This is a genomic window from Labrys sedimenti, assembly GCF_034424805.1.
GTDB classification, from domain to species: domain Bacteria; phylum Pseudomonadota; class Alphaproteobacteria; order Rhizobiales; family Labraceae; genus Labrys; species Labrys sedimenti.
In genome coordinates this window covers 1-57,671 of the sequence record NZ_JAXOUF010000026.1, presented here as the reverse complement: position 1 = coordinate 57,671, position 57,671 = coordinate 1, and the positions used below count along the sequence as shown (strand labels likewise).

The following is a 57,671-nucleotide window of genomic DNA, read 5'->3' as shown; positions in this document are numbered from 1 at the left end:
CGTTGATCACCTCGATCTGGCTGGCCGGGTTTCCGTGCTGCCGGCGCCGGTGCCGCTACGCCTGGCGGTCGACAGCCTTGTCGCTCGCCAGGCGTCGATCCGCCAGGAAAGGCTGTCGGGGATCCACAATCCCTGGGGGCATGGCGCCGGACTGACCGACCCCTGGGCGTTTCTCGCTTTGTGCGAAAGCGATCTGGTGATCGACGCGGCGCGCGCGCTGCTCGGGCCCGACATCATCTTGTGGGACAGTGAGCTGTTTGGCGAAACCTCCGGCTATGCGGCATTCCTGCACGAGGGCAGGGAAGGGCGGTACTGGCCCGTCACGCCAATCGCCGGGGCGTTGGTGCTGGTCGCGGTCGGACGCGAAAGGCCGCACGCCAGGGCGCTGGGGTTGGAGGCGATCAGTGCCCAAGCCCTGGCGGATTTCGATCCGCGGGAGCCGCTCTATGTCATCCGGCTGATGCCGGCCACCAGCCGTTTCGAGCGTGATGCCGCGCATCCCGCCCACCGCGCCTGCATGGAAGAGCAGGTGCTGATCAACTACGCCAACCGCCCACTTTGGCTGGTATCGGGTGCAGACCGGGCCGGCAATGATCTGGTCACCGGCTTTTGCCTGCCTGTGCCCGCATGGGCATCGGCGGCCCAGCGTTCCGAATGAGAGGAGACTGACAATGCCATTCGTCATCGTGGAGATGTGGGAGGGGCGCAGCGTTGAGCAGAAGCGCAAGCTCGTCAAAGCCATCACCAAGGCGATGGTCGAGGAGGCCGCCTGCAAGCCCGATCATCTGCATGTCGTGATTCACGAAACGCCCAAGGACAGCTGGGGCCGCGCCGGCGTGCTCGGCATCGACATGGAGGAGCACAAGAAATGAGTCTGGAGGTCCTCGACTATCGCAAGTCGGCCCTGCTGGTGATCGACCTGCAGAACGCCTTCATCCACGAGAAGGGTACCCTCGGCATCTCGGGCGTCGACACCAAGCGCCTGTCGTCGATCGTGCCGCCACTGGCCACGCTGATCAAGCGCTGCCAGGAGGTCGGCATCCCCGTGATCTGGACGATGCAGGAGCATTTCGCCATCGATCGCAATCGCGCCAAGAAGAAGCTGCTCGGTCACACGGCACGGCGCAAGCAAGTTTCGGCGTTGGCCGGAAGCTGGGACGAGCAGATCATCGACGAGCTCAAGCCGCTTGCCGATTTCGATCCCGCCTTCGTCATTCGCAAGCATCGCTTCGGCGCCTTCTACGAGACGCGGCTGGAGATGATGCTGAAAATGCTCGGCACCCAGCATTTGTTCGTCACGGGAGCCACCACCAATGCCTGCGTCGAGACCTCCATCCGCGAGGCCTATCTGCGGGACCTCGACGTCGTTGCCGTCGAAGATTGTGTGTCCGGCGTCAACGCCGACTGGGAGGCGACGGCCAAGCAGGTCTGGAAGCAGTATTTTTGCGAAATTGCGCAGTCTTCGGACGTGCTCGGCTGGATAGGCGACCAGATAGAACCACGGGTGACCAATTATGGTCATCAACTGATCATGGTCGACGACATCGAAAAGTCAGTCGATTTCTATACCAGGCTGCTCGGCTTTACCATCCGCCCCGCCAAGCCGCTGGCCGACGGCCGGCCGTTCACCGCCTTCCACCAGGGCATAGCCCTGATCCATGGCAAGGCCTCCGGCCATCGCCAGCTCGACCATATCGCCTTCGAGGTCAACGACGTCAGGGCCATGGACACCAGGCTGAAACAGGCGGGCGTGCGCTATTTCAACGATTTGCACGACGGTCCCTATGGGTTGACGATCTATATCGCCGATCCCGATGGTACCAAGGTCGAGCTCTATCAGGTCGGCATGACGGCCTAAGAGCAAAAGATCTTCGAGATCGGACAGTCATCGAGGGAGAGATGCACAAGTGTTGATCACATTGTAGGATCGCAGGTGCGGGCGCTGTATTCCCCGTTGCGAACAGCGATCCGCCGCGACAGGTCTGAAACAGAGTGGCGAAGAGGCAGAATGCCGAACAAAAAGAACGACGACGCCAACCCGGACAACAACGACAAACCGGCGCGTGGGCATGTCTATGAGCATGTTCTGCGCTACATGCGGGGAGGCCTGATGGTGGGCGCATTCCTTCCCGGCCAGGTGTTGAGCCTGCGGAAGCTGGCCGTCGAACTCGGCACGAGTTCGATGCCGGTCCGCGAGGTGCTGAGCCGGCTGGTCGCCGCGAACGCCCTCGAGGAGACCAAGGGCGGTTCGGTGCGCGTGCCCCGGCTGAGCCCGCAAAAGCTAGGCGATCTCTTCGCCGTGCGCGAAGTCCTTGAGGGCATGGCCGCTGAACTGGCGGGCAAGAAGGCGACGCCGGCCTTGGTCGACAAGCTGACGGCGATCAACGGCCAACTTCTGACCGCTATCGAGAAGCGCAACATTCTCAATTGTCTGGCCGCCAACCAGAAGTTCCATTTTGCGCTATATGAGGCCGCCGACTCGGAGGTTCTGATGCCGCTGATCGAGTCGCTTTGGCTGCAATGCGGCCCGACCATGTACATGTCGCTGCTGATCCCTTCGATGCCGTGGAATGCCTCGGCGCATGAGGAGATTCTCAGCGCCTTGAAGAAAAACGATGCGACGGTCGCCAAGAAGGGTGTGGTCAGCGACGTCCGCGCGACACGCAAGGCGCTGCTCAGTGTTGCCGGACCGCAAGGCATTGAATTGCCCTTCGCTCAAGGCATCGAGCTGCAATTCGACTAACAGGATCCGGAAGGGGCTGTCATGGCCGGAATAATCGATAACAGATTGGCGGAACTCGGGATTGTCCTGCCTGCGGCTCCCGTTCCCGCCGCCAACTATGTGCCGGCCCGCCGGCTTGGCAGCCAGGTCTATGTTTCCGGCCAGGTGCCGAGCGTAGACGGCAAAGATCAATATACCGGCAAGCTGGGCTCCGATTTTTCGGTGGAGCAGGGCCAGGCCGCCGCGCGGCTCTGCGCGGTGAATATTCTAGCTCAGCTCAGACGGGCCTTGGACGGCGATCTCGACCGGGTCGTCGGCGTGATACGCCTCGGCGGCTTCGTCAATGCGGAGCCTGATTTCAAGGAGCATCCCAAGGTCATCAACGGTGCCTCCGATCTCATGGTCGAGGTCTTCGGCGAGGCCGGGCGGCATGCAAGGGCGGCGGTCGGCTGCTATTCGCTGCCGCGCAACGTGCCTGTCGAGGTCGACGCCATCTTCGAGGTCGCCTGAGCGTGCAGCCGACGAACCACAATGCCGACCCCAGGATCCCGGTCCACGTGCTGACCGGTTTTCTCGGCAGCGGCAAGACCAGCTTCCTCAGGCACTTGCTCGCCGAACCCGAGCTTGCCGACACCGCCGTGGTGATCAACGAGTTCGGTGAGGTCGGGCTCGATCATCTGCTGGTGCGTGAAGTGTCTGAAGATGCGGTGCTGTTGGCCTCCGGCTGCCTTTGCTGCTCGGTGCGCGACGATTTGATCTCCACCCTGGCCGATCTGTCTGAGCTGTCGGGACAAGACGGGGCGCCGACGTTCCGCCGTGTGGTCGTCGAAACCACCGGCCTGGCCGATCCCGCGCCGATCATGCAGGCGGTGATGGGCGATTTGCGCCTGCGGCGGCATTTTCGCGCCGGCAGCATCGTCGCCACCGTGGATGGCGTCAATGGCGCCACCACGATTGCGAGTTTCATCGAGGCACAGCAACAGGTTGCGTTGGCCGACCGCATCATCATCACCAAGTCGGATCTCGTCGAGCCCTGGCGGCTCGAGGGGCTCGAGCGCGAGATCCGCGCGGTCAATCCGGCGGCACGGAGGTTGGTATCTGCGCCCATGGAAATGCCGGCTGCCTCCATCGTTTTCGATGAGGCAGCGGATTGGCGGCATTACGAGGAGATCAATGGCCCGGCACGGACCGGCCTGCATGGCAAGGGCATAGCCACCTTCACCGTCGATATCGACCGGGAAGTCGACTGGGATGCCTTTGTCGATTGGCTGGGACTTCTTCTTGCCGGGCGCGGCCAGTCGATCCTGCGGGTCAAAGGCCTCATTCCCGTGGCCGGCGATCGTCGCCCCGTGGTCGTCCACGGTGTCCAGCACGTGGTCTATCCGCCCGAATATCTGCCGCAATGGCCAGACAGCCGGCGGCGTGGATGGCTCGTCTTCATCGCCCGCGATCTGACGCGCTCTGCCATCGAAACGTCGCTGCCGGGCATCTTCGCCACAAGCCGGTAGCCCCGGATCAAGACTCTAGGCTTGGGCGAATGTAGGGCTGATGAACCGCAGGTCGTCAGTGTCGCACCTGGACATTTGCTGCCGATTCACGGCTTGACAATCTCCAAGTGTGATCACACTATGAGATCAATAATGATAATCCGAGACTGATCTCGCCAGATCTCGATCCAGAGATGAACGCCCGCAGGCCGGCGCGGCCGCGGCACTTTTCGGGGAGGAGAGCGATGTTCCACACCAAGGGTCTCATTCGTCGTGCGATGCTGGCGGCCATGGCTGCCGTGGCCGTGCTATCGGGTGGCCGGCCGGCGCAGGCCGAGGATCTCAACGTCCGTTTCAGCTGGAAGCTGAAGGGCGAGTACGGCTTTTTCTACCTCGGCCAGGAAAAGGGTCTCTACCAGAACGCTGGCGTCACCTTAAAGCTCGGAGAGGGCGCCGGCTCCCAGGCTGCCCTGGGCTCCCTCATCCAGGGCCAGGAAGACGCCGTGGTCCTGCCCGGCATCTTTGCGATTTCGGCGATCCAGAAGGGCATGCCCGTCAAGATCATCGCACTCTACCAGCCGGAGACGCCGGTCGTGCTGATCTCGCATCCGAACAAGCCGGTCAACACGCCCAAGGAACTCGAAGGCAAGACGATAGCCAGTGCCGTCGGCGAGACCGGAACGGCCTATCTCGGGGTCTTCTGCAAGATCAATCAGGTCGACTGCAGCAAGCTCAGCAAGATCCAGATGGATGCGCAGGCGCGCATTCCTCAGTTTCTGCAGAACAGGGTCGATGTCGTGAGCGTCTACACCTCAAGCGACCTTCCGGTCATCGAGGAAAAAACCGGCACGCGCTATCCCGTCCTGAACATGGCTCAATATGGTCTGGCTATTCCCGGCTTGGCCGTCGTCGCCAGCAATGCAGGCATCGAAAAGAAGGCTGCTGCTCTGCGGGGCTTTCTCGCGGCCAACGCCAAGGCCATCGCCTTGACACGCTCGGACCCGGCAGCGGCAACCGCGGCCCTCAAGACTGTGTGGCAGGCCGGCCCATCGGATCAAGTCGTTCAAAAGCAGATCGAGGCGGCTTCCCTCTCGTTCCGTTCTCCGGACGACAAACCTGCAGGCTGGATCGATGAAAAGGCGATGGCGGATGCCCTAAAACTGCTTGGCGCGGTCGAAGATGTCGGGACCCCCAAGCCGATCGCCACTTTCTACACCAACCAGCTCCTGCAGTGAGGACAAACGATGGCAAACACGCATTCCATCGGCATCGGATCCACATCGGCAAGACAGGGCAAACGCATGGGCAGAAAAAAGTCGCGAGACTCCTGGCTCGCACGTTATTCGGCGCTTGTCTTGCCGGCGGCGCTCCTCGGAACCTGGCAGGTCCTGGTTCCCGTGGTCGGTTTGTCCGAGTTCGTCCTGCCAACTCCCGCGGCGATCGCCACGCGCATGTGGAGCGAGGCGCCGTTGCTGGCCTCGCATGCCTATGTGACCTTGCTCGAGGTCATCGCAGGGTTTGCCGTGAGCGTGCTTGTCGGCATTCCGCTCGCGCTGGCGATTTTCTACTCCCGTCCCTTCGAGCGTGCCATCTATCCGCTGCTGGTGGCGCTGCAGACGGTCCCGAAAGTGGCGCTCGCACCGCTTTTGGTGCTCTATCTGGGCTATGCCTGGGCACCCAAGATCGCGCTCGCCTTCATGATCTCCTTCTTCCCGATCGTGATCTCGACCGTGGTCGGGCTGCAGGCGCTCGACAAGAACCTGGTCAGTCTGGTGCGCTCGATGGGCGCGAATGAATGGCAGACCTTCTTCAAGATCCGGTTGCCGGCGGCCTTGCCCAATATTTTTGGCGGCTTCAAAGTGGCCATCTCCTTGGCGGTGATCGGTGCAGTCATCGGCGAATATGTCGCTGCCGAGCGCGGGCTCGGCTATCTGCAATTGCAGGCGAACTCCCTCTTCGACACCACCTTGAACTTCGCCACCGTGGTGACGATTTCGGGCCTCGGCGTCTTGCTCTATTTCGCCATCGACCTCATCGAAAGCCGCGTTGTCTATAAGCGTGACGCCGCCAAATAGGCGAGCGTCCGAGGGACTGTGGCCACCACCAATTCTTCCATCAGCGAGGCAACACGATGAACGCCATCCCCCAGATGGGAGCCGCAGTCGATATATCCCGGCTTTCGAAAGTCTACGAGACGCGCGAAGACGAAGAGGTGGTCGCGCTCGACAACATCGATCTCAGGATTGAGCCAGGCAGCTTCGTCGCGGTCGTCGGACCGAGCGGTTGCGGCAAGAGCACGCTTCTGTCGCTGCTTGCGGGCCTGACTGGCGCTTCGACCGGCGTGATTGCGATCGATGGCGAACAGGTGCGTAAGCCACATCCCAAGACTGGTGTCGTCTTCCAGTCGGATCTGCTGCTATACTGGCGCACCGTTCTCGACAACATTCTCCTGCCGATCGAGATCAAGAAGCTCGACGTTACGCAGTACCGGCGCCGGGCAGAGGAACTCCTGACACAGGTCGGGCTGAATGGCTTTGGCAAGAAATATCCGTCCGAACTTTCCGGCGGCATGCGTCAGCGCGTGGCTATCTGTCGGGCACTCATCCAGGAACCGGGGTTACTTTTGATGGATGAGCCATTTGGAGCCCTGGACGCTCTGACCCGCGAGCAGATGATCATGGATCTGCAATCCATGTGGCACAGAGTCGGCAACACAGTACTCTTCATCACGCATGGCATTGACGAGGCCGTTTTCCTGGCCGACCGCGTCCTGGTGATGTCGCCGCGACCTGGCCGCATCGATCTCGATCTGAAGATCGACCTGCCGCGGCCGAGGTCCTGGAACGCGATCCACGAGGATAAGGCCTATCATGGCTATGTTCGCCAGATCCGCGACATCTTTGAAGCCAAGGGAGTTTTGGTCGCGCATTAGCGGGTCGGACGCCTCTCGGAAGTAGTACTCAATGCCTCCACTTTGGCACGCCAAAACATGTCGGGGACCATCCGCAAGAACCGCCACCAAGTCCGATTACAATTGTTGGCGTACTAATCTCAGTTCACCAGCACTCACAAGAAAGAGCTTCGGGCAGTTTTTCACCAACCACTTGCATCGCAATCTCTCGTGGAAAATCGTAGTTTCGGACATTGTGGTGCGCCGCAGCGTAAGACTTGGTTGCGAGCCCCCGCAACCAAGTCTGTCATAAATCAATTACCGTCCAGGTCTGATTACCTGGGCGGTTTTTTGTGTCTAGATGACCGGATCGATCTAGAGCGGTGTGTGCAGGCTTTTCTTATTTGGTTCGATCGTATCAGACCTCGTACCGAAGAGCTTGCGGTCGCTCGCAAATTGCTTCTTCGGCGGATACTCAAGCTCGGACTTCTTGGCGATACGATCGTCAATGAGATGCGATCGAGGAACAGCCTGCAATGTGAGATCGGCATTCCCTCGCCCTCAGAGGCGGAGTGCTGACGCTAGTACGAGGCGAATCCGCTGAAATTCGAGAGCGAGAGACCCGGACCGTGTTCGGCACATCCTGTTCCCAACTGACGCAGTTGGTGTGCGTCCTTGATATCTGAGCGCGTGCCGAATTGCCCCAGCGTCCAGGCGGCTTTCACATCATAACCGTCGACCAGCGAACTGCGGGTCAGAAGACGCCCTTTCAGATTGTGCACAAGTCAATTGCGCGATAACTCTCCGCGACGGTCGCGGAGAAAGCCGTTAGTCAATATGTCAACGTTCTCGCTGGACAGGCCGGATTTCGCACGGCGGGTCTGGATGGGACAAAGTTGCCTCTCGCCGAGTAAGAATACTCCACCGTCGAGGCAACAACTCTGACGTCTATGTCGGACCGCTGATTTTCTACAATGCGCCAGCCAAGGTCGAAGAACATATCACCGATGCAAACCCTGGGCGCTAGTACAGCCTATGTCGTGTCGCCAATGGGCCGCAGGGCAAGTGCGCAGATCGCGGAAAATATGGCCATGAGAGCCATATAGGCGGCAATTGGAACTGTGGTGCCGGCATATTCCGCAAGCAACGTTGTTGCAAGGAGGGGTGAAAGGCCGCCACCGAGGATCGGACCGATCTGCTGCACAAGGGAGAGACCACTGTAGCGGATACGAGCAGGGAACAACTCGGAAAAGAATGCGCCTTGGGCCCCAAATACCGAGCCATGTCCGATGGCCAGTCCAAGAGCAATGGCCAGCCAGATCATGGCTGTGCTGCCGTTGTCGAGCATGGCGAGGAACACGAAGGCCAGGGCAGCCTGAAACAAGAGGCCGGCTATATAGACGGTGCGGCGGCCTACGCGATCGGAGAGCGCGCCGAACAGGGGTAGCGTCAGGCATTCGAGGGCACATCCAACGAGCACGCCATTGAGAATGGTTTGGCGAGGAAGGCCGAGCGTGTTGACGCAATAGGTGATGGCGAACACCGCATAGATATTGAACAGGCCGCTCTCAGCGATTTTGGCGCCAATGCCGAGGATCACATTGAAACGATGGTCTCGAACGGCTTCCACGACGGGAAGGGCAGCCGTCTCCCCTTGTTCCTGGATTCGCTTGAAAGCAGGCGTTTCGGAGATCTGAAAGCGGATAAAGAGGCCAAGGCCGACCAGGACGATGCTGAACAGGAACGGCAGGCGCCAGCCCCAGGAAAGGAAGCTTTCCTCGCTCATCTGCGTCGAGAGGACGCCGAGCAAGGCAATGGGAATCAGGAAGCCTGCGGGGACGCCGATATGGACCAGCGAACTGTAGAAACCGCGGTGCTTGGGCGGCGCATGTTCCACCGTCATGACCATGCCACCTCCATATTCACCGCCGATCCCGATTCCCTGGGCCAGGCGCAGGACGAGCAGACTGATTGGAGCCCATATCCCGATGGTCTCGTATGAGGGGACCAGACCGATCAGGAAGGTGCCGGCGCCCATGATGATCATCGTTAACAGGAGCGCCGTCTTGCGGCCGATACGATCGCCGAAATGTCCGAACAGGATGCCGCCGATCGGGCGCGCGCAGTAACCGACGAAGAAGGTGGCAAAGGCCGCCAGAGTGCCGACCAGATCATTGTCACTGGGGAAGAATATCTTATTGAAGACAAGAGCAGTCGCGGTCGCGTAGAGCGTAAAATCGTAATATTCGATCGTATTTCCGACAGCGCTGGCCAGCGCCACCTTGCGCATGTCTCTCGCCTTGATCGTCTGCGAAGCGGTCGTTTGGCCCTCGGCTCGAGAATATTTCGTCGCTGACGGTGTCGTCATTGCTTCCTCGCCATTGATCTTTGTTGTTTTGGCCACGCGCTCGGCGACTGGCTGCTTGATGAATGAATGAGCCTGATTTTTGAATTGGTCTGGGGGCCGGCGGCGGACTACGCCTGCGCGCGCCGCCGATTTCCGGCAGCACAGTTCGATTTTTCTGAATCGAACTGTGCTCCAATTCTTCATCTTGGCTTGTCTTTGCGATTTGACGGGAGTCCGTCAAATCGCAAAACGCCTTAGGCTTCCTCGTAACGAAGAACGTTCTGGAGTTCGCGTTTGATGTTCTCGAGCTGGGCCGGCGTCGTTTCCGGCATCGGCATGCGCGGCAAGCCGGCCTCCGTCCCTTGCAAGGCGATCGAGGTCTTGATGTTGGCGGGCAGGTTATCGGCATAGATCGCGTTCCAGAAGCGCAGGAGCGCTTCGTGGATCTCGCGAGCACGGTTGTGCTCGCCGCGCTGGACGGCATTCCAGAGCGCGATGCATACGCCGGGAACGGCAGCCGGATTTGCCGCGATCGTGCCATGACAGCCAAGCGCGAACGAAGGATAGAGCAGCGCGTCCACCGCGGTATAGACCTTGCAGCCGTCGGGAACGCCGATCATCAGGTCGGCCATCGCCTTGAGGTCCCCAGCGCTCTGCTTGACGGCCTGGACGCCCGGCAGCTCCTTCATGAGGCGGATGAGCAGTGACGGGCTCAGATAGTTCCACGGCACTACGTTGTAGATGATGACAGGCACGTCCGTTGCCGAAGTCAGGGTTTTGAAATGCTCGAAGGTGGCATTGTCATCCGGCTTGAAGACATAATGGACGGGTGTCACCTGCAGGCCTTGGATCGACAGGTGCGAAATGGCCTGGGAGCGGCGGACGGCCTCGCGGGTGGAATTGGCGATGATGCCGGCCAGGACCGGAATCTTCCCGTCGACTTCCTCCACCGTGATCTCCATCAGGCGGACGAACTCCTCGAAGGTGAGCGTATGGCCTTCGCCGGAGCTGCCGCCGACACAGACGCCATGGACCTTCTTCTTCAGATTGAATTTCACGATGTTGCGAAATGCGGCTTCGTCGATGTCGCCGGATTTCGTGAAGGGGGTGACGATGGGAGGAATGATCCCCGTGACTTTGTCGAGATTCATAAGGTGAGTTCCTGTTTGACCAGAGGTTGGCCGTCGAACGGCCGATGCATCAGGGCGCGCGCCAGGGATCGCTCCGGATGGAGGCGCCATGAAATTTGATTCGATTGGGTGCTCGAGCAGGGCGGTCGCGCTGCCCGAAATTTCACAGACTTGTGGCGAGCGCCTCCATCCAGATCGCGACAGCCGTCGCGCCACCATCCTGGGTTCCACGGGCGCGCTCGCCCAAATAGCTGGCACGCCCGAGCTTGGCCGTCATGTCCGCGGTCTTGCGGGCCCCGTCATTTGCCGCCCTGGCCGCCTCTCGCCAGGCCTGCGCCGGCGAAACGCTGTCGCCAAGCGACTGGACTGTCTGGAGGGCGGGATAGAGCGCATCCAACATGGTCCGATCGCCCTGCTTTGCTCCGCCGAGCTCACTGATTGCTGCAATGGCGATCGCCAGGGCTTCCCTGAAATCATCGGGAGAGAATCGATTGGTCTGCGCCAGATGGCGGCCGGCCCGCGTCAGCGCAATCGCGTAGAAGGGGCCGGAACTTCCGGCGATGGCGCGGCGCAAGCTGTTGCCGATAGCGACCATCGCGTTGGCGGGATTGATCCAGGCATGTTCCGGCAGTGCGCGAATGGCTTGTGCGCCACGGACCATGCTCGCGCCCAGGTCACCGTCGCCGACCTTGCTGTCGAGATCCGTCAGGTGGGCCTCCTCCGCCTCGAGTGCTTCGGCGACGGCCAAGCCGAGGCGACGCAGCTCTCGTGGGTCGAAGTGACCTGCCTTGCCCAAGGGAGCCTCCGCATCCGTGGAGACGGGAGCGGCAACCAGACGGGGAAAACCTGTCGTCTCGCCGCCGCGTGGCCATGCCGTGGCAGTGGTGGCGGCGTCCAGCCGTTCGGCGTCTCCCGGGCGCATATCGAGAAGCGAGATCGAGCAGCCCGGCATTTCTATGGCTGTGAGGAAATTGCCGGACCAGGCTCTCTCTATGCCGATGCCCAGAGACTGCAAAATGGCGAGGGCTCGCCGGGCCACAATGGCCAGTTCCATGGGCGGCGTTGCGCCGAGGCCGTTGACAAGCAGGGCTACCCGGGCCCCTGCCTCGAGTGCCATATCGCGGACGAGTTGATCGACGATACGATCGGTGATGGCGTCGGCGGGCAGCAATCCGACGCGTTCGACCCCTTTCTCGCCGTGAATGCCGAGGCCGAGCTCGATCTCGTCCTCGCCCAGCGTAAAGCCGGCCTTGCCGGCGGCAGGAACGATGCACGATCCGAGCGCAACGCCCATTGTGCCGATGCGGGAGGCAGCCGACCGGGCGATATCAGCGACTTCCGCCAGTCCCTTGCCTTCGGCGGCGGCAGCGCCGGCGATCTTGTGGACCAGGACTGTGCCGGCGATGCCACGGCGACGTTCACGGTCGACGACGCCGGATAGGGCAACGTCGTCGACAACCACGACGAGCTCGGTCGGAATGCCCTCGATGGAGGCAAGCTCGCCGGCAAGGCCGAAATTCAAGCGGTCGCCGGTGTAGTTCTTCACGATGAGAAGGGCGCCGGCCGGCCCGGCCGTGGCGCGGATCGCGGCCAGGACCGCGTCGACGCTCGGAGAGGTGAAAACCTCGCCCGTCACCGCCGCAGTCAGCATGCCGGGCCCGACATAGCCGGCATGGGCTGGTTCATGCCCCGCACCCCCTCCCGATATCAGGGCCACCGGTCGATCGGCCGAAGCCGGCAGATCGGTGCGGATCACGACATTCTCACTGTCCAGCAGGGCAAGGCCCGGTGAGAGGGCGACGATGCCTTCCAACATCTCCCTGACGACATCGGCCGGCCTGTTGATGAGCTTCTTCAAGATCGTTTCTCCTCGCTATTGGTCTTGAAGGAACCGCGCCAGCCTTTGTGCCCCCTCCTCGATGAGGGCGGGATCGACGGCAAAGCAGACTCGCAGGAAGGATTCTCCACCCGGACCGAAAGCGGATCCGGGAGCAACCCCGACACTCGCTTCCTTCAGGATCCGGCGTGCCATGTCGTAGCCGCTGTTCATCCCATGGACGGCAAAAAAGAAGTAAAATGTTCCTTCGGGCCAAAAGACGCGAACATTGGGGAGCTTATCGAGGGTGGAACAGATGATTTCCCGTCCCCTGGCCGACCGTTCGACCAAAGATTTGATGAAGTCATCTCCATCATCGAGAGCCGCGATGGCGGCATGCTGGCCGAAGGTCGAGACGCTGGTGGTGTTGTACTGGCTCAGATTGTCGAAAATCGTCGTCATGCCTTCTGGATAGACCAGCCAGCCAATCCGCCAGCCCGTCATGCACCAGTTCTTCGAAAAGGTATTGGTGACGATCAACCGATCGCTCGGCTCGGTGATCTGCAGGAAGGACGGAGCCAATCCGTTGCCATAGGTGAAATGGGCATAGACCTCGTCGGAAACGATCCAGAGACCTCTGTCCCGCGCGAAATCACGAACAGCCAGCATCTGTTCGTGGGGCATGATCCAACCCGTCGGGTTGGAGGGGGAATTGATGGCGATTGCACGGGTCTTCGACGTTACCGCAGCGAAGAGATCGTCGAGCTCCAGTTTGAAGCCACCCCCTTCCACGGTGCGATAGGGCACCGGAACAACTTTTCCCCCCAGAATGCCGATGATCTCGATCAGGTTTGGCCAGGCTGGAACCGGAACGACCACTTCGTCACCCGGGCTCAAAATGGCCTGCATCGCCTGCATGATGGCCTGGACACCGCCGGCGGTGACGCTGAAGCGCCCCGCGCCGACATCGATCCCGAAGTGACGCTTGTGATAGCGATCGAGCGCTTCACGCAGCGCAGGCACGCCTGTTGAATAGGTGTATCGCGTGTGACCGGCGGCAAGGGCCGCAACAGCGGCTTCCCGAACAAACGCCGGCGTCGGAAGATCACCCTCACCAATCCACAGCTTGATGACGTTGGGATCCTCACGCGCGAGATCGGCGATATCGCAGATCTGGTTGAGCTCGATCCTGCTAATCCGTGTTGGGGTGCCCGATGCCGGCCATTCGGCCGCCCGATAGTTCATAACGTCTCTCCTTGAGCAGCGCTTGGATACAGCTGCGCATTGCGCCCCGATCAGTGCCGCGAGGCAGCTGGGGCCATTTCAAATCCTTCGTGGGTGCAGTGCATCGATCGTTGCGATCTTGGGCGCTCAATCTTCACGGCTTCGCTGTATCGTCTGCGCCCTCCCGCCCAGCGCGTGGCTTTTTTTAATTCCGTATTTCGGAATATGATTTGATTTCATATTCACTTAAATAAATATATTGCGTTCCGTCAACATGCGTATTGAATTTTGTTTCATTTTATGTGGTTATCGGGTTGCAAATATAAAATATTCCGCAATGCGGAACAAATGGAGCGGGAGCTGGAAATGAAGAAACTTGCCTTGATCGCGGCGGTCGCCATGTTGGCCGTAACAAGTCAGGCATCGGCGGCGGATGATCCCAAAGGCGCGATCGGGGCGATCCTCGAAGCAAAGAAAATCGTCATCATGAACGATTTGTCGGCGGCGCCCTGGCAGTTTCGTGACGCGAATGGGAATGCCGCCGGCTTCTCGATCGACCTCGACCGCATGATTGCCGCCAAGCTCGGCGTCGACCTGCAACTGAGAAACGTCGAGTGGGCGGGCTTGATCCCCGGTTTGCTGACGCGCAAATCCGACATACTGGCGACCAGCATGACGGTGACGCCGAAGCGGGCCGAGCAGATTCTTTTCACCAAGGAGAGTTGGTATTCCACGGGGGTCGTCGCGATCGTACGGCCCGAGGCTGAAAATGTGTCCTGGGAGGATCTCAATCAGTCGGGCAAGAGGATCGCGGTCAAGGCCGGCACGAGTGCGGTCGACATCGCCAAGCAGTTCTTCGCCAAGGCAGAGATTCAAAGCTATCCCAACGACACCGACACGTATCAGGCTCTGAAGACCAACCGTGTCGATGCTGCGCTCAACGATCTCGCTGTACTAGGTGTCGTTCGTAAAGAGTATGGCTTCGTTTCCTCGAAAACGCCGCGCGAACTGATCAGCCAGGATAACTGGGCCTTCGCGGTTCGCCCGAAGGATGTCGCCACGCAGCAATATCTGGATGCCTTCCTGTCGGAGATTAAAAAGGACGGACGGCTTGAGGCACTACGCGCTTATTGGGTCGATAGCGAGGCCTGGAAGAAGGACTTCCTCGAGAAGAACAGCAGTGTGTCAGACGAGAGAAAGAAGCTCATCGATAAACTCGGGATCGGCGCTTATGTGCCGGAGAGCGGCAGCAGCAACCGCATGACTCTCCAATAGAACTCGGCGTCGATCGGGCGCCCGTTAGCACGCAAGACGGGCGCCTACCGCCGATTTTCGATCAACGGGGAGAAAGCTGCCATGGCGTTTTTTGAGGCGCACGATGTCAATCTGCATTTCAAGAGCTTCCACGCACTGCGTGGCATCTCCGTCTCATTTGAGAAGTCCGATGTGCTGGTCATCTGCGGTCCATCGGGTTCCGGCAAGAGCACGTTCATTCGCGCCATCAACAAGTTGGCTGGACCTTTGTCATCGGGCCGGTTCCTTCTGGACGGCCAGGATCTGCGGATCATGCCACGCCGCGCTCTCTATCGCAGGATCGGCATGGTGTTCCAACGCTTCAACCTGTTTCAGCATCTGACCGTCCTGGACAACATCGCCTTGCCGCAAAGGCGCGTGCTCCGGCGCTCCCGCAAAGATGCCATCGAACGTGCCATGGAGCTCCTGAAGCGTGTCGGCCTGAGCGACAAGGCCGGTCGCTACCCAGCTCAGCTATCGGGCGGCCAGCAACAACGTGTCGCAATCTGCCGCGCGCTCGCAATGGAGCCGGAATTGTTGCTGTTCGATGAACCTACCTCTGCACTCGACCCGGAAATGGTCGGCGAAGTGCTGCAGGTCATGAAGGACTTGGCCGCGGCGGGGATGACCATGGTCGTCGTGACCCACGAGATGGGGTTCGCCAAGGAGCTCGCCACCGAAATCGCCTTTCTCGATGGGGGCCAGATGATCGAGAAGGCACCACCCTCCGTGTTCTTCAGTCAACCCAGGCAAGAGCGAACCCGCATGTTCCTCGACCAGATCCTCCATCACTAGGCTGGGTAAACATGATCTCCAGCGCATATGACCTATTCTGGCAGTACCGCGATGTTTATCTGACCGGCATTCGCAACGCTCTTTCGGCTGCCGCATTCGGATTGGTGCTGGCGCTTGTAATAGGGGTATTGGCCGGTATTGCCCGCTACAGCTCGCGCGGGCTCTTGCGGGGCGTGGTTGCCGTCTATGTCTCGCTGGTGCGCAACACGCCGCTGCTGGTGCAGGTCTATTTCATCTACTTCGGCTTGCCCGCAATTGGCATAACCTTTTCTGCTTTTTCTACCGGTGTTCTCGCACTGACGTTCAATTCGGGCGCCTACATTGCCGAAATGGTACGCGGGGGGCTGAACGCCATTCCCAGAGGCCAAACGGAGGCCGCGCTCGCGCTTGGACTGCGCCGGCGCATAGTGCTGTACCGGGTCCTCCTGCCACAGGCAGCGCCGACGATCCTGCCGGCGATCACGGGGCAATTCGTGCAACTGGTCAAGGACACCTCGCTGCTCTTCACGATCGCTGTTCTTGAAATCACGAAAGCGGCCGACGACGTCGGCAACGACAGCTATCAGTTCCTGCCGGCCTATCTTGTGAGCTGCGTGATCTATATCGCCCTGTGCGTCGTGCTGAACCTCCTGTCGGATGTCTACGAAAGCCGCGCCGGCTTCTCCAAGCACAAACGAGCATAACTCATGGGCAATATCTTTTCCGTTGCGCTCGATGCGTTTCAGCTCATCCTGACGGGGCTGCCGATCGTTCTGTTCCTGGCGTTCGCCGCATTTTTCCCGGCCCTCGGCCTTGGTCTCGTCGGAGGGCTTCTTGCATCTTCCCCTCTCGCGATCGTGCGGTTTTTGATCGGCGTCTACGTCTACCTATTCCGCAGCACGCCGTTCCTGATGTTCATTTTCCTGGTTTACTACGGGCTGCCGGAATTCGGTCTCGATATCGGTCCTGTCACCACCGCCATCATCGCTCTTTCGTTGTCTCACGGTGCCTATATGACCGAAATCGTCCGGGGCGGCTTGCTGGGGTTGGATAAAGGCCAGAACGAAGCGTCGGTGGCTCTCGGGTTCAGTCTATTCCAGCGCCTGCGGGACATTACGCTGCCGCAAACGCTGATGGCGATCATCCCCTCGCTCCTTGGCCAAATTATCCTGATCGTCAAGGATACCTCGCTGGTGTCCGTCGTCGGGATCAGCGAGATTGCCAGACTCGCCAAGGAGGTGGTGATCCGCACCAACCAGCCCTTTATCGTCTTTACCATTCTGGCTCTCACCTACTTCGTCGTCTGCTTTTCCCTGGAGTTCGTTGCACGCAAGTTGGAAGAAAAGGTAAGACGGATCACATCAGGGCACTAAAAGTGGGATAAGGACATGAATGCGCACGCAATATTCCAGGAAACCCTCGGCCCCGAAACTTCAACGGCTTCGGAAAGCCGGGATGCGGGTGCCAAGTCGCTGCGCAAGATGGCTCTCGTCCTCGATGCCTTTTCCCGCAGTCGGCCGAGCATGACGATTGCTGACCTTTCGGAAGCCACTGGCCTGCCCAAGACTACGATCCATCGCATCGTCACCTCCCTCCGGGAGGTCGGCCTGCTCGATCAGGATGGGCGGCGCCAGGGATACCGGCTCGGCCTGAAGATGTTCCACTATGGCAGCAGTGTGCTGGCCAGCCTGGATACGCCCACGCGTGCCCATCCTCACATCGCAAAACTTCAGCAACTGACCGGCGAAATCATTCACTTTCATATGTTCGACGGACATCAAATGGTCTGCGTGGAGCGGGAGCAGATGATCGCCTCGAGCATGACGACGCTGCAGGCCGCGCCGACCTATTGCACCAGCGTGGGCAAGGCATTTCTGGCGTTTCAAGACGAAAGTCTCGTCAGGAAGATCGCCGGGGAGGGGCTGCGCGGCTACACGGCTCGCACAATCACGCATCTCGACGATCTCCTGTCGGAATTGGCGCGCATCCGGGTGCAGGGCTTCGCTGTCGACAACGAGGAAATCGAGGTGGGGGTGCGCTGCATCGGCGCCCCCGTTCGTGACTCCTCGGGTAGGGTGTTCGCGGCGGTCAGCGTCTCCGGTCCGGTCGATCGCATGCCGGATGGCCGTCTAGCAGGGTTGGCACCAGTGGTGATCCAAACTGCGAATGAGATTTCTCAAGCGCTTGCCGAGTAGCACACCCGTTACGACCAACTTGGGGACAGCTTCCTCAGCCTAGTCCCCCGGCCGTCGCAGTGCACGTCTGGGTTATTGGAGCTATCGGCGCCATGACGCTCGCCATGATGAGTCGGGCGACGGTCGGGCATACCGGACGGGTTCTCGAAGCCTCGCCTGCCACGCAGTTGATCTATCTCGCGGTGGTGGTTGCGGTGGCGCTACGCGTCGCCATGGAGTTCGTGCCGAACCTTTCGGTACCGATGATGCATGCGCTGCCATTGCCTGGGTCGCTGCATTCACGGGCTTCGCAAAGATATATGGACCAATGCTTGCGCGACCACCACGTCGAATCTAGGTCCGGCTAATGATTGGGAGGAGGCGACGGTCAAGAAGGTGGGTGGTACTTGATCTATGTTAGTGAGGCTTCTAGCGAAGCTGGATTGAGATCAGGTAGTCGTGTGGCAAACGTCTTGTCCACAAGATGGCGAAGTCAAAGATGGTCAGTAAAATAGCTGGAAAATTAGCTTTGATGTGGATGGCTCTACTAATCATCCACGTCGTAATCTCTCGCGGGAAATGGCGGGCTCGGACACTGTGGCGTGCCGCAGCGTAAGATTTGGTTGCGCTCCCCCGCAACCAAATCCAAACACAAAACCCCGTGTGAGCTCACGCTCCGCGGGGCTTTTGTTTGTGATGCCCCCACGCTCGCATGAGCGAAATCAGGCACTTGGCATCGCAGGTTCAAATCAGGCTTCCATGTCCCGCGACGAATTGCGGTGCCCTTGAGTACCAGAAGCGATGAGAGAGTTTCTACAATGTTCTCTTATTTTCCGAGTAAAATATCCGAAATACTTAGTGTTGGCCACGGAAGACGCTGATGATTTCTGGTTCTATTGCCAAAAAAACACAGCGAAGCATGTTATGTTGCTATCGGCAGCGGCAACTTCTTGGTGCGGCCGCCATCCACGATAAAGACCTGCCCCGTCGCGAATGTGCTCTCATCGGAGGCGAGCCATACTGCCAGATTGCCGATGTCGCGTGGCTCTCCTAGGCGGCCTGCCGGATGCATGGCCAGGAGTTCGCGTCGGATCCGCGAGCTGTCGGGCATGCTTTCTAGATAGATCTCGCTGAGGTCCGAATTGATCCAGCCTGGTGCGATCGCGTTGCAGCGGATGCCATCCCGCCCGTGATCCACCGCGACCGCAGCGCTGAAGCCATGAATACCCGCCTTGGAAGCGGAGTAGGCCGGGTGGCCCGGATTGGAGCCGATCCCCTCGATCGAACCGATATTGATCAGGCTCCCGCCGCCGCGAGACCGCATCAGGGGCACGGCCCTCTTGGTGAGAAGGAAGGGCGCCTTGAGATTGACTGTCATCATCTGATCCCAGTCTTCCTCGGACATCTCCTCGACCGTCTTCTCGAACATGATGCCGGCATTGTTCACCAGGATGTCGAGACCGCCGAAGCGCTTGGCGGCTCGATCGACGGCACTCGCAAGCTCATCGGAACGGGTGAGATCGGCTTGGATGAAGACCGTCTGCTCGTTTAGGATGGAGGCGGGCGGCGCGTTTCGTTGCACGATCGCAATCCGAGCCCCTTCCTCGGCAAAGCGCTGGGTGATGCCCAGCCCGATTCCCCGTCCGCCGCCGGTGATGACCGCAATCTTGCCTTCAAGTCTCTTCGACATGGAACTTCTCTCAATATACGGGCTTGGCGCCATTGACCTCGACGGCGGTGCCCGCGATGTAACGGGCCGCATCCGACGACAGGAAATAGACCACGTCGGCGATGTCCTCGGGCTCGGCGATACGGCCGAGGGGGACGCTGCGATTGAGCTCATCAATGGCCGTGTCGGGATCGAAGCCGCGCTTGATGAAGCCGGTGCGCAGCATCGGGGTGTTCACTTCGTTGGGACATACCGCATTGATCCGGATGCCGTCGGGGGCATGGTCGCGCCCCAGGCATTTCGTCAGCGTGGCAACTGCGCCCTTGCTGGTGCAATAGGCGGGATGGCCGGGGCCGGGATAGAGACCCCAGCAAGAGGCGATGTTGACGATGGCACCACCGCCTGCCACCTTCATGTGCCCGATCGCCCTGCGGCAGGTATAGAAGACCGCCGTGAGGTTGACGTCGAAGGTCCTGATCCAGTCGTCGTCCGAGGTCTCGAGGATGTTGCCGCGGGTGATGATGCCGGCATTGTTCACCAGGACGTCGATTCGTCCGGTCTTGGCGAGTGCCGCATCGACGAGATCTTCGCAATAGGCCTTGGTTCGGAGATCCCCCGGCACCGCCCAGGCTATTTCGCTGCCGGCGTTGAGTTCAGCACAGAACGAGGCGAGTTGATCGGCGTCGGCATCGCCAAGAACCACCCGAAAGCCATTCCCGATGAACTTGCGGGCAATCGTACGCCCGATGCCGCCGGCCGCGCCGGTTATCACTGCAGTCTTGATGGTGTCCTCAGTCATTCCCATGTCCGTGAACGATGTGCCTGGAATTGAGACAGATTTCCCTCAAATCGAGCTGGTTGCCAGTGTCTTGAAGCTGCAAAAGCCGCATGTCTTGGTTGAGTTCTCCGCGCCCTGCATAGTTTGTCGGAACCTCCGTCATGGACGGGCGAACGGGGCACGGCCTGGCCGTACCGCCGAAATGAGTCCTGTGCCGAAAGGTCGTCTCAGGCGGTCGGATCGACCTTCTGGCTGATGCGCTTGGAGAAACGGTCGATGACGATCGCCAGGACCACCACGGCCAGGCCCGCCTCCACCCCCTTGCCGACCTGAAGCCGGGAGATGGAGCGGATGATCTCGTCGCCCAGTCCGCCCGCGCCGATCATCGAAGCGATGATGACCATCGACAGGGACATCATGATGCATTGATTGACGCCGGCCATGATCGATCGGAAGGCCTGCGGCAGCTTGATCAGGAACAGGATGGTCATGCGGCCCGCGCCGAAGGCCTCCCCCGCCTCCACCATTTCGCTTTCCACCATCCTGAGGCCATGCGCCGTGAGACGCGTCGGCAGCGGAATCGCGAAGAAGATCGTGGCGATCACACCGGGAACCGTACCGACCCCGAAGAAGAACACCGCGGGGACGAGCAATACGAAGGGGGGCATGGTCTGCATGAAGTCGAGAACCGGTTCGACGACCGCATTGACCTTCTTGGACTCGGCGATGAGCATGCCGAGGGGAATGCCGATCAGCAGAGCGATGAAGGCGGCGGTCAGCACGAGGGAAAGGGTCAGCATCGCCGCCGCCCAGAGGTTCATGGCAAGGATGAAGGTGAGGCCCACCCCGCCGAGAATGGCGAGCGTGATCCGCCCAAGCAGAATGCCGCCAACGACCGCGACGGCGATGATGATCCAGGCCGGCACGATGGTGAGCGCCGTGGCCAGAGGGCCGTTGATGCCGTTGATGATCGAGCCGATGAAGTCGAAGATGAAGCTGTAATTCGTCGAAAGATAAGTGGTGAAATCGTCGATCGACGTGGCGATCGAGTCGGCGAATTCCGAGAAATCCATCACGCGTCTCCTTGTTCATGCGCCCGGGCGCGATGGTCAGACTGCTCGCTGCATGGCTTCTGCCATGCCTTTCCCGCTCGACGTGCCGGCGACGGCAGTGGGCTGAGGCTTCCTGTTGGGAGGCGAGATATTGGCCGCCAGCGCTTTGAGCAGGGATGCGCCGGTCACCAGGCCGGCAAAGCTGCCATCGTTCCGCACAACAGCGAGGGCCCCCGAATTCGACGAGAGCCGATCGAGGTAGGGCGCGATGAGGTCATCAGCGCCGACATTGACGACATCCTGCTTCTTCCACTCGGCAGCCTGGAAGCCCGCATCCGCCTCCATGACCTGGCCGGCGGTGAGCACCTTGAAGACGTCGATGCCCTTGACGAAGTTGCGCACATAGTCGTTGGCGGGCGACAGCACGATGTCCATCGGCGATCCCTCCTGCACGACTTCGCCCTTCAGGAGGATGGCGATGCGGTCGCCCAGCGTCGCGGCCTCGTTGGGATCATGCGTGACGAAGACGATCGTCTTGTTGAGCGTGGCCTGGAGGCGGAGCAGTTCTTGCTGCATCTCCTCGCGGATGAGCGGATCGAGGGCGCTGAAGGGTTCGTCCATGAGCAGGATGGGCGTGTCCATCACCAGCGCACGGGCGAGGCCGACACGCTGGCGCATGCCGCCGCTCAAACTCGAGGGCTTGCGGTTGTCGAGATCCTTGAGGCCGACCAGTTCCAGCACCTTGGACGCCTTAGCCCGCCGCTCCTTCCGCGGCATGCCCGCAATGCGCAGCCCGAAGGCCACGTTGTCGACGACGGACATGTGGGGGAGCAGCGCGAAATGCTGGAACACCATGCCTATCGAGCTCGAGCGGATCTGCCGGAGCTCTTTCTTGCCGGCGCTGGTGATCTCGCGCCCGCCGATGAGAATGCGGCCGCCAGTCGGATCGACGAGCCGGTTGATACATCGCAAGAGCGTGGACTTGCCGCTGCCGGAAAGCCCCATGATCACGCAGATCTTGCCCGGCTCGATCGAGAGATTGATGTTCCTGAGCGCCACGAAATGCCCGGGTGCGCTGGTGGCCGCCGGATCGTCCCTCAGCGTGTCCAGCGCCGTCTGCGGGCTATGGCCGTAAAGTTTGTAGAGTCCCTTGATTTCGATAGCCGGTTTGCTGGCGTCCATCCAACCCCTCCCTCGGCAAATGGGATGGCGTTCGGGAACGAAGAGATCCGCTCTCGAACGTCGTGGCGAAGTGAGAAGCGGGATTCAGGCGATCCACTGCTCGATGAGGCCTTTGCCCTTGTTGTCGTCGATCCACTTGGCAGCGGCTTCCTCGGGCTTCATTCCCTTGTCGATCCAGCTCATCACGAGCGCTTCCTGATCGTTGGGAATGTGGAACTTCTGGAGGAATGCGTGCGCCTTCGGGAAGTTGTCCTTGAAGTCCTTGCGCACGGCGTGGAAGCAGTAGAACGGCTCTTCCATCATCGTCGCCTTGGGATCCTTGAGATAGCGCATCTTGTACTGGGTCCACATCGGCAGCGGCTCCCATGTGGTGACGACGATCCAGTCCTTGCGGCCGATGGCTCGGCCGAAGGCGGCTTCCATCGCCGCTTCGCTGCCCGCCACGAGCTTCAGCTTGAGGTCATAGGCCTTCACGGTCTTGTCGGCCGATTGCATCAGGCCCGAGCCCGCATCGATGCCGATGATGCTACCGCCGAACTTGTCGGCGTGTGCGTTCAGTTCCTCGATCGAGTTGATCTCGACATAGTCGGGCACCGCCAGGCCCTGCGTCATCGGCCCTTCTGAAATGCCTAGAATCTCGATCGCGCCGGCGACCTTCTTCACATAGTCCGCCTGACCGCCCTTGTAGTCGCCCTTCAGCGGGCCCGTGCCCTGCATGTAGGAATTCGAGAAGGCATCCACCTTGCCGGACTGGAGCGAGGCGTAGATGACGCCTGGATCGGCTTGCAGCGGCTGGACCTTGTAGCCAAAATTGTCCTCGATCAGCTTCTTTCCTATGAAGGTAATCGCGAGGGCATCGGACCAATTTGCGTAAGCATAGACCAGCGGACGCGAGGCATCGGCAAGAGCTGTTGTTGAAAACCCTGCCGCCACCAAGGCCGCACTACCACCCAACTGTAGAAATTGCCGCCGTGAAGCCTCGAGGCTCGGCATCTTCGACATCGTACCCTCTCCTGGTGATGGTTGCTTGACAATTCATAGATTGCCGAGCTTTTCAGTTTTGTTCAGGCCACCTTTATCAGGTGAGAAATGCGTAACATGGATTTGCTCCAACCGGCGGGCGCAAAAAAGTAGCCTGCCGATTGACTTTATTTCGACTGTCCAAGCGCCCGGACTTCTGTAGCGTCTCTTCGCAATCCTTTCGTGAGCTACAGCGGAGCTAATCCATGTCCTTCAAAGGCATCATCCCGCCGATCATCACGCCATTTCACGAGGACGGGTCGATCGATCGAGCCGGCTTCGAAACCGTCCTGGAACATCTCATCGCGGCCGGCGTCCACGGCATCGTCATCGGCGGAACCACGGGCGAGTACTATGCTCAGTCACGGGACGAACGGGTGGGCCTGCTCAAGCTCGCCGCGAAGGTCGCCCATGGCCGCGTGCCGTTGATCGCCGGCGTCGGCGCCATCCGGACCGAGGATTGCATCGAATACGCGCTCATCGCCCGCGATCTGAAATATGACGGTATCCTGATCGGCTCGCCCTACTATGCGGTGCCCACGCAGCAGGAGCTCGCCAACCATGCACTGGCGATCGACCGGGCGGCCGACATGCCGATCATGCTCTACAACTACCCCGGCCGCACCGGCACGATGATGGACACCGAGTTCCTCGACCGCGTCGGCCGCAACACCAATTTCCGAGCGATCAAAGAATCCAGCGGCAGCGTGAACCAATTGCACATCCTGGCGCGCGACTATCCGCATATCGATCTGTTCTGCGGCATGGACGACCAGGCGCTGGAATTCTTCGTCTGGGGGGCCAGGGGCTGGGTGTGCGGCGCGGGCAATTGCCTGCCCGAGGAGCATCTCGCCCTCTACAATGCTTGCGTCGTCGAAAAGGACTTCGCCAAGGGCCGGCTGATCATGTCCGCCCTGCTGCCGTTGATGCGGGTGCTCGAGCAGGGCGGCAAATTCGTCCAGGCCATCAAATATGGCTGCGAGCTGGCGGGATTGCCGGCGGGGCCCGTGCGCAAGCCGATGCGCGGGCTTGAAGAAGACGAGCGGCGGGAACTCGCGAACACGATCCGCACGCTCAAGGCGGTGATCGCTTCCATCGACAACAAGTCCATCAAGAAGGGTGCCCCGAATGTCGTTGCTCTTAACGCGTGATGAGTACGCGGCCCTGGCCCAGAGCCTGCCGCTGCCGACCAATGCGGTGATCGACGGCAAGGCGCGGCCGGCTCTGTCCGCGGATACCTTCGATTCCATCAATCCGGCCACGGGCGAGCGTCTCGCAAGGATCGCCAGCTGTGGCAAGGCTGACGTGGACCTCGCCGTCGAGAAGGCACGCGGGGTCTTCGAGGCCGGCACCTGGTCGCGGGCCCACCCCAGCGAGCGCAAGAGCGTGCTCAAGCGCTTCGTCAAGCTGCTGCGGGACAACGCCCACGAATTGGCCGTCATCGAGACGCTGGAGAGCGGCAAACCGATCTTCGACGTCGAGACGATCGATATTCCCGAGGCCCTGCATTGCCTGGAATGGCATGCCGAGGCCGCCGACAAGGTCTATGGCCAGACCTCGCCTTCGGGCGACAACGTGGTCTCGATGATCGTGCGCCAGCCGCTTGGCGTGGTCGCCTGCGTGCTGCCTTGGAATTTCCCGATCCTGATGCTGGCCTGGAAGATCGGGCCGGCGCTCGCCACCGGCAACTCCGTCATCGTCAAACCGGCCGAGCAGACCAACATGTCGGCACTGCGCATGGCCGAGCTCGCCCACCAGGCCGGCTTGCCGAGCGGTGTCTTGCAGATCCTGCCCGGGCCCGGCGAGGTGACGGGCCAAGCGCTTGGCCTGCATCCCGACATCGACATGGTCGCGTTCACCGGCTCCACCGATATCGGACGTAAGTTCCTCGAATATTCGGCCAAGAGCAATCTGAAGCGCATCGTGCTCGAATGCGGGGGCAAGAACCCCTGCATCGTCATGGACGATGCCGAGTGCCTCGATGTCGTGGCCCAGCAAGCGACCCAGGCCGTGTTCTGGAACATGGGCGAGAACTGCTCGTCCAATTCCAGGCTCATCGTGCATGAAAAGGTCAAGGACGCGCTCGTCGAGCAGATCATCGCCAAATTGAGGGACTGGCCGCTTGGCGACCCGCTCGATCCGGCCAACCGGCTCGGCGCGATCGTCTCGAAGGAACAGTTCGAGACGATCATGGACTACATCAGGAAGGGCAAGGCCGAGGGCGCGAAAATCATCGCTGGGGGCGAAGCCTGCAAGATCGGCAAGGGCTATTTCATCGAGCCGACCATCTTCGACGACGTCAAACCGAGCATGGTGATCGCCAGGGAGGAGATCTTCGGCCCCGTCCTGTCGATCATCACGGTGGCGAGCGCCGACGAGGCGGTACGTGTCGCCAACGACACCCCGTATGGTCTTGCCGCCTCGGTCTTCTCTGCCAATCTCGGCCAGGCCCATCGCATGGCGCGCGATATCCGTGCCGGCACCGTGACCATCAACTGCTATGGCGAGGGTGACATCACCACGCCGTTCGGCGGTTTCAAGCAATCCGGCTTTGGCGGCCGCGACAAGTCCCTGCACGCCCATGACCAGTACACGGAGCTGAAGACAATCTGGGCCGATATCTCTGACCCCCGCACGACCAAGACGCTCGACTGAACCGGCTTGGCCATGGCTATCCACACTGCGATCAGGACGCCGGCTGACCTGGCCGGATCGGGCTGGTACGAACTCCTGCCAAAACCGGCACCCCCGCGCGTCCTGGAGGGAAAGCGCACGGCCGACTGGGTCGTCATCGGCGGGGGCTTTGCCGGCATGGCAGCCGCACGCCGCCTGACCCAGCTGCAACCCGGCTCCCGCATTGTCGTTCTCGATGCGCAGAGAATCGGTTGGGGTGCCGCAGGCCGCAATTCAGGCTTCATGATCGACCTGCCGCACGAACTTGCGAGCGATAATTACGCGGGCGGCCGCGACCACGACATCAAGCAGATCCGAATGAACCGGGCCGCCATCGAGTTCGCAGCCGGCGCTGCCGCGGAATACGGGCTGGAGCCTCATTTCATTCGGGCCGGCAAATATCATGGCGCCGCCACGGCACGAGGCCAGCGGGTCCTTGCGGAGTTCGAGCAGCATTTGTCCAGCCTCGGCGAGCCGTTCGAAAAACTGAGCGCCGACGATTTGCGCCGCGTGACCGGAACCTCCTACTATGCCGGGGGCACGTTTACACCGGGCACGGTGATGATACAGCCGGCCGCCTATATTCGCGGTGTCGCCCACGGCCTCGCCGAAAAGGTCGAGATCTTCGAGAATTCGCCGGTCGTCTCGATCAGGAGCGGGACGACGCATACGGTGTCGACGCCTCAGGGAGAGGTCGAGGCGCCCCGCATCATCCTGACGGTGAATGGGCAGGTCGAAAGCTTCGGCTTCTTTCGCCGCCGTCTCATGCACATCTTCCTCTATGCGAGCATGTCGCAAAAGCTGACCTCGGCGCAGATAGCGAAGCTCGGCGGCGAGAACTATTGGGGCCTCATCCCGGCCGATCCGCTCGGGTCGACCGTCCGGCGCTTCGGAGACCGGATCGTGGTGCGGAATTCCTGCACCTACAATCCCGCGATGCAGGTTTCGGATGGATTGGTCAAAAATTTCGGCAAGGCGCATGACCGCTCCTTCGACGAGCGGTTCCCGATGCTGCCCGGCGTGCAGGCCGAGTTTCGCTGGGCCGGGCATCTGTGCCTGTCCCTCAACAGTGCGCCGGCCTTCGGCGAGGTCGAGCAGGGCATCTATTCGGGCTGCTGCTGCAACGGGCTGGGAACGGTCAAGGGCACGCTCTATGGCAAGCTCATCGCCGACCTGGCGGCGGGCAGCGGAGAGATGATGGTAGAGGAAGCGCTGTCGGGACCCGTCCCCCGGAAGCTCTATCCCGAACCGTTCATGTCCCTTGGAGCGACGGCGAAGCTGTGGTGGCTGCAAAAGCGGGCGGGGCGAGAAATGTGAGGGAACAAAGCCCGGGGTGAAACGCATTCTGCCTGTCGGGCACGCGTTCAGTTGAAGGCTTGCCGTTCGCTCTCGGCGATCTCTCTCAGCCAGCTGCGAAGGGTTTCGGCCGCCGGGCTCAGCACCCTGTTGTCGTTCCAGGTCAGGTAATAGCCACCCGGTGCCGGAATTTCGAGGTCGGTCAGGCGCGTGAGCCGCCCCTTCTCGACCAGGGACCGTACCAGCCGATGCCACCCTACGGCGACACCCTGGTCGGCCTGGGTGGCCTGAAGCGCGACACTGAACTTCCCGTAGCGCCGGCCTCTCAAGGGACCGTGCGGAATGTTGGAGCGGCGTAGAACCTCATCCCAATCCGACCATTCCGGATCGACCCAATCCACGTGAACGAGAGGCAGTTCGGCCAGCGTTTCGGCGGTTGCATCCCGATGCTCGGCGGCGAAACCTCGGCCGCAGACCGGATAGATGGTGTCGTCGAACAAAAGCTCGGCCGTCTCGTCCGCCCAGGAGCCAAGGCCGTAGCGCACCCGCAACTCGACCTCTGCTCGACGCAAATCGCGCGGATTGTCGGAGATGAGATGGTCGACGGTGATCTCCGGGTAGCGCTGCCAGAAGCCGCGCATGCGAGGCACCAGCCACATCGTGGCGAAGGCATCGGTGCAGGCAATGGTGACGTTCCTCGACCGGTCTCCCTGTTTGATTGTCCGCACGACCTCGGCAGCGCGCGAAAAGCTGTTGGAGAGCACCCCGTAGAGATCCTCGCCCGCGCTCGTCAGCGCCACGCCGGTGCCGAGGCGCGCAAAGAGCGGCACACCCAATTCGTCCTCGATCGCCTTGATCTGCCGGCTGACCGCGCCGGGCGTGACGTTGAGCTCGCGGGCGGCGAGCTTGAACGAGAGATGCCGTGCGGAGGCCTCGAAAACCGCCAGAGTGGTGAGCGAGGGCAGATCGTAATAGCGGCGGACCATGCTGAGCCGAGCTTCTTTCCAAGATCGAATAGGGCAGCAATTAAGTCAACACGCGCGTGAGACTTTTGCATTAGGACATTGCCCTAGCTTGCAGCAATAGTCCCAGTAACTGCAAGGCCTTAGCCGCAGTAATGTTAAGACAAGCGGAGGCGAGCGTGACCATTCAGGAGAGCACAACTCGAAGGAGCGGGCGCGATGCCCGCCGCGCCATCCGAATGGCCCCCAAGGTCGACATGCTCCCGACCCTCAAACGTGCCTTGCCCGTGGTCGAGCCGATGGATGCCGATCAGGTCGAGCGCATCCACCAGGCGTCCCTGGCCATTCTTGAGGATATCGGGGTGGTGTTTCGCGATCCCATCGCTCTCGAAGACTGGAAAAGAGCGGGGGCGGATGTTCGAGGCGAGCGCGTTCATCTAGACCGCGATCTGGTGATGGATCTGATCAGCACCATTCCGCGCGATATCACCTATCATGCGCGGAACCCGGCCAAGAACGTGGAGCTCGGCGGGCCCAATTCCATCTTCGTGCCGATGACCGGCGCGCCGTATCTGCGTGACCTCGACGATGTCAGGCGGTTGCCGACACTCGAGGATCTCGGCACCTTTCATAAGCTTGCCCACATGATGCCGGCGCTGCATTCATCGGCGCACCACATCGTCGAGCCGATGGACATCGTCGTCGCGCACCGCCATCTCCACATTACCTATTCGTCGATGAAGCATTCCGACAAGATCTTCATGGGAATGACCACCTCGGCCAGGAATGCCGAGGACGTGCTCGACATGTGCGATATCCTGTTCGGGCCCGGTTTCCTGGAAAATCATGCGGTGACGACCGGCAACTGCAACGGCAACTCGCCGCTGGTATGGGACCAGGTCATGCTCGGCGCGATGCGCGCATTCTGCCGGCGAAACCAGCCCGTGCTCTGCTCGCCCTTCGTTCTGGGCGGTGCGAATACGCCGGCGTCGACGGCCGCCGCGGTCGCCCAGCTCAATGCCGAGGCGCTCTCGGCACTCGCCTATACCCAGGTGATCCGCAAGGGCTGCCCGGCGATCTACGGGCATTATCTGTCGACGGTTTCGATGCAGTCGGGAGCGCCGATGGCCGGCACGCCCGAGATCTCGCTGATGAACTTCATGATCGGGCAGATGGCACGGCGCTACAATATTCCCTGGCGCACGTCGAACCTGCTCGGCGGGGCCAAGGTCTTCGACGCCCAGGCCGGGTATGAAAGCGCCATGACCATGATGGCGGTCCTCATGTCGGGCGCCAACTATATCTGGCACTCGGCCGGCTGGAACGAGGCCGGCATGCATTGCTCGATGGCCAAGTTCGTGGTGGATGCCGAAGTCTGCGCCATGGGCTACCGCATGACGCAGGGCATCCAATGGGGTGATTTCGAGGAAGCCCTGCAAGCCGTGAGGGATGTCGGGCCGGGCGGACACTATCTCGGCCATCCGCACACGCAGGCCAATTTCCAGACGGCCTTCTTCATTCCCAAGCTCTTCGACAACAATTCGATCGAGCAATGGAAGGCCGAAGGCGAGAAGGACATCAATCGCCGGGCGCTCGAACACGCCAGGCACCTGTTGGCCGACTATCAGGAGCCCGTGCTCGACCAGGCAAGGGATGAAGAACTGCGCGCCTATATTGCACGCCGCTCGCGCGAAATTCCTGCCGTCGACGCCCTGAACGACGAATATTGAGCCCGACAATGCGCATCAAGACCATCAACGTCTATAAAGTCCTCCTGCCCGTCAAGGGCGGTGTCTACCGGATGGCAAGCGATGACGTTCAAGCGCTCGACTCCACGCTGGTGGAAGTCGTGACCGATGATGGGCTAACCGGCTGGGGTGAGACATGCCCCATCGGCCCGGTCTATCAGCCCCAGCATGCCCTTGGCGCCCGTGCTGCGATCGCCGAGATCGCTCCCGGCCTGATCGGCCAGCAGGTGCAATCCATCCGACTGCTCGCAAGGCGCATGGACGAGCGCCTGAACGGGCATGGCTATGCCAAGGCTGCGCTCGACATCGCTTTCCTCGACCTCCTCGGCCAGCGGCTCGGCGTTCCGGTTTCGACGCTGCTCGGCGGTACCCTGACGGACCGCGTCGAGAGCTACTACTCCCTGATCGTCGGCGAGCCCGACGAAACCGCGCGGATTGCCGCCGACAAGGTCAGGGCGGGCTATCCCCGCCTTCAGATCAAGATCGGCGGCCGCAGCCTCGAGCAGGACGTCGCCACGGTCCGCAAGGTCTGGGAGGCGGTCGGCTACAAGGCTCGCATCGCCGTCGACGGCAATCGCGGTATGACCGTAGCTGCCGCCATGCAGATCAGCCATCTGTGCCAGTCCATCCCCCTCGTGCTCGAACAGCCATGCAATACCGTGGAAGAGATCGCGACCTTGAAGGGGCGGGTCAACCATCCGGTCTATCTCGACGAAAGCACCGAGGATCAGAATGCCGTGCTGCGGGCGATTTCCCTGGGCATAGCCGACGGCTTCGGTTTCAAGGTGACCCGGCTCGGCGGCCTGACCAAGATGACCACCGTGCGCGACATGTGCGCCATCCGCTCCTTGCCCCACACCTGCGACGATGCCTGGGGCGGCGACATCATCGCGGCGGCGTGTACGCATCTGGCGTCGACGGTCGAACCACGCCGCTGCGAAGGGGCCTGGATCGCCCAGGAATATATTGACGGCCACTACGACAGTGTGAACCCGGTGAAGATTGTCGAAGGGCACATCGCCGTTCCGCAGCGACCTGGCCTCGGCGTCAAACCGGAACCAGGCATGTTTGGTTCGCCGGTTGCCAGTTATGGATGATGAATTGCGAGTTTCAGCTGCAGCAGGCGAAAGATGGCGGCCAGGGTTCGAAGGCCCGTGTCTTCTTGCTTCAGTTAGCAGGTTGCAACCAATTTCAGGGTAAATTCAGAGGTCATCCGTCTACACGGACACTCGCAAGGAATGTCGGCACCGGCGATTGCCTGCCCCTGCAACAGGAAATTAATAATAATATCAATGCATTAATCTGATTTTGGTGGTTTTTTCGTTTGCGTCAGGCCTCAACCCACGCGTTGCCAACAGGTTCTGCACACTCCGGCGTCCGTTGACACATATTCCATGCGTCGCAAACGTTCTCACCCTTTCCGTTCGCTTCAACCGGCGCTTGCACAATGCGTGCGGCAATTCATGGATCCGACCGTGCCCGCCAACCTGTCGCCGTCCGTGACCGACCGACGGCTCAATTCCAAGATCGGCAATCTCTGTTGGATGATTTCCAGGGAAGCGGCCGGTTCAGCGGTCTCCGTCATCGTTCAACTGGCGACGACTTCGCGGATCTGACGCTCAGCCGCAGTCAGAAAGTCTTGTGCCAGCTCGGGATCGTTGACCACGCGAGACAGCATCAATGCACCGAGCATCGTGGAAAGAATGGCCATTGCCTTGCCATTGGTTTCCTCGCCCGGCGTGACGGAAATCATGGTGCCGAGCGTTTCGAGATAGGCCCTTATCCCTGTTTCGAATGCTTCCTTCACCGTGCTGCTCTGCCTGGCAGCATCGGAGCCCAGCGCCGCAATCGGACAGCCATCCATCTTCTCCTGGCGATGCTCCATGCTGAGGTAAAATCCGAGCACAGCGCCGAGCGGATCGTCAGGGTTTGCCGCAGTTGCGACGGCCCATAATTGCGCAGCACTCTCCATCGCTCGTTTGGACGCTTGTGCCGCCAGGTCTTCCTTCGATGCGAACTGCTTGTAAAAGGCGCCTTGCGTCAGCCCGGCGCCCTTCATCAGGTCCTTGAGCCCGATGCCGTCGAAGCCGTGCTCGCGGAAGAGGCGACCGGACGCATTGATCACGGCTTGGCGGTTTTCCTCGGCTTGAACGCGACTTACCCGCATCGTTGATCCTCGCATATAGATTGCATTCGAAATCTATATCACTTATAGATGTCGAATGCAATCTATCTCTCGATGAGGGCACGGACATGAAACTCAAACCCATTCTGCTGGGAGGAAGCGCCCTGATCGCAGTAGTCGCCGCGGCCGGGTTCTTCGTGCTTGTCGCACGTCCTCACCGGGCTTCGGCCGAGATCGACCCGCGGCAGGCGCCGCCTCTGGTCAGGGTGACGGCGGCGGGCGCCGTGGTCGACAGCGAGCGCAGCTTTACCGGTCTCATCGGCGCTAGGGTGCAGAGCAATCTCGGTTTTCGCGTTGCCGGCAAAATCCTGGAACGGCTGGTAAATACGGGACAGCAGGTGAAGGCCGGTCAGCCTCTGATGCGGATCGACGAAACGGACCTTCGCCTTGCATTGACGGCAAAGCGCAACGCTGTTGCGGCAGCACGCGCGGTGTTGGTTCAGGCAAGTGCGGACGAGAAGCGATATGCGGCGCTTGTGAAGAGTGGGCTGGCCACAACCCCGCAGCGTTACGAACAGGCGAAGGCGGCATTGGACACAGCCACGGCCCAGCTGGCTGCGGCAGAAGCGGAAGCGAAGGTTGCAGAGAACGAGGCGACCTACTCCGTACTGGTCGCAGATGCGGATGGAATGGTGATCGAAACACTGGGCGAGCCGGGACAGGTCGTATCCGCCGGCCAGGCCGTGGTCCGGATCGCAGAGGCCGGCCCGCGCGAAGCCGTGGTGGCACTCCCTGAAACAATCCGGCCGGCGATCGGCTCGGTGGCCGAGGCGGGCTTGTATGGAGCCGATGGAAGGCGCTATGCCGCCCATCTGCGGCAGTTGTCCGATGCAGCCGATGCCCTGACTCGCACCTACGAGGCCCGTTATGTGCTCGACGGCGAGGCCGCTGCCGCACCACTCGGCGCGACGGTAACCGTTCGGCTTGCAAGCCAGGCGAGCCAGCCGGAAGCCGAGGTGCCGCTTGGTGCCGTGCTCGATGATGGCAGCAAGACTGGTGTCTGGGTCTTGGACCGTGCCACTTCGACCGTGCACTTTCGCCCTGTCAAGCTTGTGCGCGTGACCAGCGAAACCGCCATGATCTCCGGAGTGAACTCGGGGGATCCGGTCGTTTCGCTCGGCGCTCATCTTCTGCAGGAAGGCGTTCGCGTCCGCACCGCTTCTCAAAATGGAGGCAACTGATGAGCCTCAATCTTTCCGCGATCGCCGTTCGCGAGAGGGCGGTCACCTTGTTCTCCATTCTGCTGCTGGTGGCCGGCGGTGCCTACGCTTTCCTCATGCTGGGACGGGCGGAGGACCCGAACTTTACCATCAAGACCCTCACGGTCACGACGGCATGGCCGGGCGCAACGGCGCGCGAGATGCAGGATCTCGTCACGGAGCCGTTGGAGAAGCGGATTCAGGAACTGACCTGGTACGATCGGGTCGAGACGACCACGCGGCCGGGCTACGCCTATATGACGGTCACGCTGAAGGACAGCACACCGCCATCCGCCGTGCAGGAGGAGTTCTACCAGGCGCGCAAGAAGCTTGCAGACGAAGCCCGCAACCTGCCCTCCGGCGTCTACGGCCCCTTCGTCAATGACGAGTATTCGGACGTGAGCTTCGCGCTCTATGCGCTCAAGGCCAAGGGCATGCCGATGCGCGAACTGGCCCGGCAGGCCGAGGTGCTCCGCCAGGACCTTCTGCACGTGCCCGGTGTCAAGAAGATCAATATTCTCGGTGAGCGTCCCGAGCAGATATTCGTCGAATTCTCCTACGCCAAGCTGGCGACTCTCGGCGTATCGGCACGGGACATTGTTGCCGCCTTGCAGCGGCAGAACACCGTTACCCCGGCGGGCTCGATCGATACGCGGGGGCCGCAGGTCTTCATCCGGATCGATGGTGCCTATGACAGTGTCCGGGCGATCGCCGACACGCCGATCATCGCCGCGGGGCGAACACTGAAGCTTTCCGATGTCGCCGCGGTCCGCCGTGGCTATGAGGATCCTCCCGGCTACCTCATCCGCCATCAGGAAGAACCCGCCGTGATGCTCGCGGCGGTCATGCAGGAGGGCTGGAACGGCTTGGCACTCGGCAAGGCGCTGGAGGAGAGGACGGCGGCTATCGCACGGACCCTGCCGCTCGGCATGACGCTCGACAAGGTGACCGACCAGGCCGTCAACATCAGCTCGGCGGTCGACGAGTTCATGATGAAGTTCGCGATGGCGCTCGGTGTGGTGCTGCTCGTGAGCCTCGTCAGCCTGGGTTGGCGCGTTGGTATCGTGGTCGCCGCTGCCGTGCCCCTGACGCTCGCCGTCGTCTTCCTCATCATGCTGGAGACCGGCCGGTTTTTCGACCGCATCACGCTGGGCGCGCTCATCCTGGCGCTCGGCCTTCTCGTCGATGACGCCATCATCGCCATCGAGGCGATGGTGGTGAAGATGGAAGAGGGCATGGACCGCATCAAGGCGGCCGCCTATGCCTGGAGCCACACGGCGGCGCCGATGCTGTCCGGTACACTGGTGACGATCGCGGGTTTCCTGCCGGTCGGCTTCGCGCCCTCGACGGCCGGCGAATATGCGGGCAACATCTTCTGGGTCGTCGGCTTCGCTCTTATCGTCTCCTGGGTCGTCGCAGTAACCATTACGCCTTATCTCGGCGTCAAGATGCTGCCCGAGATCAAACCGGTCGCAGGCGGCCATCATGCGATCTATGGTTCGCCGAACTATCGGCGTCTGCGAAGGTTGATAGCCGCCGCCGTGCGCCATAAATTCCTGACCTGCGCCATCGTCGGCATTGCATTTCTGCTTGCGGGCTTCGGCATGGGCGCCGTCAAGCAACAGTTCTTCCCGACATCCGACCGGCCCGAGGTGCTGGTGGAGGTTCGCCTGCCGGAAGGTACCAGCATCGAGACCACCACCGCTGCCGTCGAAAAACTCGAACAATGGCTGCGTGAACAGCCGGAGGCCAAGATTGTTACGAGTTATGTCGGCCAGGGTGCTCCGAGGTTCTTCCTGGCGCTGTCGCCCGAGCTGCCTGATCCTGCCTTCGCCAAGATCGTTGTACTGACACCGGATGCCGAGGAGCGCGAGCACCTGAAGCGCCGGCTTCGGCAGGCAGTGGCACAGGGGCTCGCGCCCGAGGCCTATGTGCGCGTCACCCAGTTCGTCTTCGGCCCCCCCTCGATCTTTCCGGTCGAGTTCCGGATCATCGGGCCCGATCCCGCGCAGCTCTACGCTATTTCGGAAAAGGCGCTCGAAATCATGCGGACCGTGCCTGATGTGCGAGAGGCAAACCGCGACTGGGGCAATCGTACGCCCGTGCTGCGCTTCGTCCCCGATCAGGATCGGCTGAACCTCATCGGCCTGTCACCGGCGGAGGTCGGCCAGCAACTTCAGTTCCTCCTCACCGGCATTCCCGTCACGCAAGTCCGTGAGGACATCCGCAACGTTCCCATCGTGGCCCGGAGCGCCGGGTCTGAAAGGCTGGACCCAGCGCGTCTTGCGGATTTCTCGCTCACGACACGCGACGGACGAGCAATTCCTCTCGACCAGATCGGGCATTCGGAAATCCGTCTGGAAGAGCCGATCCTCAAGCGCCGCGATCGTATGCCGGTCATCACGGTCCGCTCGGACATCAACGAGGCCACGCAACCTCCGGAGGTCTCCAAGCAGGTCATGCAGGCCCTGCAGCCGCTGATCGCCTCCCTTCCGTCCGGCTATCGCATCGAAATGGGCGGATCGATCGAGGAGGCGAGCAAGGCCAACGCCGCGCTGGCGAAGATCTTTCCGGTCATGATCGCTGCCACGCTGATCATCATCATGCTGCAGGTGCGCTCCTTCGCGATGATGGCGATGGTCTTGCTGACGGCGCCGCTCGGCCTGGTCGGCGTGGTGCCGGCGCTGCTCGTCTTCAACCAGCCCTTCGGGTTCAACGCCATTCTCGGCCTGATTGGATTGGCCGGCATCCTGATGCGCAATACCCTCATCCTCACCGAACAAATCAAGGAGAACCGCGCGGCAGGACTTGATGACTATCATGCTGTCATCGAAGCCACGGTGCAGCGCACACGGCCCGTGATCCTAACGGCCCTTGCCGCTGTGCTTGCCTTCATCCCACTCACGCACTCCGTCTTCTGGGGATCGATGGCCTATACGCTGATCGGCGGCACGGCGGTCGGTACGGTGTTGATCTTGCTCTTCCTGCCTGCCCTCTATGCGGCTTGGTTCCGGATCAAACCGACTAGAGATGAGATCGATATGTCATCCCCCTCGGATGAAGGCATGAAGCTGCGTGCGGTAAGGGCTGCCGAATAGGAAGGGACCGCCGGGAGTGGCCACCCTGAACCCCCTGGCGGCAGGTTTTGCGCGGTCTCGCCGGTCAACTCCTGGTAGGTGCGCTCCCAGCGGGTTCGAGCAGAGCATGGCTGGCTTCATGCCGAAATGGGCGGCCTACGAGGTGCGCCTGATGGCCGAATGCTATGTCAACCGCGGCATGCTCCCCGAAGCCGGCGACGTCGAGCGGCTGACCAAAATCCTGGACCGCCCACATCGCCCTCTCGTCGGTAAGATCCATTCATCCAATGGCCCATCGCCTCCCTTCCTACGCATTTTTGCGTATGGAGGCCTGACGTCGTTTGCCTCACCCTCCGCAAAACCAATGACGGCCTGTAGCAGCGCAGGGAGGTAACCCTTGACACGTAACGTAACAATCTCCGCATGTCAGTATCTCGTCCGACCGATTTCCGGATTCGAAGAATTCCGATCGCGTGTACGCGCCTTACTCGATCAAGCGAATGGCTCAGATATCGTTCTGCTTCCAGAGCTCTTTACGATTGAACTGTTCACCACATACAAAGATTGGCAAAAGCTTCCGATTTCTGAGCTCATCCGCATCGATGAATTCACAGAAGACTACAACGCCCTCTTCGCCGAGGAGGCGCGGCCAATATATCCTTGGCGGGTCGCATTTGCTGCAGGTTGGCGACCGCTTCGAGAACATTGCCCATCTGTTCGGACCGGATGGCTCGATCTTCAAGCATGCCAAAACGCACATCTTTCCGGCCGAAGCAAACTGGTCGACCTCCGAAGGCGACAAGATGGAGATTTGCCAGCTTCCTTTTGCCAAGATCGGCGTGAACATCTGCTACGAGGCCGAAATCCCGGAATGCTCGGCATCTCTGACCGAACAAGGTGCTGAAATCATTCTGTGCCCATCCGATTCCGCCGAAGCGCTTGATGACGTTGCGGGCTTCGAGAAGGGGCTGGGACTGTGTCACGGCGCTACCAATCTGCGATCGACCCATCGGCCCGGAAGGCCTCCGGGATCCATTGGCCGGTGTTCTGGCTCCTGAGGAAGCCCTCGTCGATCTCGACGCCAAGTCCGATGCCGCCGGGCATCGAGAGATAGCCATCCTTGTCGACGCGGGGCACATAGCTGCTGAGCCTGCCGGTCCATTCCAGGTTGGTGTGGCGCGTTTCCAGCATGGCGAAGTTCTGGGCGTAAGCAGCGACGGCGAGACTGGCGGAGGCCTGAACGGGTCCGTTGGGATTGTGCGGTGCGAAGGTCACGCCATACATTTCGGCCAGTGCCGCGATGCGTACCATTTCGCTGATGCCGCCGGCATTGGCGACATCGGGCTGAATGATCCCAGCCCATTCATTCTCGAGGATGGGCCGAAAGGCCCAGCGGGTGAACAGTCTCTCGCCGACCCCGATCGGCGTGACCGAATGCTGGGAAAGCCGCTCCAGGGCCTCGTTGGATTCGGCGGGTACCGGTTCCTCGATCCACAGCGGCCCGGTGTGGCGCACGGCTGCCTCGATGGCAATGGCCAGTGAAGCGCTCGGCTTGCCATGCATGTCGATGGCGAAGTCGAGTTCGTCGCCGAGAACGTCGCGGACTGCCTCGCAGCATGCCACAATCTGGCGGATGGCGGCTCGGCCTTCCGTCGGCGCGACATTGGGCAGGGGGTAGATCTTGACGGCCTTGAAGCCCATGCCGAGGGCAACGTGAACCCGCTCGCGGAACTCCCCAGGCGAGGTCGACAGGCCGAGATTGGCGTAAGCCTTGATGCGGTCACGGACGGGGCCGCCCAGCAGCGAACTGACGGAGCGGTTGTGGATCTTGCCGCGAATGTCCCACAAGGCCATGTCGACGCCGGAGAGCGCGCTGGTCTGGATCGGGCCACCACGCCAATAGGCTCCACAAGGAACTGGCGTTGTCGGCCCTGCGCCTAGCCATTGCCGTGCGGCGTCCTGCCGCCGGGCTGATTCACCACGCAGATCGCGGCAGCCAATACTGCTCCCTCGACTATCAGGCGGAGCTGAGGAAGTACCGCGTCCTGATCTCGATGTCGGGCAAGGGAAACTGCTTTGACAACGCCATGGTCGAGACCTTCTTCAAAACGCTCAAGAGCGAACTCGTCTGGCGCACCGCCTTCCAGACCCGCGCCGAGGCGACCGCCGCAATCGGCCGCTATATCGACAGCTTCTACAATCCCGTCCGGCGCCATTCGGCGCTCAACTTCATCAGCCCACTTCCGTTCGAGAGGCTGGCCGCGTAAACTCGAAAACGCTCTCCAAAATCACGGAGCAAGTCCAACCAAGCCCCTTTGCCGGCCGCCCCTTCGTCCATCGGGTGCAGGTTGAGAAGAAACCAGTGCGCATTTCCATTGCCGTCCAGAAGCCTGCATTCGAAGCCGTCCAGGTTCCCCGGCGTGGCAACTGACTGAAACCTAGCGTACGCAACCTCCATGTCTTCCGAATGGATCAGGCGGGTCCAGGCAATGCGTGCTTTCACGTCGACAAGGCCAACCCGCTCACGCCATGCGGAATTGAGATGCACGATGTTGCCGGTCCGATCGAGGACGCATGCCGGGCACTTCAGGATGTCCAAGATGGCGGTAGGCGGGGGAGCTTGTTCGGGCCAATGCCTGGCTCCGCCTTCAACCTCGGACGCCAAGGGATGTCGGGGCGCTGAACGGACTGACGAAACGGATATTTGCGGGAACAATCCATCGTTGTCCGATAGTGGCATCTCATGTCCTTCGGTCGACAAAACCAGAATGAAGTCCACCCTGACTCAAGCTTCGTTCGCATGGCTGAAAGTAATGCCAGGATGCCGGCGCATGCAATCTTTTGGCAATGACCAGAGATGGATCGTCGAGTGATCGACACCGGTGCCGCGTTCCGCCACCATCTCTTTCAAGTCGCGCAGGCTCTGGCCGTAGGCTACAGAAATCTCTTACGGACTACCTAAACCCTCTCGCCATCGAATTGCCTTGGCCGAGCTGATCAAACGATCTGCAGAGAGATGGCTTGATGCAGCTTCTTTAGGTTCGGCAGCGACTTGCTTTGCCACGGAATCTCGGAGCTGCCGCGCACGATGAGAGCTACGTTTGGGTGCTTGCGCACCTCGATTGTAAATTTCGCCAATAGATTGATTCCCGAAGAGTTGAGGAACTCAAGATCCTTCAAATCGAGTATGATCGTAGGCGGCCCGGCTGTCAGGACGTCAGTCATGAGCGTCATGATCGGGGCGTATGCATCTGTTCCCGACAGTCGCATTGTGCCATCGAAATGGATGACATTGTCTTCGACCCAGACTCGATATTCGTCAGTCGTAATCTCAATATTGGGCTTCATGGTTCACTGTTGCAACTGAGTGACGGGAAGGGTGGCGAATGTTCCGACATGCACGCGACTGCCATCTTCGGCGGGATTGAAAGTCCATGCCAGGCGTGCGCCATAGTCATTCATCAGAGTCAGCAATCCCAAACCCGACCCAGATGTCTCCGGATGTGCTGCATTGGCTTCGATGCGTTCGATGAGCAGGTCACCTGGATCACCGACGGTGATTTCGGCCAGGAGTGCCTGGAACAGCGAGGCCGTGTCGGAACTGACCATATTGGAAACCTTCACTTTAAAGGCATCGGTATCCATTGCCGCCTCGACCCTGATCTCGCCAGGTTCGTGGAACTTGACCGCATTTTCGATCAGTTCGTTGACGAGGTAACCGATATTGTGCCGGACTGCGCGATAATCGTTGCGCGAGGTCCGGAACGGCAGGGCGAATATGTCGGCGATGAAGTCCGATGTCGTTGCGCAATGGTGCCATCGCAGGTCCAGGGGACCATCGAATAGACTCACGCGGCTGATACGCTCATCCATATCGATCACAATGTCTTTCGATCCGTACAAAGTGGTCATGATGCTACCTATGCCTTATAACGACGAGTGTTATGTCGTCGTGGATCTTACTGGTTCCAATGTAGTCCATCAGATCCTGGATAATTCCGTTCTTTATTTCCTCAGCGCTCGAGCCATGACGCTGGCGTGCGCTTTCGACAAGTCGATCCAAGCCGAATAGTTCGCCCTTTCTCCCCTCAGCCTCGGTGACGCCGTCGGTATGCAATACAACCACGTCGCCACTTGCGAAGGCTATGTTGCGGGTAGCGACGAAAGGCGAAATGTCCTTTTCGAGCCCAATCGGAAACCCCAAATCGATCGTGTCGATGCGTTCAACCCCGCCACCGGCCCGCACCACCACAACTTCCTCGTGTTGGCCCGACAGCGTCAGCTTACCATCCTCATAGTCCAGAAAGGAGAGGGACAGATGCTTGTCCGAATTGGTTCGCTCGAGGTTCTTGAATATCGCCCGATTGAGTCGGTCAAGGAACTGCGTGGGATTGTTCTCGCCTGTTTCCTGCAGCGCGCGTGCAACCGACTGCACCATCAGCATTAGAACGCCACTTTCCAGGCCGTGGCCGGTGACGTCGCCAATGCCGACCTTGAGCTTCTGCCCGTCTCGCAAGACATCGTAATAGTCGCCCCCAACCTCGTCTGCTGGCCGCATGTAAGCTGCAATCTCGACCCCCGGCATTGCAGACAGCTCACGCTCCTTGGGGAGCACCATTCTCTGGATCTGGCGAGCCACGTCGAGTTCGGCACCGAGCCGCAGGTTTTCGCTGCGCAGCTGTTCGTTGAGCGATGAGATCTCCGAGTTGGCATTCTCCAGGTCGCGGGTACGATCCTCGACGAGCTGCTCGAGGTTCTCGGTGTGGTAGCGGATTTCCTCCGCCATGCGATTGAAGGCAACGCCGACCTCGCCGACTTCATCCTTGGTGGGGATGTCAACGCGTACCGAGTAGTCCTTGGATTGCAACTGGCGGGCTCCTGCGGCCAGCGCGCTGAGGCCCGCCGTGATCCGCTTCGAAATGCCGAAGATCGCGACGAACACCACGAACAGACTGACCAGTACCGTCAGGATCTGATATTTGAGGATGCGGTTGGTCGCGCTCGAGATGTCGGACTGCGCCGCGATCAGCGAGGCATAGATCTCGCGTTCCGGCACCAGAAAACCGAGCGTCATCGTTTCTTTGACGATCGGCCCGTTGTTCCACAAATTGGTGGGCGCGAGCTGTTTGAGGACGGCGATGTAGGGGACATCCTCGCCATTCTGCTTAAGCACAATGTGCTGGATATCCGGCTTGTCGTCTGTAGGCATGCTCAAGGCGACGATCGCCGGCTGGTCGCTCTTCTTCAACGAGCGGTCCAGGCCGGTGACGCCCTGTCCAGCCGCATCGCTGGCGGTGACCACGCCAAGCGTCTTCTCGCCGGCCGAATTCACGGCAACGACGTTACCATTCGACATGGCCAGAAAACCGAAGCCGGTGTCGGCGACTTTCACGCTCTGCACGAGGTCGGTCAGCTGGTCGAGGGTGACGTCGGCCGCAGCCATGCCGGCGACCGATTTACGGTCCGCCGTCCAGAGCGGACGAAAGAACGAGACGATCTGCTTGCCGGAATTCGCGTCGATATAGGGAGCGGTGATGGTTGTAACGTCATCGAGTGGCTGGCTCGACGGCTTGTCCAGCCAAGTCTGCCAGTCATCGTAGATGCCGGGGAAAAAGAAATCCCAGAAATTCGCCTTATTATGACCGGGATAGAGCTTATCGAAGGTCTGGGCAAGCTCGGATGCTGGCGTGGCGCGCATCACGGGCAGGGCCTTCGGGCCCACATAATAGACCTGGAGTTTCTTGGATCCGGTCTGCATCAACGTCGGGCCAAGAATGTCGAACAGCGCGCTTTCACGCACATGATCCCGGACCGCTGGTATTGGCTGATGGTTGGAATCGAGCAGATAGCCCCAGATGCTGGTCGTGCCCGGGGCACCAGGGACGTTTTGCACCCAATCGCCGGTCGCGTTGTAGACCAGGGGCGTCGACAGAGTACGGTCCTTGGCGATGGTGTCTCCGATTGCCTTCGCGGTCTCGGGATGATCTATCATCGCCTGCATCGACCCGGCGAGCACGCCGACCTCCGAATGCACGCGCTCGAACAGAAGGTTGGCCCGCAGAGCCGTCGCATCGATGTAGGTTTGGAGATATTCGCGGCTGGCCTTGGTCAGGCCGTTGCCCACCTGTTGGGCGGCGTCCCGCGACAGGCGTTGCACGTTCCACAGCGCAATGCCGCCGCCGACCAGCAAGTCGAAGAGGACGGCCGCACCGACCACCAGAATGAATTTGGCGCGAAAGCTCCTGGGAGAAAAGCGCCGGTACCATGGCGGGGAGACAGCGCCGTTCGTCATTGTGGCTTGGTCCCGGACGCCACCCAGATGGGCCAACCCGCATAGCCTCGGGGATGCAGCGCAGCAAAGATGTGATCCTGAAAGCCAAGGCGGAAGCGGTCCATGAATTCCGGAGTGTCGCCGCGCTGGGCAGACATCTGGTCGACGAAGGCGTTTTGCCAAGCTTGCACGATATCGGCAAAATCCTGCGGATCCCCATCGAGATTGCTGACCATGAAGGTCTCCATCTTGATATTTTCGAAGCCGCAATCGAGCATGTAACGTCGGCTCTTAGGTCCGCATTCGATGTCCATGTCGAAGTGGGCCCAAACCTTGGCTGCCTGTTCATAGGTCCATTTGATCGTCTCGCCGCGCGGCTCGCCGACGCAATGCGAGACCTTTTCATTGGTGACATAGACGCGGCCGCCCGGCTTGCAGATCCGGAAGAGCTCCTTGAGGATCATTTGGGGCCTGGGGAAAACCTGCAATGCGTGCCGACAGGTAACGAAGTCGAACAGATTGTCTTCCAGCAGCAATTCCGCGGCATCGCCATAGACATATTCGATGCCGTGCAGGTCAAAACTGGCGGCCACCTGGCGCGCGTACGCCAAGCTCGGCTTGGAATGGTCGAGCGCGAGGAGGCGGGAGGGCTTGAAGTCCTTGTATAGGAGGGCCGCGAAGTCGCCGATGCCGCAGCAGATATCCGCGACCGCCATGTTCTCCTTCAGGCCGTGCCGCGGCAGGATGTTGCGCTCGTGGCGCCATGTCATCTTGGTCTGGGTCCGCAGAACCGGGAAGAAGCGGCTCTCTTCGAGAATGCTCTGAAAAGGGTAGAAATCGGCGTCGTACTCTTCGACCTTGATGGCCGGCTCGATCAGGCTCAGCCGGCCAAATTTTTCCGTCGTCCAGCCGACAACACTGGACGTCACGACGACGAACCGCAGATCCGGCCTGACACGGCTGGCGTCCAACATCACCCGCGCGAAGGCGTGAAAGGCGGTGTTGTTCATCTGCCCGAGGCGCCGGACATTGATGTGGAGGATCCCGCTTACCCGGTCGATCGAGTCCTTGAACAGCGCCAGGCTTGGCGCGATCTCGTCAACGGACTGCGGGCGCAACGTACCGGAAAGTGAAAACTCCTGATTGTTCGGGTCGAACTGCGCCTTGAATCGCGCTTTGTTGGCGAAGGTTACCGCGGTCAATGTGTCATGTTCCCGAGTGGGAGATCGACGACGAGCGTGATGGTGTCATTGGCATGCGCGTTGATACTGACTGTTGCGCCGTAGCTGACCGCGAGTTCGACCAGCAATATGTCGCGGCTGGGGCCAGGATCGCCGGACAGCGAGCTCATGTAATCGGCTTCGGCGTCACCGCCCCGGATGCGGGCAATGGCCTGCTCGAAGAAGCGTTGCTCTTCCTTCGTGGACGTGAAGGTGAGCTCGACCCTGTCGATGGTGTCCTGACGCGAGATTCTGCAGGCGAAGGTGCCGCCGGCGTGGCGACTTCGGAATGTGAGTTCAAGCAACTCGTTAAGTGCCGAAGAGAACAAGTTTGAGAATAGTACAGAATCCGGCCGATTGTGGCTTATCGTCCGGGCTAGAAAAGTGGCGATATAATCGCAATGTGTCCAGTTGGATATGAAGGTTCCCATTTCCATATCAATGTGAACCATGATACGAAAATCAGGATCCAATGTTTCGCTATGCGTGACGTTCGGCGCCATATTGCTCTCTGCTATTGCGATACCCGACGGAATGTATTGTCATCAGTTGATACGCTCGCGGCGCCTTCGGGAGGCCGAGGCCCTGGATGCAAATTTCCGAGCCCGTTCCGGGCTCATGGCCTGTCCGAGATAGTGGCCCTGAAGTACGTCACATCCTTCGTTGATCAGCCACTGGGCTTGCATGACCGTTTCGACCCCTTCGGCCGTCACGATCATGTCCAGACCATGCGCCATGTCAATAATCGCCCGGACGATCGTCTGGCTTTTTCGCTCTCTTTCGACATCTTGAATGAAGTACTGGTCTATTTTTAGCGACTCGAATGGAAAATTCTTGAGATAGCTCAGCGATGAGTAATGTGTTCCGAAGTCGTCAAGAGAAATTCGAACGCCTAGAACATTAAGAGTGTTAAGCGTATCCAAATTATCGACGGTTTGTTCGAGTAGAACTGATTCTGTTATTTCGATCTCTATTCTGTCGGCGCTTATGCCGGTGCTATCTATGACCTGGGCCACGATATCGGTGATGGAACCTCCGAGGAACTGCGCCGGCGAAATGTTGACGGCGATATTAAGCGATTCCGGCCATGTCATTGCCTGCCGGCAGGCTTCTTGCAGCACCCATCGGCCGATTTCATCCATCAGTCCGTCCGCTTCGGCGATAGGAATGAACACGTTGGGAGTTATGCGCCCAATTTCCGGATGATCCCAACGCACCAGCGCTTCAAAGCCGACGATTTGGCCCGTCGCGCGGAGGAGGGGCTGGTATTCAAGCAGAAGTTCGTGCCGATCCAGCGCCATTCGCAGGCTGCGTCTGAGGCTTTCGCGTTGTTCGATCAAAAGCATCATCGAGCGATTGAAAGTCCGAGCGCAGCCCCGCCCTTCTCCTTTTGCGGCATAGAGCGCGATGTCGGCCGCCTTCATCAGTTCTTCGCTTTGCGTGCCATGCTGAGGGCCGAATGCGATGCCGACGCTGGCCCCGACGAAGAGCGGCATCTCATTGATCATGAAGGGTATCTTGAAAGCGTCGACGAGCGCCTGCGCCACACTCTCCGCCTCGCTCGGGTCCTTGCCATACTGGATGATCGCAAACTCGTCGCCGGCATAGCGGAAAGCGGAGTCGCCCTCCTGAAGCACACCTCGTATCCGATCGGCGGCCAGTTTGAGTAACGCATCGCCCGTGCCGTGCCCCAGTGTGTCGTTGACCGATTTAAAGTCATCAAGATCAATCTGCAGCAGCGCCGAACGCACATGCCGGCCGTCATTGGCGGTCAAGATCTCCTTGAGCCGGTCACTAAGGCGCTGCCGGTTCTGCAGGCCGGTCAACACGTCATGATTGGCCTGGTACATCAGTTTGTTGTGCTCGATCTCCGCGGCCCTCCCGGGAGAATTCGCCATCTCGATCAGGCCGATCCCGTCGTCAGCGGGAAACACCCAGACTTCCATTTCTTGATGGCGTGTGGCGGCAATTTTGATAATTGTGGGAGCCTGGGTAGCAAGTAGCTTGTCCACGGCCCTGCGCGCTTCGCCTATAGCTATGCCAGGATAGATGTCAAATAGACTCGCGCCAGCTGACATATTGCCGCTACGCGCAGTCGAAAGTCGTGTTGAGAATTGAGTAAGTCTTAAATCTCTATCATAAAAAGAAGCTAATTCTTGCGTATGTTCCAGAAATTCTGAGAGTGCATGCCTGGATGCTGTAGTCTTCCTGACCTCTACTGGGGCCTCTTTTGGTAACTTTAACTTTTTCCAAAAGCGGAACACTTCCAGATCCCCTAGTACGATTTCAGGCAGTCACAAGCTCCCGGTAAATTCCTACTCCGAATTTCGCATCGGATACAATTCAGAATTTCGATTCGTATATATGAGCATTAAGAAAAACCATCACAGCGCATGAACGGTTCAATAAGTATTAAAATTTGCTCAAGCATAGGGAGCCCAACTTGGCGAGGTGAGGTGGAACGGGCCCGCGTCGAGAACGCCCCGGGCTTTGTCGAGATCGATCGCAAGCTGTTGCCGGAAGCGCGCTGGATCTATGCCGGCATGCTTGACTGGCGGCAACCTCGTCGGGCCAGTCGTTGGCGGGCGGATGGGCGGCGGCTTGTCGTGCGCCAAGGCGGCAGTTTGGCATTTTTGGAATAGCCGAATGTAAATCGAATGTTCCCTGGCCATCGACCTTTGCCCCGATAATCCACAAGCGCTATTGTTTGCAACAAAACTCAAAAAACTCGGAACAATGACGGAAATTACTGGGACGATCGGTTGATCGACCTTTACACGGAGCTGCAATTGCCTGAGAATCCGAGTCGGCGTAGCGATCGGGTCCACAAGGCTGCGTCCGTAAAGAAAAACAGCACTCACTTCGACAACAACACAAAACGAAAGTGACTGAACATGCTCGAAGAAGACGCCAGTCTTGTCGACCTGACCGTCGACATCGTCTCGGCCTATGTCTCCAACAATCAGGTCGCTACCGCTTCCCTCGCGGATCTGATCCGCTCCGTGCACGCAAGCCTCACCGGTTTGAACAATCCCAAGCCGACTGAGATGGATATACCGGCAAAACCTGCCGTTCCGATCAAGAGATCCGTCACGCCCGATTACGTCATCTGCCTGGAAGACGGTCTCAAATTCAAATCGCTGACCCGGCATCTGCGAACCGCCTATGGTCTGACGCCGGCACAATATCGAGAGAAATGGGATCTGCCGGGGGACTACCCCATGGTTGCGCCGAACTACTCGGCCACTCGCTCTCGTCTGGCGAAGGAACTTGGCCTCGGCCAACAACGCCGGAAGGCCGATAGCGCACCGCCGCCACCCCCTCCTGCACCAAGCAAGGGCAGAAAGAAAAAGGCCGCATAGCGACCTCGACGCCAGACATGTCGATTTGCGAAGGCCTGGATGATCGAGATCAAGGTTCTTGAGCCTCGTTTCCGGCAGGTCTGGCGTATGAGACAAAGCCGTAATTGGCAAGTCATTGCACGCCGTGGTCCCGCTGCATGAACTTCGTGCTTTCTTTCGTCCATCGGAGGCATCGGATGGCAGGTTGCTCGATTGTCGGGAGAAACCTGATGAAAGCAGAAACCAGGGCAGGGTCGACACCTTAGGCCCCGCCCAATGACAATCGGCCCGGTCGCCGAAAGAAGGTGGGCAGGGGGAAGCAGGATGACCGTCGCCACAGCAGACGCACTTCACGAGGCTGGTGAGGCGCATACTCGCCGGGCTCAGACGTCTCATAAGCGAGCGATTATGTCTACCATCAGCAGGCATCTTCGCCCCGCTTGCGGCAATCCGGCATTGGTATCGCGTATGGTTGTTCAGCACCGGCGGGCAATGGCTTTACGCTATTGCCGGAATGGCTCCTGCCCTGGGCGCATGATGGAATGTATAAGCCGGTCCGTGTCCTAAGGAGGCGGATTGTGGCGGATTTTGACTTCATCATTGTCGGAGCAGGATCTGCCGGCTGTGTACTCGCCAATCGACTGACCGCCACGGGTAGATTCCGCGTATTGCTCTTGGAGGCCGGCGGGAGCGACCATCGTTTCATGATCCGCATGCCGATTGGCTATGGGCATAGCTTCTACAATCCGAAAGTGAACTGGAAGTTCGAGACCGGGCCGCAGGACGCGCTGGCTGGACGCACCAGCTATTGGCCGCGCGGAAAGATCCTGGGGGGCTCGTCCTCCATCAATGCGATGGTCTATGTCCGTGGCCAGCGTCACGACTTCGAGGATTGGAAAAGCGCGGGCAATTCCGGCTGGGGCTGGGACGACGTCCTGCCTCATTTCAAATCGATCGAGACGTACCAGCGCGGCGGCGATGCCTGGCGCGGCGGGAAGGGCGAACTCCACGTCACGGATATGGCGCCATCCGTGCACCCGCTTTGCCAGGATTGGCTGCAGGCTGCCGGGCAAGCCGGTTTTGCCCGGACGCCGGATTACAATGGCGAGAACCAGGAAGGTGTTTCGGTCTACCAGATCACCACCAGGAAAGGCTTTCGGGCTTCGTCTGCGACCGCGTTCCTGCATCCGGTTGCCAGTCGTCCCAACTTGAAAGTCGTTACGGGCGCTTTCGCCACCCGTATCCTGTTCGATGGCCTGCGGGCGAGCGGTGTCGAATATGAGCAGGCCGGACAGAAGCATGTCGTTCGAGCTCGGCATGAGGTGATCCTGTCGGCCGGCGCGGTGCACTCGCCGACTTTGCTGCAGCATTCAGGTGTCGGTCCCGGTGCACTGCTCGAGAAGTTCGGCAAGAGTGTCGTGAAGGACATGGCAGCCGTCGGGCAGAACCTGCAGGATCATCTTGGCATCGACTATCTCTATCGCTCACGTAAACCGACGCTCAATTCCATGCTGCGTCCATGGTGGGGCAGGGCGATGCTCGGCGCGCGTTATCTTCTATTCCGCGACGGGCCGTTGTCGCTCAGCGTCAACCAGGCGGGAGGCTTCGTCAAATCCGGACCCGGCGCCAGGCGGGTGGACATGCAGCTCTATTTTTCGCCGGTCAGCTACAGCAAGCCGACGCCGGGTGTGCGCCGATTGACCCTGCCTGATCCGTTTCCCGGCTTCTTCATAGGCATCCAGCCCTGCAGGCCGGAGAGCCGGGGTTCCATTGCCATCGGATCGCCGGATCCGAAGGCCGCGCCTGTCATCGAGCCGAACTATCTATCGACGGCCGGCGATATCGAGGAAATGCTCGCAGGCGTGCGTCTCATCCGTAGGATTGCCGACCAGCCGGCCATGCGTGCCGTCATCCTCGATGAAATGAAGCCCGGCCTCAACATGCAGAGCGAAGCCGATCTGGTCGCAGATATTCGAGCCCGCTCGGGCAGTGTCTTTCATGCTTCCTGCACCTGCCGCATGGGGCCGGACGACGGAACGAATGTCGTGGACGACCGCTTGCGCGTGCATGGATTGGGGGGATTGCGTGTGGTCGACGCCTCGATCTTCCCGAATGTCACGTCGGGCAACATCAATGCGCCGACGATGATGGTGGCTGAGAAAGCCGCGGCGATGATCCTGCGGGACAATACCTAGCAGCCCCGCCGCTCGCCTTACATCGGCTGTCTCTCCTGAACTTGGGCCAGCACCTCCACGCCCCTGGCGATGGCCCGGTCGTCGATCGCGCTCACGCCGAGAACCAGCTCGCCCCGATCCTGCATCTGATTGATGCAGAACCGGCTGATGGGGGGAGACCGGCAGGCCGTCTTGCCACCCATCTCCACCGCCTGGCTGGGGCGCCAGATTGGAACGGTGTCGCCGGTATCGTCGCTTGGTACGCCAGATGGCACAAACCGCTTTCCGGCGATACGCGGAAAGTTAACATAATACCGGCAGTGGGCTTGCTTCGCGGCCTTTTCGTCGCTGGTGGCGAAGCCGATGTGGACATGGCAACTATCGAGAAGGGTACGGTTTGACCGCAGACGGGCTTTATCCGTTTTAAGTCCTATCCGTTCGAGCAATTCTTGAAGTCGAAGCCGGTCGTGAAGGCAGGCACTAATCCGGAGAAAGCGGGCCTCTACGCAATCTTGGAGAACCGTTACACGATACTTGATTCGGGTTCTTCAAAGCATCCGGATGCAGCAGAGCGTAGGATAGATGGAGGTGCGATCACTCTAACCAGAAAGAGTGAATCTATTCCAAGAATCGCATGATAAACGGTATCATGATGCGGGAATTTCAGATTCGTTGACAAGGAAGGTTCACGGCGGTGGGCTAGGTTTGTTTATCTGAAGTCATGGGTCTCTTTGATCGAGGTTCTTGAAAGCAAGTGCATAATAAAAATTGAGATAAATGAAATTATCTTGGAAAATTCTCTTTCTAGCGGAGACAATGTGGGCGACGTGTTACAGCAGCAAAGCCTGCACGAGCGGCCGATAGTGCCGATCGTGCGCAAGGTGATGCTAGGTTTGGCGGTGGCGTGGTTGCGTTGGTGGGCACCTTTGGTTGGTGGATGTCACAACGGCTTATAACGGAGCATCTGGAGAGCTTGGCGTCCAGCGCTCAATATGAGACGAACACCACCGCGCGCGTCATGGACCGATTGTTCACCGAGATGGTCAGCGTGGCCAATATGGTGGCAGGCCAAGCCGACGTGATCCAGCTCGCCGTCCGCTATCGCACGGATTCGCCCGGCGCTGCTGCCCTGACGCGTCCGCAGCGTGCCAGCCAATTCACGCACGATCCCTTGGTGCGCAAAGTCGGTGATTTCATGAACGCGCTGGCCAGCGATCTGCGCTACGCCCGCATTTACATGAACAACATGTCGGACGACACGGTAACGGCAAGCAACTGGGCGGAACCTGACAGCATTGTCGGCATGATCTACTCGGGACGCTCCTATCTTGTCGAGGCGTTGCGTAAAGGTACGGGTTCTTCGTTCGGCATCGCCCGCCTGAACAAGACCCCATCCTATTTCGTGGCTAGTCGCATCGATGACTCGAACGACGTACCGCAGGGCTCGGTCACCGTGAAGTTCGACGCGCCCGACGTAGCATCCTACCTGACAGGTCGGCACGTTGCGCTGATCGTGAACCGTCAGGGGCGAGTAATCACCACTTCATCCGCGCCCTTCATGCTTCGCAATGTGGCGGCACTCCTCCCGCCAGGTACGGTACTGCCGCCCGACGACGGCGAAGAGGCGGGCCAAACCATGGATGTGCGACCGTTGGCCGGCTCGGCGCATCCCGATCAATGGCTTATCGACGGCAAGTCTTATCTGCTCCGGCATCAGCCGCTGGCTGGTACACAGTACCAGCTGTTCACGCTGGCTTCGCTGGAGCAATTGGCACCCATGCGCACGCAGCATTTTTGGACGGCGGCGCTGGTGGCAGCGTTCGGCCTGGTTTTACTCCTGCTCTCCGATCGTGTTGCCACACAGCTTGCCGAGCGCCGCCTGCGAGCCGAACAGGATCGCGATATTGCGAGGTCCCGGGCAGCCGAACGCGAACTGACGATCAAGGTACGCGAGAGGACTGCGGCGCTCGCGGAAAGCAACGCATCGCTGAATGCGGAGATGGAGCGGCGTCATCTGCTTGAAGCGAAGCTGAGGCAGTCGCTCGACTCCGTCAACGATGCTTTGGTGCAGCAACAGGACTTTGTGGCCATGCTGTCACACGAGTTCCGAAGCCCGCTGGCCGTAATCGCAATCGCCGCTGACAATCTGATGGCGTCTGTGGGGGAGGGAGCCGACAATATCAGGCTTCGCATCGACACGATTGGCCGCACCGTCAAAAGAATGTCCATGCTGATTGAAAACGTCCTCGCTGGCGATCGGCTGAACGCCAGGCAGGCACCGTTTGTCAAGGCAGAGGTGTTCGACCTGAACGAAATATTGCTCACCGTCAGAGCGGGTCTGGACGACAATGCCACGAGGCGCGTCGACTTCATTCACGGCGACGCGGCAATGGTAAGGGGTGACCGTGTTCTGTTGGAAGTTGTCGTGCAAAATCTGGTTCAGAACGCGCTGAAATACTCAGCTGTATCGAATCCGGTTACGGTTCAGCTGTCGATCGCTCAAGGCATAGCGTCCATAAATGTAATCGATCAAGGGGTTGGCATAGAGCCGGGCGACCGTGACTTCATTTTCATGAAATATTATCGTGGTCGTAGCAAAAGCGTGGCTGGCTCTGGTCTAGGCCTTTACATTTCACGAGAGATCGCCCAGCAGAACGGTGGGGATCTGATACTGGCGGCGAGTGATGCTACCGGGTCGACATTCTGCTTCTCGCTGCCTATCGAAGCCGCTGGCGCCGCATCCCGATAACCTGAACTTCGTGACTTTCAACTCACCCGCCTCGAGGCCTGGATCGCCAGCAGGCAACCTTGCTCGCAGTCGACGATCGCACGGATTGGCTTTGTTCTGATCGCGGATGCAAGCGGTTTGCCGAAGGGCCGCCGTCGGGTGGCCCCGATGCAACACCAAAGTATGTTCCTTGTGCACAGGCGCGTCAAAGGTGTGAAAGATCGTTTTGCCGCCTGGAGCCATTGTCATGTCTCCAGGCCCTACGTGAATACCTGCTTCCTCACACGCGACGATGAAGGCCGCCCGTGCTTCCTCATGAGGTTTGAGGCCAACGAATGCATCAAGACAAATTCCTCGAGCCCAAAAGAGCTTCTTGCCGTGCAACAGCGGCCAATCTCTCAAAAGAAGTGCCGCCGCTTCCTCAGTCGAGGAGACAGTCTGGACATTGCCTTTCGATCTTTCGAATCGCACAGCAGTTCCCCAGGCTCCAACAGACATTTCGCTCCCTCCCAGCGCTCGATCTTTGGAACGGTATGCCGATTCATTAAGTGAATGTCGATGCAGTAATTCGTGTCGCTCAAGGGAGAGTTGGCGGTAAAGCTAAGCCTCGGTTGACCGGTAAACTCGTCGTTACGATTTGTGAACAGGCTGCGCCAATCACCCGAAACAGCGCATTTGTTCGCGGCATTGGCCCAACAAGAGGCCCATTTCTTTTTGGCGCGCCGCCCTAGCCTCGAAACGGAGTGGATGATCTTGGAGTCGAGGGGCGTTGATCATTCAGTCGCGCCGATATTCGTTGAGGATGATGGTATCCCTTGGGGGCATCCTGCGGCGTTCCCAGCCCCGTCAACTCGTTCTTATCCTCCGAGTTTTTGCGGCCGAGAAGTAGCCGAAGACAGTTTGGCAGCTATCGCCGAAGTCAATGATTGATGCCCCCAGGGGAACCCCTCATTGGCCTCGGCAATTCTGGCCGGTTAGAACATTAGGGGCGTCCACCGCGCTAGGAGGTGACGCTATTTTCCGCCCCGGCCGGTGCCGCCACTGCCCTTGCCGTTGCCGTTATTCTGGCCACCATTGCCGGAGCCGGGACCAGAGCCATTGGTATTGCCGCCGCCATTTCCGGAATTTGGCTGATTGCCGTTGCCATTGCCAGGGCCGCCACCCGAGTGAGCACCACCCGTGCCAGTGCCGCCACCCGTACCGGTGCCACCACCCGTGCCAGTGCCGCCGCCCGTACCGGTGCCACCACCCGCGCCAGTGCCACCGCCCGCACCGGTGCCACCACCCGTACCAGTGCCACCACCCGTGCCGGTACCACTGCCCGTACCGGTGCCGCCACCCGTGCCGGTGCCACCACCCGTACCGGTGCCACCACCCGTGCCGGTACCACTGCCCGTACCAGTGCCACCACCCGTATCAGTGCCACCGCCCGTACCGGTGCCTCCACCCGTGTCGGTACCACCACCCGTGCCAGTGCCACCGCCGGTGCCGCCACCTGTACCAGTGCCGCCGTCCGTGCTCGTACCGCCACCCGTGCCACCACTATGGCTGCCGCCGCCGCCCTGCGACCCACCCGTGCCGCCAGTTTCGTTAGAACTGGATGCAAGAAGGTCGTACCACAGCAGTTGACGTGAATCAGTCGTTGTGCGTTTCGGCACTGCCGGACAATGATAATGCTTTAATTTCTTGGTCTGAACCTGGCGCAATTCTTGATGGCAGGCGTTCCCTTGCAAAGGGCGCGCCGAGGCATCGACAGAGTGCACGAAGCAAATTGGCAACAAGATTGAGGAATATTTAAGCAAGCGCTTGTAATTCACTGTCGATGACATTTGGGCATCTCCTTGACTCTTCCGACGTGGGAGGAATTCTATCGATCCTCTGCTAGGGAATGAGCCACTCCCTGATCTGGAATAATATTGAAGGATGCCGTTTCTCGGTGTGCGTTTTTGCACATGGATCAATATAAATAGATCAATATAAAGTATTAATATCCATATCCGATAGTGGTACGCTTTCCTGCTGTGTATCTCCTCTTGATGGATAGGAGGCGCGAGTCGGGCCCGTTGCGGGTGTCATCCGGACACCGGCGGCAAAGCGATACGGTTTCCGTCATGGCCTCGAGCAAAGCTCGTTTAGACGGAAACCCATGTCCGATCTAACTCTTTGATTCAACGTGTCTTTGCGATTCTTGACGATTCCACTAAATCGCAAAGAACGCTCCAAGAGCCCCCGGCATCCACACCTGCAGAAGCGCATCCACCACAACGACAATCTTCCGCATGATCGCGGTTTTCGTGCACTTTCGCGGTGCGACAACCCTGTCCTCCTCGATACACGCCTGCGTTCTGGTGCCCATCGAGACATGGAGTGGTATTGTAGATTTACGCTATGTTAGATTGTATTGATGTGTTTTAATCTCAATAGTTTTAACGTATATCGAATTGACGTTCTATTGATCCAGCATCTATATTGGAAACGCAAAGCTCGAAAACTCTCGTTCGGCATTTTCTATGCTGCCTCGCCACGGCTCTGATTGCGTCGCTTGATCATTGATCGACCTTCCCACGATCCGAGTGCCAGCAGGGTGACACAGGCCATCCAGCCCATCGACAGCAAGTCCGCCACCGGTGCGAGGCCGATTACGACCAGCAGCAGAACGGCTCCGATCAGATGCGAGTGGGGAATGCGGCGATAGACCACCTTCTTGTAGATCGCGCTGCCGACGAGATAGATGACCGGTCCAGCGATCAGGGCCACCGCGTGGGCCCAGGGCGGTGCGCCGAGGGGATGGGCGAGCATCAGATCATTGCCGACTGCTCCGACTATGATTCCCGCGATCAGGATAGCGTGGACATAGTGGAAATGGGCACCGATCCGGCCGGGATCGTCCGATCGCTCGATGGTGCGGGTGGCATCTTCGCTCGAGGTGCCGAAATACAGCCACCACATCGCGACGGTGGTGAGAAAGGCGGCGAGCAGGGCCAGCAGCACGGTCCCGTCCCAGTCCTGGGCCTCGGACAGGGTAGCCCCGGTCGAGACCAATGCTTCGCCGAGCGCGACGATGACGAAGGCCTGGCAGCGCTCCGCCAGATGGCCGCCTTCGATGGTCCAGTCTTGCGTGGAGGAGCGCCCCAGGCCGGGCAGCGGGAAACCGAACATCGGCGAAAGATATTCGCAGGCGATCGCGACGAGCCACAGCGTCATGCGCCATTGCGGGAAGACGAAGGCTCCGGCGAGCCAGAAGACGGCCGCGATCGCCAACCAGCCCAGCATGCGCCAATAATTGGGTGCCAGGGGATGATCCGCCGGCAGCCGCGAGACGATATAGGCGGTGCGGCCGACCTGGATCGCCACATAAGCAGCGGCGAACAGGGATGCGCGTTCACCGAAGGCCTCGGGAAGGGCGGCGGCCATGACGAGGCCGAGCAAGGTCACGGCGAAGACCAGCGAGCGGATGGCTGGCCTCTCCGGGTCGAACCAGTTCGTCACCCAGCAGGTATATTGCCACCCAAGCCAGACGGCGAACCACAAGACCAGGGTTTCGGCGACGCCCTGCGCATTGAGATGTCCCAGCAGCTTGTGGCTGAGCTGGGTCGCAGCGAAGGCATAGACGAGGTCGAAAAACAGTTCCACCGCCGTCACGCGCGCATGCTGGCCGTCGCGTTGGCGCAGCAGGGGATGTGGTTTTTCACCGGCTGAAGAGCTCATGGGCACCGTCACGAAAACACGCTCAGATTCCCTTCGATATCCTTGCCCGCATAGGGCGGGAAGACGTCGAGAAGTACATCCGGATTGCCGATCAGCAGGGCCTTGGTATTGCTGAGGGCATCGAACCCGGCCTTGCCGTAATATTTGCCCGTGCCGCTGTTGCCGACGCCGCCGAAGGGGAGGCTGTCGATCCAGCAATGGAGATTGGTCTGGTTGATGCACCCGCCTCCGAAGGACAGGGAACCCAGGACATAGTCGATCGCCTGCTGATTCTTGCTGAACACATAGGCCGCAAGGGGCTTTGGCTTGCGCTTGATGACATCGACGACCGCCTTGAGGTCGCGATAGGGCATGACGGGAAGCACCGGCCCGAAGATCTCCTGCTGCAGTGCCGGATCGTCCCAGGTGGAGGGGTAGAGGATCGTCGGCTCGACATAACGGGCCTCGATGTCGAATCGCCCGCCATGCACGAGCTTGTCGGGAAGGATGTAGGAGGCCACGCGTTCGGCATCGTGCGAACTGATCATCCTGGCGAAATCCGGGCTCTTGCTCGGGTCCTCGCCATACATCCTCGTCACCGACGCCTTGAGCCTGGCAATGAAGGCCTCGGCAACGCTCTCATGCACGCAGACATAGCCCGGCGCGATGCACCATTGGCCGGAGATCGCATTGTGCCCCCAGGCGATCCTGTCGGCGGCGATGTCGAGATTGGCGGTCTCATCGACCAGCGTGGGGTTCTGCCCGCCCAGTTCCAAAAGCACGGGTGTCAGGTGCTCGGCAGCCGCGCGCATCACCACCTTGCCCACCGCCGACGAACCGGTGAAGAAGATGAAATCGAAGGGAAGTTCGAGAAGCGCGCCTATTTCGTCCCGCCCGCCGGTTACCACGGTGACGTTCTCGGGGGCAAAATACTGCGGTACGAGTTGCTGGAACAGCGCTGCCGTTGCGGGAGTCGTATTGGCCGGTTTCAGGATCACCGGATTGCCGGCGGCCAGCGCGGCGATTGCCGGGTCGAGCAGCAGCAGGATCGGTGCATTGAACGGGCCGATCACCAGCGTGACGCCATAGGGCTCCTTGTGGATGACGCCCCTATTGCCGGTTTCCTCCAGCCCCGTTGGGATGGCGACCGGCTGCGGCGCCATCAATTGGCGGAGATTCTCGCGATAATATTTGATCACCCCGCTGGGCACGGTGATCTCGAAGAGCTGCTCGAAGGGAGGCTTGCCGAAATCCTGATACAGCGCGGCGCATAAGGCTTGCCTGTTGTCGAGCAGCAGGCGCTCCATGCGATCGAGCTGATCGATCCGCCATTCATAGCTCTTCGTAGCGTCGGAGAAGAAATGCTCCTTCTGCGCGTCGAAAAGCGACTGGAAGCGATTGCTCATGACACGCACCACCTTGGACCGATATGTCAAATAAGGCGACGGGCCATGGCCCGTCGCCGGATTCGACTTACTTGGTGGTGTAGCCGCCATTCACCAGGATGGTCTGTCCGGTCATCCACCAGCCGTCGGAGACGAGGAAGCGGATA

At 60.1% G+C, this 57,671-nt stretch carries 51 protein-coding genes and 2 pseudogenes (1 of these 53 running past the window's edge); 29 read left to right on the top strand and 24 right to left on the bottom strand.

What is annotated here, in order from left to right:
- The 9 genes from U1R88_RS32335 to U1R88_RS32295 form a co-directional block, all read left to right on the top strand.
- A protein-coding gene (locus U1R88_RS32335) for a resolvase (RefSeq protein ID WP_322435007.1) crosses the window boundary here: on the top strand, positions 1-658 show its 3' portion. 14 nt of this gene lie to the left of the window's left edge; the window shows 658 of its 672 coding nt (coding positions 15-672); its start codon lies beyond the left edge, outside the window; its stop codon occupies positions 656-658.
- Between the two features lie 13 nt (positions 659-671).
- Positions 672-872: a 2-hydroxymuconate tautomerase gene (thmT, locus tag U1R88_RS32330; protein WP_489671959.1), complete on the top strand. Its 201-nt coding sequence runs from the start codon at positions 672-674 to the stop codon at positions 870-872.
- On the top strand, positions 869-1,858 hold the full coding sequence (locus U1R88_RS32325; protein WP_322435005.1) for an isochorismatase family protein: 990 nt from the start codon (positions 869-871) through the stop codon (positions 1,856-1,858). The genes thmT and U1R88_RS32325 overlap by 4 nt, the downstream gene beginning before the upstream one ends.
- Before the next feature lie 75 nt (positions 1,859-1,933).
- Positions 1,934-2,743: a GntR family transcriptional regulator gene (locus tag U1R88_RS32320; RefSeq protein WP_322435004.1), complete on the top strand. Its 810-nt coding sequence runs from the start codon at positions 1,934-1,936 to the stop codon at positions 2,741-2,743.
- A 21-nt stretch (positions 2,744-2,764) separates the two neighbouring features.
- Positions 2,765-3,232 (top strand): RidA family protein, encoded by a 468-nt coding sequence (locus tag U1R88_RS32315; protein WP_322435003.1) that lies wholly within the window; start codon positions 2,765-2,767, stop codon positions 3,230-3,232.
- Between the two features lie 2 nt (positions 3,233-3,234).
- On the top strand, positions 3,235-4,230 hold the full coding sequence (locus tag U1R88_RS32310) for a CobW family GTP-binding protein (RefSeq protein WP_322435002.1): 996 nt from the start codon (positions 3,235-3,237) through the stop codon (positions 4,228-4,230).
- Positions 4,231-4,454: 224 nt separating this feature from the next.
- A complete protein-coding gene (locus U1R88_RS32305) occupies positions 4,455-5,444 on the top strand; it encodes an ABC transporter substrate-binding protein (protein ID WP_322435001.1) in 990 nt (329 codons plus the stop codon).
- 120 nt (positions 5,445-5,564) lie between these two features.
- Positions 5,565-6,284, top strand: coding sequence for an ABC transporter permease (locus U1R88_RS32300; RefSeq protein WP_322435000.1), 720 nt, complete (start codon positions 5,565-5,567; stop codon positions 6,282-6,284).
- A gap of 56 nt (positions 6,285-6,340) precedes the next feature.
- Positions 6,341-7,141: an ABC transporter ATP-binding protein gene (locus U1R88_RS32295; RefSeq protein ID WP_322434999.1), complete on the top strand. Its 801-nt coding sequence runs from the start codon at positions 6,341-6,343 to the stop codon at positions 7,139-7,141.
- A gap of 991 nt (positions 7,142-8,132) precedes the next feature.
- Here the strand turns inward: U1R88_RS32295 and U1R88_RS32290 are convergent.
- From U1R88_RS32290 to U1R88_RS32275, 4 genes are all read right to left on the bottom strand, one after another.
- Positions 8,133-9,650, bottom strand: a complete 1,518-nt coding sequence (locus U1R88_RS32290) for an MFS transporter (RefSeq protein ID WP_322434998.1) — start codon at positions 9,648-9,650, stop codon at positions 8,133-8,135.
- Positions 9,651-9,700: 50 nt separating this feature from the next.
- Positions 9,701-10,597 (bottom strand): dihydrodipicolinate synthase family protein, encoded by an 897-nt coding sequence (locus U1R88_RS32285; protein WP_322434997.1) that lies wholly within the window; start codon positions 10,595-10,597, stop codon positions 9,701-9,703.
- Between the two features lie 142 nt (positions 10,598-10,739).
- The gene (locus U1R88_RS32280; RefSeq protein WP_322434996.1) at positions 10,740-12,434 is read right to left on the bottom strand and encodes a dihydroxyacetone kinase family protein; all 1,695 of its coding nucleotides are present in this window, start codon (positions 12,432-12,434) and stop codon (positions 10,740-10,742) included.
- 15 nt (positions 12,435-12,449) lie between these two features.
- Positions 12,450-13,637: a pyridoxal phosphate-dependent aminotransferase gene (locus U1R88_RS32275; protein ID WP_322434995.1), complete on the bottom strand. Its 1,188-nt coding sequence runs from the start codon at positions 13,635-13,637 to the stop codon at positions 12,450-12,452.
- Positions 13,638-13,982: 345 nt separating this feature from the next.
- Between U1R88_RS32275 and U1R88_RS32270 the strand changes: the two genes are divergently transcribed.
- The 6 genes from U1R88_RS32270 to U1R88_RS32245 all read left to right on the top strand — a co-directional run bounded on the left by U1R88_RS32270 (position 13,983) and on the right by U1R88_RS32245 (position 18,225).
- On the top strand, positions 13,983-14,891 hold the full coding sequence (locus U1R88_RS32270) for a substrate-binding periplasmic protein (RefSeq protein ID WP_322434994.1): 909 nt from the start codon (positions 13,983-13,985) through the stop codon (positions 14,889-14,891).
- A gap of 81 nt (positions 14,892-14,972) precedes the next feature.
- On the top strand, positions 14,973-15,704 hold the full coding sequence (locus tag U1R88_RS32265) for an amino acid ABC transporter ATP-binding protein (RefSeq protein ID WP_322434993.1): 732 nt from the start codon (positions 14,973-14,975) through the stop codon (positions 15,702-15,704).
- Positions 15,705-15,715: 11 nt separating this feature from the next.
- A complete protein-coding gene (locus tag U1R88_RS32260) occupies positions 15,716-16,387 on the top strand; it encodes an amino acid ABC transporter permease (protein WP_322434992.1) in 672 nt (223 codons plus the stop codon).
- A gap of 3 nt (positions 16,388-16,390) precedes the next feature.
- Positions 16,391-17,056 carry an amino acid ABC transporter permease gene (locus tag U1R88_RS32255; RefSeq protein WP_322434991.1) on the top strand — a complete coding sequence of 222 codons (666 nt, stop codon included), beginning with the start codon at positions 16,391-16,393 and terminating at the stop codon, positions 17,054-17,056.
- 15 nt (positions 17,057-17,071) lie between these two features.
- Positions 17,072-17,878, top strand: coding sequence for an IclR family transcriptional regulator (locus tag U1R88_RS32250; RefSeq protein ID WP_322434990.1), 807 nt, complete (start codon positions 17,072-17,074; stop codon positions 17,876-17,878).
- Positions 17,879-17,970: 92 nt separating this feature from the next.
- Positions 17,971-18,225, top strand: coding sequence for an NnrS family protein (locus tag U1R88_RS32245; RefSeq protein ID WP_322434989.1), 255 nt, complete (start codon positions 17,971-17,973; stop codon positions 18,223-18,225).
- A 554-nt stretch (positions 18,226-18,779) separates the two neighbouring features.
- Here the strand turns inward: U1R88_RS32245 and U1R88_RS32240 are convergent.
- The 5 genes from U1R88_RS32240 to U1R88_RS32220 form a co-directional block, all read right to left on the bottom strand.
- Positions 18,780-19,547, bottom strand: a complete 768-nt coding sequence (locus U1R88_RS32240; RefSeq protein ID WP_322434988.1) for an SDR family NAD(P)-dependent oxidoreductase — start codon at positions 19,545-19,547, stop codon at positions 18,780-18,782.
- Positions 19,548-19,557: 10 nt separating this feature from the next.
- Positions 19,558-20,325, bottom strand: coding sequence for an SDR family NAD(P)-dependent oxidoreductase (locus U1R88_RS32235; protein WP_322434987.1), 768 nt, complete (start codon positions 20,323-20,325; stop codon positions 19,558-19,560).
- A gap of 206 nt (positions 20,326-20,531) precedes the next feature.
- On the bottom strand, positions 20,532-21,377 hold the full coding sequence (locus tag U1R88_RS32230) for an ABC transporter permease (RefSeq protein ID WP_322434986.1): 846 nt from the start codon (positions 21,375-21,377) through the stop codon (positions 20,532-20,534).
- Positions 21,378-21,413: 36 nt separating this feature from the next.
- A complete protein-coding gene (locus U1R88_RS32225; RefSeq protein WP_322434985.1) occupies positions 21,414-22,538 on the bottom strand; it encodes a quaternary amine ABC transporter ATP-binding protein in 1,125 nt (374 codons plus the stop codon).
- A gap of 84 nt (positions 22,539-22,622) precedes the next feature.
- A complete protein-coding gene (locus U1R88_RS32220; RefSeq protein ID WP_322434984.1) occupies positions 22,623-23,540 on the bottom strand; it encodes a glycine betaine ABC transporter substrate-binding protein in 918 nt (305 codons plus the stop codon).
- Positions 23,541-23,764: 224 nt separating this feature from the next.
- Here U1R88_RS32220 and U1R88_RS32215 point away from each other — a divergent pair, with 224 nt between their 5' ends.
- The 3 genes from U1R88_RS32215 to U1R88_RS32205 are packed head-to-tail and all read left to right on the top strand — an operon-like array spanning position 23,765 to position 27,548.
- Positions 23,765-24,709 (top strand): dihydrodipicolinate synthase family protein, encoded by a 945-nt coding sequence (locus U1R88_RS32215; protein WP_322434983.1) that lies wholly within the window; start codon positions 23,765-23,767, stop codon positions 24,707-24,709.
- The gene (locus U1R88_RS32210) at positions 24,687-26,213 is read left to right on the top strand and encodes an aldehyde dehydrogenase (protein WP_322434982.1); all 1,527 of its coding nucleotides are present in this window, start codon (positions 24,687-24,689) and stop codon (positions 26,211-26,213) included. The genes U1R88_RS32215 and U1R88_RS32210 overlap by 23 nt, the downstream gene beginning before the upstream one ends.
- 12 nt (positions 26,214-26,225) lie before the next feature.
- On the top strand, positions 26,226-27,548 hold the full coding sequence (locus tag U1R88_RS32205; protein WP_322434981.1) for an NAD(P)/FAD-dependent oxidoreductase: 1,323 nt from the start codon (positions 26,226-26,228) through the stop codon (positions 27,546-27,548).
- 47 nt (positions 27,549-27,595) lie between these two features.
- On the opposite strand, the gene U1R88_RS32200 is transcribed toward U1R88_RS32205, so the two are convergent.
- Positions 27,596-28,513 carry a LysR substrate-binding domain-containing protein gene (locus tag U1R88_RS32200; RefSeq protein ID WP_322434980.1) on the bottom strand — a complete coding sequence of 306 codons (918 nt, stop codon included), beginning with the start codon at positions 28,511-28,513 and terminating at the stop codon, positions 27,596-27,598.
- Between the two features lie 131 nt (positions 28,514-28,644).
- Between U1R88_RS32200 and U1R88_RS32195 the strand changes: the two genes are divergently transcribed.
- Together U1R88_RS32195 and U1R88_RS32190 are read left to right on the top strand one after the other, a co-directional pair.
- Positions 28,645-30,219, top strand: a complete 1,575-nt coding sequence (locus tag U1R88_RS32195) for a trimethylamine methyltransferase family protein (RefSeq protein ID WP_322434979.1) — start codon at positions 28,645-28,647, stop codon at positions 30,217-30,219.
- An 8-nt stretch (positions 30,220-30,227) separates the two neighbouring features.
- Entirely contained in the window at positions 30,228-31,334 is a 1,107-nt protein-coding gene (locus U1R88_RS32190) for a mandelate racemase/muconate lactonizing enzyme family protein (RefSeq protein ID WP_322434978.1), read from the top strand.
- A 491-nt stretch (positions 31,335-31,825) separates the two neighbouring features.
- Here U1R88_RS32190 and U1R88_RS32185 read toward each other — a convergent pair whose 3' ends face one another.
- Positions 31,826-32,404: a TetR/AcrR family transcriptional regulator gene (locus tag U1R88_RS32185; protein ID WP_322434977.1), complete on the bottom strand. Its 579-nt coding sequence runs from the start codon at positions 32,402-32,404 to the stop codon at positions 31,826-31,828.
- Positions 32,405-32,490: 86 nt separating this feature from the next.
- On the opposite strand from U1R88_RS32185, the gene U1R88_RS32180 reads away from it, so the two are divergent.
- From U1R88_RS32180 to U1R88_RS32165, 3 genes are all read left to right on the top strand, one after another.
- A complete protein-coding gene (locus U1R88_RS32180) occupies positions 32,491-33,603 on the top strand; it encodes an efflux RND transporter periplasmic adaptor subunit (RefSeq protein ID WP_322434976.1) in 1,113 nt (370 codons plus the stop codon).
- The gene (locus U1R88_RS32175; protein ID WP_322434975.1) at positions 33,603-36,719 is read left to right on the top strand and encodes an efflux RND transporter permease subunit; all 3,117 of its coding nucleotides are present in this window, start codon (positions 33,603-33,605) and stop codon (positions 36,717-36,719) included. Before U1R88_RS32180 ends, U1R88_RS32175 begins: the two co-directional genes overlap by 1 nt.
- Before the next feature lie 479 nt (positions 36,720-37,198).
- Positions 37,199-37,756, top strand: a complete 558-nt coding sequence (locus U1R88_RS32165) for a nitrilase-related carbon-nitrogen hydrolase (RefSeq protein ID WP_322434974.1) — start codon at positions 37,199-37,201, stop codon at positions 37,754-37,756.
- On the opposite strand, the gene U1R88_RS32160 is transcribed toward U1R88_RS32165, so the two are convergent.
- Positions 37,686-38,552: a mandelate racemase/muconate lactonizing enzyme family protein gene (locus U1R88_RS32160; protein ID WP_322434973.1), complete on the bottom strand. Its 867-nt coding sequence runs from the start codon at positions 38,550-38,552 to the stop codon at positions 37,686-37,688. The genes U1R88_RS32165 and U1R88_RS32160 overlap by 71 nt on opposite strands.
- A gap of 44 nt (positions 38,553-38,596) precedes the next feature.
- Between U1R88_RS32160 and U1R88_RS32155 the strand changes: the two are divergent.
- Positions 38,597-38,965, top strand: a pseudogene (locus U1R88_RS32155) (integrase core domain-containing protein); the annotation flags it as partial.
- Here U1R88_RS32155 and U1R88_RS35755 read toward each other — a convergent pair.
- The 8 genes and pseudogenes from U1R88_RS35755 to U1R88_RS32120 all read right to left on the bottom strand — a co-directional run bounded on the left by U1R88_RS35755 (position 38,893) and on the right by U1R88_RS32120 (position 46,201).
- Positions 38,893-39,438 carry a PAS domain-containing protein gene (locus U1R88_RS35755; RefSeq protein ID WP_425545515.1) on the bottom strand — a complete coding sequence of 182 codons (546 nt, stop codon included), beginning with the start codon at positions 39,436-39,438 and terminating at the stop codon, positions 38,893-38,895. The pseudogene U1R88_RS32155 and the gene U1R88_RS35755 sit on opposite strands and share 73 nt — an antisense overlap.
- 111 nt (positions 39,439-39,549) lie before the next feature.
- Positions 39,550-39,642, bottom strand: a pseudogene (locus tag U1R88_RS32150) (IS6 family transposase); the annotation flags it as partial.
- A gap of 53 nt (positions 39,643-39,695) precedes the next feature.
- Complete coding sequence (locus U1R88_RS32145) at positions 39,696-40,034, bottom strand: slr1659 superfamily regulator (RefSeq protein WP_322435019.1); 339 nt, start codon at positions 40,032-40,034, stop codon at positions 39,696-39,698.
- Positions 40,035-40,049: 15 nt separating this feature from the next.
- Complete coding sequence (locus tag U1R88_RS32140) at positions 40,050-40,610, bottom strand: slr1658 superfamily regulator (protein ID WP_068284476.1); 561 nt, start codon at positions 40,608-40,610, stop codon at positions 40,050-40,052.
- 4 nt (positions 40,611-40,614) lie between these two features.
- Entirely contained in the window at positions 40,615-42,990 is a 2,376-nt protein-coding gene (locus U1R88_RS32135; RefSeq protein WP_322434972.1) for a SpoIIE family protein phosphatase, read from the bottom strand.
- Complete coding sequence (locus tag U1R88_RS32130) at positions 42,987-44,171, bottom strand: class I SAM-dependent methyltransferase (protein WP_322434971.1); 1,185 nt, start codon at positions 44,169-44,171, stop codon at positions 42,987-42,989. Before U1R88_RS32130 ends, U1R88_RS32135 begins: the two co-directional genes overlap by 4 nt.
- Complete coding sequence (locus U1R88_RS32125; RefSeq protein WP_322434970.1) at positions 44,168-44,692, bottom strand: ubiquinone biosynthesis methyltransferase UbiE; 525 nt, start codon at positions 44,690-44,692, stop codon at positions 44,168-44,170. The genes U1R88_RS32130 and U1R88_RS32125 overlap by 4 nt, the downstream gene beginning before the upstream one ends.
- Before the next feature lie 42 nt (positions 44,693-44,734).
- The gene (locus U1R88_RS32120; protein WP_322434969.1) at positions 44,735-46,201 is read right to left on the bottom strand and encodes a putative bifunctional diguanylate cyclase/phosphodiesterase; all 1,467 of its coding nucleotides are present in this window, start codon (positions 46,199-46,201) and stop codon (positions 44,735-44,737) included.
- Between the two features lie 444 nt (positions 46,202-46,645).
- Between U1R88_RS32120 and U1R88_RS32115 the strand changes: the two genes are divergently transcribed.
- The 3 genes from U1R88_RS32115 to U1R88_RS32105 all read left to right on the top strand — a co-directional run bounded on the left by U1R88_RS32115 (position 46,646) and on the right by U1R88_RS32105 (position 49,725).
- Positions 46,646-46,831: a hypothetical protein gene (locus U1R88_RS32115; protein WP_322434968.1), complete on the top strand. Its 186-nt coding sequence runs from the start codon at positions 46,646-46,648 to the stop codon at positions 46,829-46,831.
- Between the two features lie 252 nt (positions 46,832-47,083).
- A complete protein-coding gene (locus U1R88_RS32110; protein WP_322434967.1) occupies positions 47,084-47,551 on the top strand; it encodes a Ros/MucR family transcriptional regulator in 468 nt (155 codons plus the stop codon).
- 557 nt (positions 47,552-48,108) lie between these two features.
- Entirely contained in the window at positions 48,109-49,725 is a 1,617-nt protein-coding gene (locus U1R88_RS32105) for a GMC family oxidoreductase (protein ID WP_322434966.1), read from the top strand.
- Positions 49,726-49,742: 17 nt separating this feature from the next.
- Here U1R88_RS32105 and U1R88_RS32100 read toward each other — a convergent pair whose 3' ends face one another.
- Complete coding sequence (locus U1R88_RS32100) at positions 49,743-49,979, bottom strand: hypothetical protein (RefSeq protein WP_322434965.1); 237 nt, start codon at positions 49,977-49,979, stop codon at positions 49,743-49,745.
- Positions 49,980-50,677: 698 nt separating this feature from the next.
- On the opposite strand from U1R88_RS32100, the gene U1R88_RS32095 reads away from it, so the two are divergent.
- Entirely contained in the window at positions 50,678-52,453 is a 1,776-nt protein-coding gene (locus U1R88_RS32095; protein WP_322434964.1) for a sensor histidine kinase, read from the top strand.
- On the opposite strand, the gene U1R88_RS35750 is transcribed toward U1R88_RS32095, so the two are convergent.
- Positions 52,337-52,930 carry a DUF982 domain-containing protein gene (locus tag U1R88_RS35750; RefSeq protein WP_425545514.1) on the bottom strand — a complete coding sequence of 198 codons (594 nt, stop codon included), beginning with the start codon at positions 52,928-52,930 and terminating at the stop codon, positions 52,337-52,339. The two genes, U1R88_RS32095 and U1R88_RS35750, sit on opposite strands and share 117 nt — an antisense overlap.
- A 509-nt stretch (positions 52,931-53,439) precedes the next feature.
- Here U1R88_RS35750 and U1R88_RS32090 point away from each other — a divergent pair.
- Positions 53,440-54,066, top strand: a complete 627-nt coding sequence (locus U1R88_RS32090) for a hypothetical protein (RefSeq protein ID WP_322434963.1) — start codon at positions 53,440-53,442, stop codon at positions 54,064-54,066.
- Between the two features lie 874 nt (positions 54,067-54,940).
- On the opposite strand, the gene U1R88_RS32085 is transcribed toward U1R88_RS32090, so the two are convergent.
- Entirely contained in the window at positions 54,941-56,140 is a 1,200-nt protein-coding gene (locus U1R88_RS32085) for a low temperature requirement protein A (protein WP_322434962.1), read from the bottom strand.
- A gap of 8 nt (positions 56,141-56,148) precedes the next feature.
- Positions 56,149-57,525 (bottom strand): aldehyde dehydrogenase family protein, encoded by a 1,377-nt coding sequence (locus tag U1R88_RS32080; protein ID WP_322434961.1) that lies wholly within the window; start codon positions 57,523-57,525, stop codon positions 56,149-56,151.
- Positions 57,526-57,671 lie beyond the last annotated feature (146 nt).

Coding starts and splice junctions, on each gene's coding strand:
- thmT (WP_489671959.1), top strand. CDS start 672: ATGCCATTCGTCATCGTGGAGATGTGGGAGGGGCGCAGCGTTGAGCAG.
- U1R88_RS32325 (WP_322435005.1), top strand. CDS start 869: ATGAGTCTGGAGGTCCTCGACTATCGCAAGTCGGCCCTGCTGGTGATC.
- U1R88_RS32315 (WP_322435003.1), top strand. CDS start 2,765: ATGGCCGGAATAATCGATAACAGATTGGCGGAACTCGGGATTGTCCTG.
- U1R88_RS32305 (WP_322435001.1), top strand. CDS start 4,455: ATGTTCCACACCAAGGGTCTCATTCGTCGTGCGATGCTGGCGGCCATG.
- U1R88_RS32295 (WP_322434999.1), top strand. CDS start 6,341: ATGAACGCCATCCCCCAGATGGGAGCCGCAGTCGATATATCCCGGCTT.
- U1R88_RS32290 (WP_322434998.1), bottom strand. CDS start 9,650: ATGAAGAATTGGAGCACAGTTCGATTCAGAAAAATCGAACTGTGCTGC.
- U1R88_RS32285 (WP_322434997.1), bottom strand. CDS start 10,597: ATGAATCTCGACAAAGTCACGGGGATCATTCCTCCCATCGTCACCCCC.
- U1R88_RS32275 (WP_322434995.1), bottom strand. CDS start 13,637: ATGAACTATCGGGCGGCCGAATGGCCGGCATCGGGCACCCCAACACGG.
- U1R88_RS32270 (WP_322434994.1), top strand. CDS start 13,983: ATGAAGAAACTTGCCTTGATCGCGGCGGTCGCCATGTTGGCCGTAACA.
- U1R88_RS32265 (WP_322434993.1), top strand. CDS start 14,973: ATGGCGTTTTTTGAGGCGCACGATGTCAATCTGCATTTCAAGAGCTTC.
- U1R88_RS32260 (WP_322434992.1), top strand. CDS start 15,716: ATGATCTCCAGCGCATATGACCTATTCTGGCAGTACCGCGATGTTTAT.
- U1R88_RS32255 (WP_322434991.1), top strand. CDS start 16,391: ATGGGCAATATCTTTTCCGTTGCGCTCGATGCGTTTCAGCTCATCCTG.
- U1R88_RS32250 (WP_322434990.1), top strand. CDS start 17,072: ATGAATGCGCACGCAATATTCCAGGAAACCCTCGGCCCCGAAACTTCA.
- U1R88_RS32245 (WP_322434989.1), top strand. CDS start 17,971: ATGACGCTCGCCATGATGAGTCGGGCGACGGTCGGGCATACCGGACGG.
- U1R88_RS32240 (WP_322434988.1), bottom strand. CDS start 19,547: ATGTCGAAGAGACTTGAAGGCAAGATTGCGGTCATCACCGGCGGCGGA.
- U1R88_RS32235 (WP_322434987.1), bottom strand. CDS start 20,325: ATGACTGAGGACACCATCAAGACTGCAGTGATAACCGGCGCGGCCGGC.
- U1R88_RS32230 (WP_322434986.1), bottom strand. CDS start 21,377: ATGGATTTCTCGGAATTCGCCGACTCGATCGCCACGTCGATCGACGAT.
- U1R88_RS32225 (WP_322434985.1), bottom strand. CDS start 22,538: ATGGACGCCAGCAAACCGGCTATCGAAATCAAGGGACTCTACAAACTT.
- U1R88_RS32220 (WP_322434984.1), bottom strand. CDS start 23,540: ATGTCGAAGATGCCGAGCCTCGAGGCTTCACGGCGGCAATTTCTACAG.
- U1R88_RS32215 (WP_322434983.1), top strand. CDS start 23,765: ATGTCCTTCAAAGGCATCATCCCGCCGATCATCACGCCATTTCACGAG.
- U1R88_RS32210 (WP_322434982.1), top strand. CDS start 24,687: ATGTCGTTGCTCTTAACGCGTGATGAGTACGCGGCCCTGGCCCAGAGC.
- U1R88_RS32205 (WP_322434981.1), top strand. CDS start 26,226: ATGGCTATCCACACTGCGATCAGGACGCCGGCTGACCTGGCCGGATCG.
- U1R88_RS32200 (WP_322434980.1), bottom strand. CDS start 28,513: ATGGTCCGCCGCTATTACGATCTGCCCTCGCTCACCACTCTGGCGGTT.
- U1R88_RS32195 (WP_322434979.1), top strand. CDS start 28,645: ATGTTAAGACAAGCGGAGGCGAGCGTGACCATTCAGGAGAGCACAACT.
- U1R88_RS32190 (WP_322434978.1), top strand. CDS start 30,228: ATGCGCATCAAGACCATCAACGTCTATAAAGTCCTCCTGCCCGTCAAG.
- U1R88_RS32185 (WP_322434977.1), bottom strand. CDS start 32,404: ATGCGGGTAAGTCGCGTTCAAGCCGAGGAAAACCGCCAAGCCGTGATC.
- U1R88_RS32180 (WP_322434976.1), top strand. CDS start 32,491: ATGAAACTCAAACCCATTCTGCTGGGAGGAAGCGCCCTGATCGCAGTA.
- U1R88_RS32175 (WP_322434975.1), top strand. CDS start 33,603: ATGAGCCTCAATCTTTCCGCGATCGCCGTTCGCGAGAGGGCGGTCACC.
- U1R88_RS32165 (WP_322434974.1), top strand. CDS start 37,199: ATGGCTCAGATATCGTTCTGCTTCCAGAGCTCTTTACGATTGAACTGT.
- U1R88_RS32160 (WP_322434973.1), bottom strand. CDS start 38,552: ATGGCCTTGTGGGACATTCGCGGCAAGATCCACAACCGCTCCGTCAGT.
- U1R88_RS35755 (WP_425545515.1), bottom strand. CDS start 39,438: ATGCCACTATCGGACAACGATGGATTGTTCCCGCAAATATCCGTTTCG.
- U1R88_RS32140 (WP_068284476.1), bottom strand. CDS start 40,610: ATGACCACTTTGTACGGATCGAAAGACATTGTGATCGATATGGATGAG.
- U1R88_RS32135 (WP_322434972.1), bottom strand. CDS start 42,990: ATGACGAACGGCGCTGTCTCCCCGCCATGGTACCGGCGCTTTTCTCCC.
- U1R88_RS32125 (WP_322434970.1), bottom strand. CDS start 44,692: ATGGCGCCGAACGTCACGCATAGCGAAACATTGGATCCTGATTTTCGT.
- U1R88_RS32110 (WP_322434967.1), top strand. CDS start 47,084: ATGCTCGAAGAAGACGCCAGTCTTGTCGACCTGACCGTCGACATCGTC.
- U1R88_RS35750 (WP_425545514.1), bottom strand. CDS start 52,930: ATGTCTGTTGGAGCCTGGGGAACTGCTGTGCGATTCGAAAGATCGAAA.
- U1R88_RS32085 (WP_322434962.1), bottom strand. CDS start 56,140: ATGAGCTCTTCAGCCGGTGAAAAACCACATCCCCTGCTGCGCCAACGC.
- U1R88_RS32080 (WP_322434961.1), bottom strand. CDS start 57,525: ATGAGCAATCGCTTCCAGTCGCTTTTCGACGCGCAGAAGGAGCATTTC.